This is a genomic window from Tessaracoccus sp. O5.2, assembly GCF_964266725.1.
GTDB classification, from domain to species: domain Bacteria; phylum Actinomycetota; class Actinomycetes; order Propionibacteriales; family Propionibacteriaceae; genus Arachnia; species Arachnia lapidicapta.
The window spans coordinates 1-57,671 of the sequence record NZ_CAXWGV010000054.1 but is presented as its reverse complement, the minus strand read 5'-3'; the positions used below and the strand labels follow the sequence as shown (position 1 = coordinate 57,671).

At 71.2% G+C, this 57,671-nt stretch carries 46 protein-coding genes and 4 tRNA genes (1 of these 50 running past the window's edge); 27 read left to right on the top strand and 23 right to left on the bottom strand.

All coding sequences use genetic code 11. The annotated features are described in order from the left end of the window. From ACFQPD_RS13520 to tig, 3 genes are all read right to left on the bottom strand, one after another. Positions 1-266, bottom strand: partial view of an ATP-dependent Clp protease proteolytic subunit gene (locus tag ACFQPD_RS13520; protein WP_228383430.1) — the 5' portion only. 376 nt of this gene lie to the left of the window's left edge; the window shows 266 of its 642 coding nt (coding positions 1-266); its start codon is at positions 264-266; its stop codon lies off the left edge, out of view. Next, complete coding sequence (locus tag ACFQPD_RS13515) at positions 266-862, bottom strand: ATP-dependent Clp protease proteolytic subunit (protein WP_068751127.1); 597 nt, start codon at positions 860-862, stop codon at positions 266-268. Before ACFQPD_RS13515 ends, ACFQPD_RS13520 begins: the two co-directional genes overlap by 1 nt. 158 nt (positions 863-1,020) lie before the next feature. Further along, a complete protein-coding gene (gene tig / locus ACFQPD_RS13510) occupies positions 1,021-2,415 on the bottom strand; it encodes a trigger factor (protein ID WP_385901291.1) in 1,395 nt (464 codons plus the stop codon). A gap of 130 nt (positions 2,416-2,545) precedes the next feature. Here tig and ACFQPD_RS13505 point away from each other — a divergent pair, with 130 nt between their 5' ends. The 6 genes from ACFQPD_RS13505 (at position 2,546) to ACFQPD_RS13480 (ending at position 5,569) form a co-directional block, all read left to right on the top strand. After that, a complete protein-coding gene (locus ACFQPD_RS13505; protein ID WP_385901360.1) occupies positions 2,546-3,424 on the top strand; it encodes a patatin family protein in 879 nt (292 codons plus the stop codon). A 162-nt stretch (positions 3,425-3,586) separates the two neighbouring features. After that, positions 3,587-3,781 (top strand): helix-turn-helix domain-containing protein, encoded by a 195-nt coding sequence (locus tag ACFQPD_RS13500; protein WP_068751015.1) that lies wholly within the window; start codon positions 3,587-3,589, stop codon positions 3,779-3,781. Beyond that, a complete protein-coding gene (locus tag ACFQPD_RS13495) occupies positions 3,778-4,923 on the top strand; it encodes a type II toxin-antitoxin system HipA family toxin (protein ID WP_385901289.1) in 1,146 nt (381 codons plus the stop codon). The genes ACFQPD_RS13500 and ACFQPD_RS13495 overlap by 4 nt, the downstream gene beginning before the upstream one ends. A 59-nt stretch (positions 4,924-4,982) precedes the next feature. Next, positions 4,983-5,053, top strand: a tRNA-Gly gene (locus ACFQPD_RS13490). A 56-nt stretch (positions 5,054-5,109) separates the two neighbouring features. After that, positions 5,110-5,185: transfer RNA gene (locus tag ACFQPD_RS13485), tRNA-Pro, on the top strand. Positions 5,186-5,218: 33 nt separating this feature from the next. Next, a complete protein-coding gene (locus tag ACFQPD_RS13480) occupies positions 5,219-5,569 on the top strand; it encodes an L-rhamnose mutarotase (protein ID WP_385901288.1) in 351 nt (116 codons plus the stop codon). Between the two features lie 3 nt (positions 5,570-5,572). Here the strand turns inward: ACFQPD_RS13480 and ACFQPD_RS13475 are convergent, their stop codons facing one another. Genes ACFQPD_RS13475 through ACFQPD_RS13460 form a run of 4 tightly spaced genes read right to left on the bottom strand, consistent with a single transcriptional unit; the run spans position 5,573 to position 10,926 of the window. Next, positions 5,573-6,865 (bottom strand): hypothetical protein, encoded by a 1,293-nt coding sequence (locus ACFQPD_RS13475; RefSeq protein WP_385901287.1) that lies wholly within the window; start codon positions 6,863-6,865, stop codon positions 5,573-5,575. After that, positions 6,865-9,384 (bottom strand): glycoside hydrolase family 65 protein, encoded by a 2,520-nt coding sequence (locus ACFQPD_RS13470; RefSeq protein WP_385901285.1) that lies wholly within the window; start codon positions 9,382-9,384, stop codon positions 6,865-6,867. The genes ACFQPD_RS13475 and ACFQPD_RS13470 overlap by 1 nt, the downstream gene beginning before the upstream one ends. Continuing rightward, on the bottom strand, positions 9,381-10,097 hold the full coding sequence (locus ACFQPD_RS13465; RefSeq protein ID WP_385901284.1) for an HAD family hydrolase: 717 nt from the start codon (positions 10,095-10,097) through the stop codon (positions 9,381-9,383). Before ACFQPD_RS13465 ends, ACFQPD_RS13470 begins: the two co-directional genes overlap by 4 nt. 10 nt (positions 10,098-10,107) lie before the next feature. Further along, positions 10,108-10,926 (bottom strand): Fpg/Nei family DNA glycosylase, encoded by an 819-nt coding sequence (locus ACFQPD_RS13460; RefSeq protein ID WP_385901282.1) that lies wholly within the window; start codon positions 10,924-10,926, stop codon positions 10,108-10,110. A gap of 33 nt (positions 10,927-10,959) precedes the next feature. Here ACFQPD_RS13460 and ACFQPD_RS13455 point away from each other — a divergent pair, with 33 nt between their 5' ends. Then, on the top strand, positions 10,960-11,106 hold the full coding sequence (locus ACFQPD_RS13455; RefSeq protein ID WP_385901280.1) for a hypothetical protein: 147 nt from the start codon (positions 10,960-10,962) through the stop codon (positions 11,104-11,106). Here the strand turns inward: ACFQPD_RS13455 and ACFQPD_RS13450 are convergent. Beyond that, positions 11,103-11,552 carry a ribose-5-phosphate isomerase gene (locus ACFQPD_RS13450; protein ID WP_385901279.1) on the bottom strand — a complete coding sequence of 150 codons (450 nt, stop codon included), beginning with the start codon at positions 11,550-11,552 and terminating at the stop codon, positions 11,103-11,105. The two genes, ACFQPD_RS13455 and ACFQPD_RS13450, sit on opposite strands and share 4 nt — an antisense overlap. Positions 11,553-11,560: 8 nt before the next feature. Continuing rightward, positions 11,561-13,663 carry an NAD-dependent DNA ligase LigA gene (gene ligA / locus ACFQPD_RS13445; protein ID WP_385901276.1) on the bottom strand — a complete coding sequence of 701 codons (2,103 nt, stop codon included), beginning with the start codon at positions 13,661-13,663 and terminating at the stop codon, positions 11,561-11,563. 152 nt (positions 13,664-13,815) lie between these two features. On the opposite strand from ligA, the gene pepN reads away from it, so the two are divergent. Continuing rightward, positions 13,816-16,401, top strand: a complete 2,586-nt coding sequence (gene pepN / locus ACFQPD_RS13440; RefSeq protein WP_385901275.1) for an aminopeptidase N — start codon at positions 13,816-13,818, stop codon at positions 16,399-16,401. A 7-nt stretch (positions 16,402-16,408) separates the two neighbouring features. Here pepN and ACFQPD_RS13435 read toward each other — a convergent pair whose 3' ends face one another. Further along, entirely contained in the window at positions 16,409-16,609 is a 201-nt protein-coding gene (locus tag ACFQPD_RS13435) for a hypothetical protein (protein WP_068750995.1), read from the bottom strand. Positions 16,610-16,704: 95 nt separating this feature from the next. On the opposite strand from ACFQPD_RS13435, the gene pyrR reads away from it, so the two are divergent. From pyrR to ACFQPD_RS13415, 4 genes are all read left to right on the top strand, one after another. Continuing rightward, positions 16,705-17,244 (top strand): bifunctional pyr operon transcriptional regulator/uracil phosphoribosyltransferase PyrR, encoded by a 540-nt coding sequence (gene pyrR / locus ACFQPD_RS13430; protein ID WP_068750993.1) that lies wholly within the window; start codon positions 16,705-16,707, stop codon positions 17,242-17,244. Continuing rightward, positions 17,241-18,173, top strand: coding sequence for an aspartate carbamoyltransferase catalytic subunit (locus ACFQPD_RS13425; RefSeq protein WP_385901273.1), 933 nt, complete (start codon positions 17,241-17,243; stop codon positions 18,171-18,173). The genes pyrR and ACFQPD_RS13425 overlap by 4 nt, the downstream gene beginning before the upstream one ends. After that, on the top strand, positions 18,170-19,438 hold the full coding sequence (locus ACFQPD_RS13420) for a dihydroorotase (RefSeq protein WP_385901271.1): 1,269 nt from the start codon (positions 18,170-18,172) through the stop codon (positions 19,436-19,438). The genes ACFQPD_RS13425 and ACFQPD_RS13420 overlap by 4 nt, the downstream gene beginning before the upstream one ends. A gap of 282 nt (positions 19,439-19,720) precedes the next feature. Beyond that, a complete protein-coding gene (locus tag ACFQPD_RS13415) occupies positions 19,721-20,839 on the top strand; it encodes a glycoside hydrolase family 32 protein (protein WP_385901269.1) in 1,119 nt (372 codons plus the stop codon). Positions 20,840-20,843: 4 nt separating this feature from the next. Here the strand turns inward: ACFQPD_RS13415 and ACFQPD_RS13410 are convergent, their stop codons facing one another. Next, positions 20,844-21,287 carry a VOC family protein gene (locus tag ACFQPD_RS13410; RefSeq protein WP_385901268.1) on the bottom strand — a complete coding sequence of 148 codons (444 nt, stop codon included), beginning with the start codon at positions 21,285-21,287 and terminating at the stop codon, positions 20,844-20,846. 92 nt (positions 21,288-21,379) lie between these two features. Here ACFQPD_RS13410 and gndA point away from each other — a divergent pair, with 92 nt between their 5' ends. The 4 genes from gndA (at position 21,380) to ACFQPD_RS13390 (ending at position 30,263) form a co-directional block, all read left to right on the top strand. Further along, positions 21,380-22,828, top strand: a complete 1,449-nt coding sequence (gene gndA, locus ACFQPD_RS13405) for an NADP-dependent phosphogluconate dehydrogenase (protein ID WP_385901266.1) — start codon at positions 21,380-21,382, stop codon at positions 22,826-22,828. Between the two features lie 936 nt (positions 22,829-23,764). Further along, positions 23,765-28,333 (top strand): ATP-dependent helicase, encoded by a 4,569-nt coding sequence (locus ACFQPD_RS13400; RefSeq protein ID WP_385901265.1) that lies wholly within the window; start codon positions 23,765-23,767, stop codon positions 28,331-28,333. Then, positions 28,326-29,165 (top strand): DNA-formamidopyrimidine glycosylase family protein, encoded by an 840-nt coding sequence (locus ACFQPD_RS13395; protein WP_385901263.1) that lies wholly within the window; start codon positions 28,326-28,328, stop codon positions 29,163-29,165. The genes ACFQPD_RS13400 and ACFQPD_RS13395 overlap by 8 nt, the downstream gene beginning before the upstream one ends. 78 nt (positions 29,166-29,243) lie before the next feature. Beyond that, positions 29,244-30,263 carry a LacI family DNA-binding transcriptional regulator gene (locus tag ACFQPD_RS13390; protein WP_385901262.1) on the top strand — a complete coding sequence of 340 codons (1,020 nt, stop codon included), beginning with the start codon at positions 29,244-29,246 and terminating at the stop codon, positions 30,261-30,263. A gap of 1 nt (position 30,264) precedes the next feature. Here ACFQPD_RS13390 and ACFQPD_RS13385 read toward each other — a convergent pair whose 3' ends face one another. Further along, positions 30,265-30,939 carry a DUF624 domain-containing protein gene (locus tag ACFQPD_RS13385; RefSeq protein WP_385901260.1) on the bottom strand — a complete coding sequence of 225 codons (675 nt, stop codon included), beginning with the start codon at positions 30,937-30,939 and terminating at the stop codon, positions 30,265-30,267. After that, positions 30,921-32,054: an arabinan endo-1,5-alpha-L-arabinosidase gene (locus tag ACFQPD_RS13380; protein ID WP_385901259.1), complete on the bottom strand. Its 1,134-nt coding sequence runs from the start codon at positions 32,052-32,054 to the stop codon at positions 30,921-30,923. The genes ACFQPD_RS13385 and ACFQPD_RS13380 overlap by 19 nt, the downstream gene beginning before the upstream one ends. Positions 32,055-32,273: 219 nt before the next feature. Here ACFQPD_RS13380 and ACFQPD_RS13375 point away from each other — a divergent pair, with 219 nt between their 5' ends. Next, entirely contained in the window at positions 32,274-33,272 is a 999-nt protein-coding gene (locus ACFQPD_RS13375; protein WP_385901257.1) for an IS5 family transposase, read from the top strand. Positions 33,273-33,420: 148 nt separating this feature from the next. Here ACFQPD_RS13375 and ACFQPD_RS13370 read toward each other — a convergent pair whose 3' ends face one another. After that, positions 33,421-34,434 carry a LacI family DNA-binding transcriptional regulator gene (locus ACFQPD_RS13370; protein WP_385901255.1) on the bottom strand — a complete coding sequence of 338 codons (1,014 nt, stop codon included), beginning with the start codon at positions 34,432-34,434 and terminating at the stop codon, positions 33,421-33,423. Positions 34,435-34,441: 7 nt separating this feature from the next. After that, positions 34,442-35,950, bottom strand: coding sequence for an L-arabinose isomerase (araA, locus tag ACFQPD_RS13365; protein ID WP_385901253.1), 1,509 nt, complete (start codon positions 35,948-35,950; stop codon positions 34,442-34,444). A 346-nt stretch (positions 35,951-36,296) separates the two neighbouring features. Between araA and ACFQPD_RS13360 the strand changes: the two genes are divergently transcribed. Further along, complete coding sequence (locus ACFQPD_RS13360) at positions 36,297-36,521, top strand: hypothetical protein (protein ID WP_385901252.1); 225 nt, start codon at positions 36,297-36,299, stop codon at positions 36,519-36,521. Between the two features lie 198 nt (positions 36,522-36,719). Beyond that, positions 36,720-38,159, top strand: a complete 1,440-nt coding sequence (locus ACFQPD_RS13355) for a DUF222 domain-containing protein (RefSeq protein ID WP_385901251.1) — start codon at positions 36,720-36,722, stop codon at positions 38,157-38,159. Positions 38,160-38,866: 707 nt separating this feature from the next. On the opposite strand, the gene ACFQPD_RS13350 is transcribed toward ACFQPD_RS13355, so the two are convergent. Together ACFQPD_RS13350 and ACFQPD_RS13345 are read right to left on the bottom strand one after the other, a co-directional pair. Next, positions 38,867-39,724 (bottom strand): acyl-CoA thioesterase, encoded by an 858-nt coding sequence (locus tag ACFQPD_RS13350; protein WP_385901250.1) that lies wholly within the window; start codon positions 39,722-39,724, stop codon positions 38,867-38,869. Continuing rightward, a complete protein-coding gene (locus ACFQPD_RS13345; protein WP_385901248.1) occupies positions 39,725-41,509 on the bottom strand; it encodes an AMP-dependent synthetase/ligase in 1,785 nt (594 codons plus the stop codon). It lies immediately after the preceding gene. Between the two features lie 172 nt (positions 41,510-41,681). Between ACFQPD_RS13345 and ACFQPD_RS13340 the strand changes: the two genes are divergently transcribed. The 5 genes from ACFQPD_RS13340 to ACFQPD_RS13320 all read left to right on the top strand — a co-directional run bounded on the left by ACFQPD_RS13340 (position 41,682) and on the right by ACFQPD_RS13320 (position 47,502). Next, positions 41,682-42,137 (top strand): MarR family winged helix-turn-helix transcriptional regulator, encoded by a 456-nt coding sequence (locus ACFQPD_RS13340; protein ID WP_068750949.1) that lies wholly within the window; start codon positions 41,682-41,684, stop codon positions 42,135-42,137. A 5-nt stretch (positions 42,138-42,142) separates the two neighbouring features. Then, positions 42,143-44,932, top strand: a complete 2,790-nt coding sequence (locus ACFQPD_RS13335) for an FAD-binding and (Fe-S)-binding domain-containing protein (protein WP_385901247.1) — start codon at positions 42,143-42,145, stop codon at positions 44,930-44,932. Positions 44,933-45,081: 149 nt separating this feature from the next. Further along, positions 45,082-45,933 (top strand): endonuclease domain-containing protein, encoded by an 852-nt coding sequence (locus ACFQPD_RS13330; RefSeq protein ID WP_385901246.1) that lies wholly within the window; start codon positions 45,082-45,084, stop codon positions 45,931-45,933. A gap of 170 nt (positions 45,934-46,103) precedes the next feature. Next, positions 46,104-46,598 (top strand): RNA polymerase sigma factor, encoded by a 495-nt coding sequence (locus ACFQPD_RS13325; RefSeq protein ID WP_385901245.1) that lies wholly within the window; start codon positions 46,104-46,106, stop codon positions 46,596-46,598. Then, positions 46,591-47,502: a hypothetical protein gene (locus ACFQPD_RS13320; protein ID WP_385901244.1), complete on the top strand. Its 912-nt coding sequence runs from the start codon at positions 46,591-46,593 to the stop codon at positions 47,500-47,502. Before ACFQPD_RS13325 ends, ACFQPD_RS13320 begins: the two co-directional genes overlap by 8 nt. 71 nt (positions 47,503-47,573) lie before the next feature. On the opposite strand, the gene ettA is transcribed toward ACFQPD_RS13320, so the two are convergent. From ettA to ACFQPD_RS13300, 4 genes are all read right to left on the bottom strand, one after another. Then, a complete protein-coding gene (gene ettA / locus ACFQPD_RS13315; protein ID WP_068750941.1) occupies positions 47,574-49,256 on the bottom strand; it encodes an energy-dependent translational throttle protein EttA in 1,683 nt (560 codons plus the stop codon). 78 nt (positions 49,257-49,334) lie between these two features. Further along, positions 49,335-50,927, bottom strand: coding sequence for a GTPase (locus ACFQPD_RS13310; protein WP_385901242.1), 1,593 nt, complete (start codon positions 50,925-50,927; stop codon positions 49,335-49,337). Between the two features lies 1 nt (position 50,928). Continuing rightward, entirely contained in the window at positions 50,929-52,656 is a 1,728-nt protein-coding gene (locus ACFQPD_RS13305; RefSeq protein ID WP_385901241.1) for an ABC transporter, read from the bottom strand. Continuing rightward, entirely contained in the window at positions 52,653-54,023 is a 1,371-nt protein-coding gene (locus ACFQPD_RS13300; protein WP_385901239.1) for a PrsW family intramembrane metalloprotease, read from the bottom strand. The genes ACFQPD_RS13305 and ACFQPD_RS13300 overlap by 4 nt, the downstream gene beginning before the upstream one ends. A gap of 60 nt (positions 54,024-54,083) precedes the next feature. On the opposite strand from ACFQPD_RS13300, the gene ACFQPD_RS13295 reads away from it, so the two are divergent. Beyond that, the gene (locus tag ACFQPD_RS13295; RefSeq protein WP_068750935.1) at positions 54,084-54,677 is read left to right on the top strand and encodes a 2'-5' RNA ligase family protein; all 594 of its coding nucleotides are present in this window, start codon (positions 54,084-54,086) and stop codon (positions 54,675-54,677) included. A 19-nt stretch (positions 54,678-54,696) separates the two neighbouring features. Here ACFQPD_RS13295 and ACFQPD_RS13290 read toward each other — a convergent pair. Continuing rightward, a tRNA-Arg gene (locus ACFQPD_RS13290) sits at positions 54,697-54,769 on the bottom strand. Between the two features lie 94 nt (positions 54,770-54,863). On the opposite strand from ACFQPD_RS13290, the gene orn reads away from it, so the two are divergent. Then, positions 54,864-55,490, top strand: coding sequence for an oligoribonuclease (gene orn, locus ACFQPD_RS13285; protein WP_385901238.1), 627 nt, complete (start codon positions 54,864-54,866; stop codon positions 55,488-55,490). Positions 55,491-55,550: 60 nt separating this feature from the next. Next, positions 55,551-55,626 (top strand) — tRNA-His (locus ACFQPD_RS13280). Here ACFQPD_RS13280 and ACFQPD_RS13275 read toward each other — a convergent pair. Continuing rightward, positions 55,619-57,298, bottom strand: coding sequence for a recombinase family protein (locus tag ACFQPD_RS13275; protein WP_385901236.1), 1,680 nt, complete (start codon positions 57,296-57,298; stop codon positions 55,619-55,621). The genes ACFQPD_RS13280 and ACFQPD_RS13275 overlap by 8 nt on opposite strands. Positions 57,299-57,671: the final 373 nt, after the last annotated feature.

The following is a 57,671-nucleotide window of genomic DNA, read 5'->3' as shown; positions in this document are numbered from 1 at the left end:
AGCGCCGTGAAGGAGCCACCGGGCGAGTTGATGTAGATCGAGATCTGCCGATCCGCGTCCATCGACTGCAGGCACAGCAGCTGGGCCATGACGGCGTTGGCCACGTCGTCGTTGATGGGGGTGCCGAGGAAGATGATGCGGTCCTCGAACAGCTTGGTGTAGGGGTCGACGCGCCGCACGCCGTAGCTGGTGCGCTCCTCCCACTGCGGGATGTAGTAGTTCATGTCCATTCCGGGCCGGGCGACGCCCTCGGGCAGGGTGCTCATCACTGGTTCGGGGCCTCCGTCTTGATCTGCGCGGCGCGCTCGAACACGTGATCGATGAACCCGTACTCGAGAGCCTGCTCCGCGGTGAACCACCGGTCACGGTCCGAGTCCGCCTCGATCTGGTCGATGGTTTGTCCGGTGTGCTTGGCGATGAGCTCGGCCATCGTCTTCTTGATGTGCAGGGACTGCTCGGCCTGGATGCGGATGTCGGAGGCCGTGCCGCCGAGGCCGCCGGACGGCTGGTGCATCATGATGCGGCTGTGCGGCAGCGCGAACCGCTTGCCGGGCGTGCCTGCGGACAGCAGGAACTGCCCCATCGACGCGGCCAGGCCCATCGCGACCGTGGCGACGTCGTTGCTGATCCACTGCATGGTGTCGAAGATCGCCATGCCGGAATCGACGGAGCCGCCCGGGGAGTTGATGTAGAGGAAGATGTCCTTGTGGGGGTCCTCCGCGTTCAGCAGCAGCATCTGCGCGCAGATCGCGTTGGCGTTCTCGTCGCGCACCTCCGACCCGAGGAAGATGATCCGGTTGGCCAGCAGGGACGCGTAGACGTTGTCGGTCAGGCCGAGGCCGGAGCCGCCGGGCCCCGCCATTCGGATGTCGTTCGAAGTGTTGTTCACCCCACTAACCTACCGGCAAACCGCCGCCACCCAAGCGGGTGGGGCGGTGTTCGCCGACGGCTGTCTCAACGACGAATCGCCGCCCGGTGATCCGGGCGGCGATTCGCGACGTCAGGGGCTACGAGGGACACTCAGGCGTCGGTCTCGTTCTCCTCGGCCTGCTCCTCCGCGGTGACCTCGTCGGCCGCCTCGATGGGGTCCACGGCCAGCGAGGTGTCGACGGCGTTGCCGTCGGCGTCGGTGACCTTGGCGTCGGCGCAGATGGCGGCCAGAGCCTTGCCGCGGCGGATCTCCTGCATCCACTCCGGCATGTGGTTGTGCTCCAACATGTGGTTGATCTCGTCCTGCGGGCTCGTGCGGTTCTGCTGAGCCTTGCGGAAGATCAGCTCGGTGAGCTCCTGCTGCGACACGTCGATGGAGTGCTCGTCGGCGTAGACGTCGAGGACGACCTGCGCCTTGAGCGCCTGCTCCGAGCGGGTGTCGATCGTGGCCCAGAACTCCTCCTCGGTCTCCGCCTCCTCGTCCTCGGCGTTGGCGAGGTAGTCGGCGACGGTGAGGCCGCCGGAGGCCAGCTGACGCTGCACCTCACCGCGACGCGCCTCGAGCTCGCGCGACAGCACCGACTCCGGAAGCGGGACCTCGACCTGCTCGATGACGGCCTCGAGAACCTTGTCGCGGGCGTCGGCGAGCTGGTCGGTCTTGACCTGCTGTTCGGCACCCTTGCGCAGGTCCTCCTTCATCTCCTCGACCGTGTCGAACTCGGAGATCAGCTGGGCGAACTCGTCATCGACCTCGGGGAGCTTCTGTTCCGAGACCTTCTGCACGGTCACGGTGATCTCGGCCTCCTGGCCGCGGAACTGGCCGCCCACCAGAGTCGAGGTGAAGGTGGCGGACTCGCCGGCCTTCAGGCCCGTGACGGCCTCGTCGAGGCCCTCGAGCATGTTCTGGTCCTGGCCCACCTTGTAGGTGATGCCATCGGCGGTCGCGTCGGGCAGCGTCTCGCCGTCCTGCTTGGCCTCGAGGTCGAGGGTCAGGACATCGCCCTCGGCCGCGGCCCGCTCGACCTCGGTGGTGGTGGCGAAGCGCTCGCGGAGCAGCTCGATTCGCTCCTCGACGAGAGCGTCGACGTCGCCCGCGTTGTCGACGGTGGCCGTGATGGCGGCGAAGTCGGGCAGGGTCACCTCGGGGCGGACGTCGACCTCGGCGGTGAACTCGACGAGTTCGTTGTCCTCAAGCTTCGTGACCTCGACCTCGGGCTGCGCCATCGGCACGATCTTGTGCTCGGTGACCGCCGCGTTGTAGGCGTTGGGCACGGCCTCGTTGATGGCCTCCTGCAGCACGACCCCGCGACCGAAGCGCTGGTCGATGACGGCGGCGGGCACCTTCCCCTTCCGGAATCCGGGGATGTTGACCGACTCGGCGATCTCCTTGTAGGCCTTGTCGAGGTACGGCTTGAGATCGGCGAAGGGGATCTCGACGGTGAGCTTCACCCGCGTCGGGTTGAGCTTCTCAGCGGTGCTGGGCACGAATGGACTCCTGAAGTTGGACATGAATCACCGGCGAGTCTATCGGTCATCGGGCGGGCGACCAATCGGCGGGCCCGACCCCTCCGCCGGCCTGCGCCACGGCCGTCCTAGAGTGGCCCGCGTGACCGAGATGACCAGCACCGTGACCGACACTGCGCTCATCTTCGAGGGCGGCGGCATGCGGGCCGCCTACTCCTCAGGCGTGCTGGCGGTCCTGCTCGAGGCGGGCATCCACTGCGACTGGGTCGGTGGCATCTCGGCGGGCTCGAGCTGCACGGTCAACTACGTGGCGCGGGACGCCGAGCGGGCGGAGCGGTCGTTCGTGGATTTCGCGGCGCACCCCGAGTTCGGCGACTGGCGGACGTGGCTCGCCGGCAAGGGCGTGTTCAACGCGGAGTGGATCTACGAGCAGACGTCGCTGCCTCACCAGGTGCTGCCGCTGGACTTCGACGCCTTCACCGGCAACCCGGCCCAGGTGCGCATCGGCGGCTTCCGGTGCAGCGACGGCGAGATGGTCTACTGGGGCCGCGACGACCTGGCGGACATGCAGGCGCTGATGAAGCGGGTGCGCGCGTCGTCGACGATGCCGCTGCTCATGCCGCTGACCACCATCGACGGCGTCGACTACTGCGACGGCGCCCTGGGTCCGACCGGCGGTTTCGCCCTTGACGCGGCGCGGGCCGATGGGTACGACCGCTTCATCGTGGTGATGACCCGGGAGCGCGGCTACCGCAAGCCGCCGGCCAGGTTCCCGGTGGCACACCGCGCCCTCTTCCGTCGCTACCCGGCGGTCGCCCGCGGCATCCTGCAGCGGCCCGCCAACTACAACCGGACCGTCGACGAGCTGCTCGAACTCGAGCGCGCGGGCCGCGCCTACCTCGTCTTCCCTGATCTCATGCCCATCCGCAACTCTGAGCGCCGGGTGCCGGTGCTGCGCTCGGTGTTCCAGGCCGGGCGCGCCCAGGCGGAGCGGGAGCTTCCCGCGATCCGGCGATTCGTCGGCCTCTGATTCGGCACGATCGCGCCGAACGCACACCCCCGCCCGGCTGTAGCCGCCCCACAAGGGCGATTCCGGCACGATCTCGCCGGAATAGCTGGACTTCATCGCCGGCGCATGCTCTACTGGATCCAACCGGCACGATCGCGCCGGAGGAGGGGGCAGTGACCATTGATGGATCTCGCCGCGGTCGTCACCGAGCGCCGGAGAACGCTCGGCCTCACCCAACTCGATGCAGCTGACATGGCAGGCGTCTCGGAGCGGTTCGTCCGCGATGTCGAGGCCGGCAAACGATCCGTCCGACTCGACAAGGCGGAAGCGCTCCTGGCGGCCCTGGGCCTGCGACTCACCGCAACCGTGCAGCGATGAGCGCGGACGTCTACAAGGCCGGGACCCTGGCGGGCCGACTCACCGCGGTCGGAGCGGACACAAGGTTCGAGTATCTGGCGGCTTATAGCGGCCCTCCAGTCGCACTCACCCTCCCACTGGGCACGGTGGTCGACCGCCCCGGCCGCACACTGCCGCCCTACTTCACCAACCTCCTCCCGGAGGGACGCCGTCTCTCGGCGCTGCTGCGTGCGGTCAAGACGTCAGCGGACGACGAGTTGAGCCTCCTGCTTGCCGTCGGCTCGGACACGGTGGGAGACGTTCAGGTGCTGCCGTCCGGGACGGCGCCGGTTCCGGCCGAGCCGGTCATCGCCCCGGGGGCGACGCTGGATTTCGCGGCGCTCCTCAGAACGCACGGAATCGATCGGGTGTCCATCCCGGGAGCCCAGGACAAGCTGTCCTCGGGGATGATCGCCCTTCCCGGCGCCGGTGTGGACGGGGCCCCGGCCTTCGTGAAGCTCACACCCCCCGACTATCCCTACGCCGTCGAGAACGAGGCGTACTTCCTCCGGCTCGCCCGCCGGCTGAGGCTGCCAGTGGCCGAGGCGCGCCTCGTCACCGATGCCCGAGGGCTCTCCGGACTCCTCGTGCGGCGCTTCGACCGGGTGCCGGAGAGGGTCGCCGTCGAAGATGCCTGCCAGGTGATGGGCCGCTATCCCGCCGACAAGTACCTGCTCAGCACGGAGGACGTCGCTCTCGCCCTGGCGGCGGTGTGCGCCGCCCCTCAGGCGGCGCTGCGCAGTGTGTACCTGCAGGTGGTCTTCTCATGGCTGATCGGCAACGGCGACCTGCACGCGAAGAACCTGGCCGTCCGCCAGGATCCCAGCGGCGAATGGCGCATCGCGCCCATCTACGATGTGCTCAGCACGCTCCCCTACGGGGATCACACCACGGCGCTGACCATCGGCGGCCGGAGCGACGGACTCATCCGCCGGCACCTTCTGGCGTTCGGCACAGACATCGGGCTGCCCCTCCCCGTGGCCGAACGGGCTCTGCAGATCGCACTCCGCGCCACTGAGGGGCTCGACGAGGACCTCGCCGGAGGCACGCTGCCCTTCGACGACATGGCCGTCCGCACGCTGCGGCGGCAGCTAGCCCGACGGCGGCGCGATGCCGGGACCTGAGGACGCCGTCGCGTGGATCGCGGCCCCTCGCCAGGGCTGATACACTCGTCGGCGGTTCTGCGGATGTAGCTCAATGGTAGAGCCCTAGTCTTCCAAACTAGCTACGCGGGTTCGATTCCCGTCATCCGCTCGAGGCGCCGGAGCCCTTGTCAGACGCATGTTCGGCAAGGGCTCCGGTCTCACTATCGGGGCGTAGCGTAGTGGCTAGCGCGCCTGCTTTGGGAGCAGGAGACCGCAGGTTCGAGTCCTGTCGCCCCGACCACGCACCGACGCGTCCAGACACGAAAGGCCCCCCATGTCCCAGCGCCGCCGCTACTGCTTCGAGCTCCAGGTCAAGCCGGACCGCATCGAGGAGTACAAGGAGCGCCACGCGGCCGTCTGGCCGGACATGCTCCGCGCGCTCAAGGCCTCCGGCTGGCACAACTACTCGCTGTTCATGCGCCCCGACGGCCTGCTCATCGGCTACGTCGAGTCCGACGACCTCGCCGCGGCCCAGGCGTCGATGGCGGCGACGGAGGTCAACGCGCGCTGGCAGGCCGAGATGGGCGAGTTCTTCGTCGACCTCGACGTCGCCCCCGACGAGGGCTTCGTGCTGCTGCAGGAAGTCTTCAACCTCGAGGACCAGCTCGCCGCGCTCGAGGACTGACCCTCAGATCGACAACCAGGCGACGTCGACCGGGTTCGGCGCCGCCGACAGCAGGCACAGGAGCCGGTTCTCGGCGGCCTGCGCATAGGCGGCCAGCCGGATGCCGCGCTCCGACTCCCCCAGCCCCGCCGCGTACAGCTTGGCGAGCGCCACGTCGCTGCCTCGCAGCGGCCGGTCGTCGGTGCTGATCCGCCCGAAGCCGATCGCCGTGAACGCCGAGCGGCCGACCTCGTCGAAGTCCCCGATGGGCCACCCGCCGCCCGCGACATCGACCGGCGTCAGGCCGTGCAGCGCGAGCAGGATGCCGTCGAGTTTCGTCGGACGCGCCAGGACCGCGGCCGCGGCGGCCGACGCCTCCCGCTCGACGGGCAGACCGAGCCGATGAGCCAGGATCGCGGTGGCTGCGGCCCACGCGGTGGGGCGGTCCTGGTAGTCGCCGATGACGCGGTCGACCGCGTCGAGCAGATCCTCCGACGTCCAGGAGTCGAGCATGTGCCGCACGGCGACGTAGGCCCAGACGTCGGTGTGGGGGCCACCGGCCATCAACTCGCCGCGGAGGACAGCCAGGTCACGGAACGCGCCGACCTCGACCTCGGTCCGGCCGCCGGGCCCCCACACCCCGACCCGCTCGAGCCCGGGCCTGGGCGTGACCATGAACTCCCCCTCCGCCTCGGCCAGGTCGGCGCCCTCCTCGACCGTGACAGTGCCGTCCGGGACGCTGAACTCGACGACGTCGCCCACCGGGACGTGCCGCATCCACGGCAGCCAGGTCTGCTCGACGGGCACCTCGAGTTCCTCGCCGGTCATGGCCTCGTACGTCCAGGCGGCCGACACCAGTTGTCGCGGGCGCAGCAGCGCGGGGTCCTCGAACAGGACGGCCTCGCCGAGGCCCTCGCCCGGGGCACACAGGCCGCGGCGCAGCGTCAGCATGCCCGGGCCGTCCGGCGCCGGCAGGACGATCTCGCCAGACGCGCCCGCCAGCCACGACACGGGCTCCCGTTGGCCCTCGACCCGCAGCACGGGCGCCGGCACCGCGACGATGTCCTCGGTCACCGACTCCAGCGACACCTCCAGGCGCACGCGCTGCCCGGAGCGCACCCGCACCCGGGCGACGACGCCGGCCTCGTGGTCGACGTCGACCCCCGCGAGGTCCTCGGCAGGCCGGGGGTGGCCCCAGCCCTCGCCGAACTCGACGGTGAGTCGGCGCAGGCGCCCCTCGCCCCACAGCTCGAAGCCCCGCGCCGTCGGGCGCGACTCGAACGTTTCCTGGACGGCCCCGGTGAGTTCGGTCACCATCAGAGCGGTCCTCCCAGCACTGTCGGGCCGTCCGGATCCTCGGCCTGCGCGCCGGGGACCACGGCCCGCACGATCGACCCGTCCTCCCGGTTGGCGCCCAGCACCGGGTGCCGGCCGTGCAACGAGGCGAGCCTGGGACCCTGGCCGTCCAGCGCGACCCGCAGGGGCGCACCGGGCTCCACCGTCAGGTCCTGGCCGCGCACGCTCACCGCCACGGGGCCGCCGTCTTCGATCTCGAAAGTGATGGCGGTGCGCTCCAGGTGGACCCTGACCCGGGAGCCGCGGATCTGCAGGGGGAACCGGAGGCTGTCCCACTGGTCCGGCAGCCGGGGATCGAACGTGATGCGCCCCCCGTGGTCGCGCAGGCCGCCGAACCCGTAGACCAGAGCCGTCCAGACGCCTCCCGTCGAGGCGATGTGCACACCGTCGCGCGCGTTTCCGTGCAGGTCGGCCAGGTCCACGAACAGGCCCGACAGGAAGTAGCGCATGGCCATGTCCTGGTAGCCCACCTCGGCGGCGACCACGGACTGCACCACGCCCGACAGGGTGGAGTCGCCCGTGGTGATCGGGTCGTAGTACTCGAAGTCGGCGCGCTTCTGCGCCGGGGTGAACTGGTCGCCCTGCAGGAAGAGCGCCAGCACGACGTCGGCCTGCTTGAGCACCTGGAAGCGGTAGATGACCAGCGGGTGGTAGTGGAGCAGCAGGGGCCGGTTCTCATCCGGGGTGTTCTCGAGGTCCCACAGCTCGGAGGCGAGGAACTGGGCGTCCTGCGGGTGGATGCCGAAGGTCTCGTCGAACAGGACGACCATCCCGTCGGCGCAGGCCTCCCACTCGTCGACCTCGGCCGGGTCGAGATTCAGCCGCGCGGCGAGCCTGCGGTAGACCTCCGCATCTGCCGTGGCCATCTCGCGCACCAGCGTCGCCGCGGCCCGCAGGTTGGCCCGGGCCATGACGTTGGTGAACATGTTGTTGTTGACGACGGTGGTGTACTCGTCGGGGCCGGTCACGCCGTGGATGTGGAACTGGTCCGTGCCGTCGGCGTCCTGCCGCCAGAACCCGAGGTCGGCCCACATGCGGGCGGTCTCGATCAGCACCTCGACGCCGTCGCGGTGCATGAACCCGGTGTCGCCCGTCAGGTCGCCGTACTTGGCGAAGGCGTAGGCCACGTCCGCGTCGATGTGGTACTGCGCGGTGCCGGCGGCGTAGTACGCCGAGGCCTCCTCACCGCTGATGGTCCGCCACGGGAACAGGGCGCCCCTCTGGGACAGCACGGCCGCCCGCTCCCGCGCCCGGGGCAGGAGGTTGACCCGGAACCGCAGGACGTTGCGCGCCACCCTCGGCGAGGTGTAGATGAGGAACGGCACCACGTAGATCTCGGTGTCCCAGAAGTACTGGCCCTCGTAGCCGGAGCCCGTCACGCCCTTGGCGGCGATTCCCAGTTGGTCGCTGCGGGCGGCGGCCTGCGCCAACTGGAACAGGCACCACCGGACCGCCTGCTGGACGGCGGGGTCGCCGTCGATGACGACGTCGGAGTCCCGCCAGAAGGCGTCCAGCCAGGCCTCCTGCTCGGCGTGGTAGTACTCGAATCCCTTGTCGCGGACGCGGTCCAGCGTCCGGCGGCACCGGTCGGACAGCTCCTCGGCGGGCACGCCGCGGGACGTGTGGATGGCCACCGCCTTGCGCACCGTGATGGGGACGCCCTCCGCCGCCTCGACGCGGAAGACGTACTTGCCGATGTCCTCCTGCGTGGACGACAGGATCTCGACGGGATTGTCGGTCTCGACGGCGTGGTCGGCTCCCACCGCCAGCGTCATGCCCGAGCGTGCGGTCTGGTAGGTCAGCACCATGCGGGGGTCGTGCTCCCAGTGCAGCTGGGGCAGCAGCACGCGGCCGTTGAACGTCGACGAGCGGCGCGGATCCCAGCCCTCTCCGGCCGCCGCCGGGCGCCGATAGTCGGTGTAGCCGTCCTGCCTGTTGACGATGAGGGAGTTGACCACGACGGGGGCCCCGCCGCCGGAGAGCACCGTCACCTCCAGCTCGTGGAGCACGACGTGGCGGTCGGTGAAGGAGACCATGCGCGAGGACCGGATCCGCACGCGCTTCCCGGCCGGCGTGCGCCACACCAGCGAGCGGGTGAGGCGGCCGCGGCGGAAGTCGACGGCGCGCTCGTAGGACTGTAGGTCGGCCACGGAGATCACGAAGGGTTCGTCGTCGACGTAGACCTTGAGCAGCGTGGTGTCGGGGACGTTGACGATCGTCTGTCCGGTCCGGGCGAAGCCGTAGGCCTCCTCGGCGTGCTTGATCGGCCACGTCTCGTGGAAGCCGTTGACGAAGGTGCCCGGCGAGTGGCTGGGCCGGCCCTCCTCCGTCGTGCCGCGGATCCCGATGTGGCCGTTCGCGACCGCGAAGAGGGTCTCGGTGAGGCCGTGGTCCTCGCCCGGCTCGGTCTCGACGAGCCGCCAGGTGTCGACCGGGAAGCGGTCCCGGTCCATGGGGTCGCCCGTGATGTCGCGGATCATCGCGCCGCCACCTCCGCCAGGTCGGACACGACGACGTGGGCGCCGGCGATGCGCAGCGCCTCGGCCCCCACGCCCCGGTCAACCCCGATCACCAGCCCGAAGCCCCCCGCCGCGCCCGCGGCGACGCCCGAGATGGCGTCCTCGACCACGACCGCCTTCGCCGGCGGCGCGCCCAGCAGCTGGGCGGCGCGGAGGAACGTGTCGGGGGCGGGCTTGCCGGCCAGCCCCTCGGCCTTCGCGAGCACCCCGTCGACGACGACGGGGAAGTGGCCGGCCAGCCCGGCGGCCTCGAGCACCGGCCGGGCGTTGCGCGAGGAGGACACGACGGCGAGCCGGTGGCCGTCGGCCGCCAGCTGCTCGACGAGCGCCACGGACCCCGCGTAGGGGGTCACCCCGTCGCGGGCGACGATGTGGGTGAAGGTGGCGTTCTTGCGGTTCCCGAGACCGCAGACCGTCTCGAGGCCCGGGTCGTCGTCGGGTGCGCCCTCCGGCAGGAGGATGCCGCGCGAGGCCAGGAAGTCGCGGACGCCGTCGTAGCGGGGCTTGCCGTCGACGTAGGCGAAGTAGTCCGCGTCGCCGTACGGCTCCTGCCCGGGCAGGCCCGCGAGGTAGCCGTTGAACATCTCGCTCCACGCCTTCATATGGACCTCGGCGGTCGGGGTGAGCACCCCGTCGAGATCGAACAGCACCGCGGTGTACGCGCCCCACTCCATGCGGACGAGCCTAGACCTGCGCGGCGGCCCGCGACCGGCGTTGGCACCGAGGACACCAGTAGAGGTTGCGTCCCTCGACCACGCGGGTCCGCACCGCGGCGCCGCACACCAGGCACGGCTGACCGGCCCGGCGGTAGACGTACACCTCGCCGCCGTGGCGGTCGACCCGCGCGTCGCGGCCCTGGGCCTCGGGGCCGTGCTCGACACGGACGGTGTCGATGCGGCCGTGCTCCACCGCGTACGCCATGAGGCCCACCAGGTCCGTCCAGATGAGGTCCCAGGTGCGCTGGTCGACACGGTTGCCGGGGACGTCGGGGTTGAGGCGGTGCCGGTACAGCACCTCCGCCCGGAAGATGTTGCCCACGCCCGCGGCCACCCGCTGGTCCATGAGGAGGGCCGCGAGCGACTTCGACGAGCGGCGCAGGCGGGCGTATCCCTTTGCGGGGTCGGCGTCCGGACGCAGCGGGTCGGGTCCGCTGGCCGCGACGACGGCGTCGCGCTCGTCGGGGGTGATGGTGCGGCACCACTGGGGACCGCGCAGGTCGGCGGCGGTCACCTCGTCATGGATCCGCAGCCGCACCTGGCCCCGGGGAGGGGCGAACGGCTCGAGGTGGAGCTCGCCGATGAGGCCGAGATGGATGTGCACGACGTCACCGGTGGCGAAGTCGACGAACAGGTGCTTGCCGACCGCCTCACCCCGTTCGAGCACGGCGCCGTCGAGTGGGGCGGCGTCGAAACGCCCCTGCGGGGACGTGACCGAGACCGGGCGACCGCCGAAGGTCCCCGTCAGGGCGTCGGCGAGGCGATGGATGACGTGACCCTCGGGCATCGCCCCAGACTAGCCCGGGGCTACCATACCCTCATGACTGAGGAGCATCCGCGGGAGTTCGGCCGCGACGGGGTGTCCGGCCTCGTGGACCGGGCGCGCGCCATCCGCGCCCGGCTGCTCCCCCGTCGCACCGCGCCGCGCGACGAGCGGCGCCCGCCCGCCGCGCCCTGGAGGACCTAGGCGTGCGCCTCGTACGCGGCGATCTGGTCGATGCGGCGCTGGTGCCGCTCGTCGCCGGAGAAGGGTGTCGTGAGGAACGTCTCGACGATGGCGTGGGCCTCGTCGAATGACTGCATCCGGCCGCCGAGGGCCACGATGTTGGCGTCGTTGTGCTGGCGGGCGAGCTCGGCCAACTCCGGCTTGCAGGCCAGGGCGGCGCGGACTCCCCGCACCTTGTTCGCCGCGATCTGCTCGCCGTTGCCGGAACCGCCCAGGACGATGCCGAGCGCCCCGGGTTCCCCGGCCACGGCCTCCGCGCAGGGGATGATCAGCGGCGGATAGTCATCGAGCGCCTCGTACGTGTGGGCGCCGTGGTCGACGACGTCGTAGCCGGCGGCGCGGAGGCGGTCGACGAGGTGGTTCTTCAGCTCGAAGGCCGCATGGTCGGTGGCAATGTGGACACGCATGGGGGCAACTATTCCACCCCGGCCGGCCCCCTGGCCAAGAGAGCCTCGAACCCGGACTCGTCGAGGATCCGCAGCCCCAGCTCCTCGGCCTTCGCCGCCTTCGAGCCGGCGTTCTCCCCCACGACGACGAAGTCGGTCTTCCGGCTGACCGACCCCGCGGCCTTGCCTCCGCGCGACAGGATGGCCTCCTTCGCCTTGTCGCGGCTGAAGCCCTGTAGCGAGCCGGTCACCACGACCGTGATCCCTTCCAGCGTTCGCGGGGCCGATTCGTCGACGTCGTCGGCCATCCGCACGCCCGCCGCTGCCCAGGCGTCGACGATGTCGCGGTGCCAGTCCACGTCGAACCAGGCCTGGATGGACTCGGCGATCACCTGGCCCACACCGTCGGCGGAGGCGAGGTCCTCGACGGAGGCGGCGCGGATGGCGTCGAGCGAACCGAACCGGGCCGCCAGCGAGCGCGCCGCCGTGGGTCCGACGTGCCGGATGGACAGCGCCACCAGCACGCGCCACAGCGGCTGCGTCCTCACGGAGGCGAGGTTGGCCAGCAGGTTCTCCCCCTGCCGCGACAGCACACGCCCGTCCCGGATGCCGGTGGCCGGCGGGTCGGCGAGTTCGGCGGGCTTCGCCTGGCGGGTGTAGAGCTCGGTGCGGAGCAGGTCGTCGGCGGTGAGGCCGAACAGCGCCCCCTCGTCGGTCAACAGCCCCCGTGACAACAGTTCGCCGGCACCCTCCCAGCCCAGCGCCTCGATGTCGAACGCCCCGCGTGACGCCAGCGCGAAGAGCCGCTCCCGCAGCTGGCTGGGGCAGGTCCGGGCGTTGGGGCAGCGGATGTCCTTGTCGCCCTCCTTCTCGGGCCGCAGTTCGGTCCCGCAGGACGGGCAGTGGGTGGGCATGACGAAGGCCCGCTCGGTGCCGTCGCGGAGCGCGACGACCGGCGCGACGATCTCGGGGATGACGTCGCCGGCCTTGCGCAGCACGACGGTGTCGCCGATGAGCACGCCCTTGCGCTTCACCTCGTAGGCGTTGTGCAGCGTGGCCATCTCGACGGTGGAGCCGCTGACGAACACCGGCTCCATCACGCCGTAGGGCGTGACGCGCCCGGTGCGGCCGACGTTGACGCGGATGTCGAGGAGCTTGGTGTTGACCTCTTCCGGCGGGTACTTGTACGCGATGGCCCAGCGCGGGGCCCGCGACGTGGCGCCGAGGCGCTCCTGCTCGTCCAGGTCGTCGACCTTGATGACGATGCCGTCGATCTCGTGGCTGAGGTCGTGGCGGTGGTCGCCGTGGTGGCGCACGAACGCGGTCACGTCGTCGGCGCCGGCCACGACGACGAACGTGTCGGGGACGGGCAGTCCCCACTCGCGCATGCGCGCGTAGGCCTCGCTCTGCGACCCGAACTCGACGCCCTCGACGGCGCCGACGCCGTGGACGAGCATGCGCAGCGGCCGGGCCGCGGTCACCTCGGGATTCTTCTGCCGCAGCGAGCCGGCGGCGGCGTTGCGGGGGTTGGCGAAGGGCGCCTTGCCCGCGGCGACCAGGGCGGCGTTGAGGTCCTCGAAGCCCGCGACGGGGAAGAACACCTCGCCGCGCACCTCCAGCACCGCCGGGGCCTCGCCGCGCAGCCGGTGCGGCACCCCCTGCAGCGTGAGGACGTTCGGGGTGATGTCCTCGCCGACGCGACCGTCGCCGCGGGTGGCGGCGACCGCGAGCCGCCCGTCGAGGTACAGCAGGTTGACCGCCAGGCCGTCAATCTTGAGCTCGCACAGGTAGCGCTCGGCCGGGGTCCTGGCGAGCCAGGCCGCGAGCTCGTCGTCGGAGAATACGTTGTCCAGGCTCATCATGCGCCGGCGGTGCTCGACGGGCCGGAAGTCGGTGACCCGCGCCGCCCCGACCCGCTGGGTCACGGAGTCGGGCGTCACGAGGGAGGGGTGCGCGGCCTCCAGCGCCTCGAGCTCGCGCATGGCCTCGTCGTACTCGGCGTCCGACAGCGTCGGCGCCGCGGCGCCGTAATAGGCCTCCTGCGCCTCGGCCAGGAGTTGATTGAGTTCGGTCCAGCGCCGCCTCAGCTCGGGCGAGGTCACCCCGGACTCGGCCTCGTCGTGCTCGCTCATGGCGCCCATCGTTCCACACGCCATCCGGCCCTGACACGGTCCAGGAGTCCGAAATCCCACGCGCGGGGGCCGGTACGCTCCAGAATGGGCCGCAGTGGCGCGCCGGTCCGCAGAGGGTACGGCGCCGAGACACCGACAGTAGGAGCAGCAGCATGGCTACGGCGAACATCACTCGCCTCGAGGCGGCGGACCGGTCCGCCGTCATCTCGACGGAGGCCTACCGGGTCACCGTCGACCTCCGGGGCCGCGAGGTCGCCGAGCCGGAGCGGCAGTTCCTGTCCACGACGGAACTCACGCTGACGGCGCACGGCGGCGACACGCACCTCGATCTCATCGCCGACGAGGTCCGCGAGGCCAGGCTCGACGGGGAGCCGTTCGACACGTCCGCGTTCGACGGCTACCGGCTGCCGCTGCCACACCTGGAGGAGGGCCCGCACGAGGTCACGGTGGTGGCCGTGTGCCGCTACTCGAACTCCGGCGAGGGCCTGCACCGTTTCGTGGATCCCGCCGATGCACGCGTGTACCTGTACACGCAGTTCGAGGCGGCCGACGCCCGGCGCATGTACGCCACCGCCGAGCAGCCGGACCAGAAGGCGACCTTCCAGCTGACGGTGCTCGCCCCGATCGACTGGCTGGTGTTCACCAACGCCCCGAGCGTGGCCCCCAGCGATCTGGGCGACGGCTTCGGCCGGTTCGAGCACGCCCCGACGCCGCGCATCTCCACCTACATCACGGCCCTCGTCGCGGGCGAGTTCCACGTCCGGCGGGCGGTGCTGGACTCCGCCGCGGGCGAGGTCCCGGCGTCGGTGGCCTGTCGCCAGTCGCTGGCCGAGTACCTGGACTTCGACCGCATTATCACCACCACGCAGCGCGGCTTCGAGGTGTTCGAGACCGCGTTCGGGGTCGCGTACCCCTTCGGCACGTACGACCAGATCTTCGTGCCCGAGTTCAACGCCGGGGCCATGGAGAACGCCGGCTGCGTGACGTTCCGCGACGAGTACCTCTTCCGCTCCCGCGTCACCAGCCGCGAGCTGGACGCCCGCGACAACACGATCCTCCACGAGCTGGCCCACATGTGGTTCGGCGACCTCGTGACCATGCGCTGGTGGGACGACCTGTGGCTCAACGAGTCGTTCGCCGAGTGGGCCTCCCACTACGCCAACGACGAGATCGCCCGCCGCTACGACACCGGGGCCAACCCGTGGGCGTCGTTCAGCAACGAGCGCAAGGCGTGGGCCTATCTGCAGGATCAGCTGTCGACCACGCATCCGATCGCGGCCGACATGAGCGACCTGGAGAAGGTCGAGCAGAACTTCGACGGCATCACCTACGCCAAGGGCGCCTCGGTGCTGAAGCTGCTCGTGTCGCTGGTCGGCGAGGTGTCGTTCCTTGCCGGCGTCACGGAGTACTTCCGGGCCCACGCGTACGGCAACACTCAGCTCAGCGATCTGCTGACCCAGCTGGAGGCTGCCTCGGGCCGCGACCTCAGCTGGTTCTCGGCGCAGTGGCTGGAGACGTCGGGGGTCAACACCCTCGCGGCGGACTTCGACGTCGACGACGAGGGCCGCTTCACGCGGTTCGCCGTCGTGCAGACGGCCCATCCGGACTACCCGACGCTGCGCACGCACCGGCTCGGCATCGGGCTCTACCACCTCGACGACGAGGGCCGCCTCGAGCGTCGCGAGTACGTCGAGGCGGACATCGACGGGGAGTCGACCGAGATCCCGGAGCTCGTCGGCGTGGCCCGCGGGGACGTCGTGCTCCTCAACGACGGCGATCTCACCTACGCCAAGGTGCGCCTCGACGAGGCGTCGGCCGCGGCCCTGGTGGAGCACATCGGCGGGCTCACGGATCCGCTGGCGCGCGCCGTCACGTTCGCGGCGTTCTGGGAGATGACCCGGGACGCGCAGTTCCGGCCGCAGGACTACGTGTCCCTCGCGCTGGCCGCGATCCCCAGCGAGCACGACATGGCGGCGGTCTCCACGCTGCTGAACCAGGCAGTCATGGCCTCGCTGGCCTTCACGGCCCCCGAGCTCCGCGGCGATGCCAACGTGACGCTCGTCACCGGGCTGGCGCGGCTCCTCAAGGCGTCCGAGGCCGGTTCCGACGCGCAGGTGCTCATCGCGAAGGCGCTCATCGCGTCGGTGCGCAGCGCCGAGGGGGTGGCGCTCCTCAAGGGTTGGCTCGTCGATGAGGAGGTGCCCGAGGGGCTCGCCATCGACACCGGGATGAGGTGGGCGATCACGTCGGCGCTGGCGAAGCTGGGCGCGATCGGCGAGGACGAGATCGCCGCGGAGCTCGAGCGGGATCGCACGTCCGCAGGCGCCGAACAGGCGGCCGGTGCTGCGGCGTCGCTGCCGGACGCGGAGACCAAGATGGCGGCGTGGGTGCGGGCGACCGACGACCCGTCGGTGCCGAACGAGACGCACCGCGCGATCTGCATGGGGTTCTGGCGCTACGGCCAGGACGAGGTGTTGGAGCCCTACCCGGCCGCGTACCTCGACCTGCTGGGCCGCATCTCGCGCCGGGAAGGGACCTGGGCGGACCGCGGCTATGCCGCGATCGGGACGGCGCTGCGCTGGCTGTTCCCCCAGCCGCTCGCCGACGACGCCCTCGTCGCGACCGTCGCGGCGTGGCTCGAGGACAACGACCCGAGCGAGCAGGTGCGCCGCACCGTCACCGAACGGCTGGACGAGGCGCGGCGCGCGCTGCGGGTGCAGGAGGTCAGCCGGCGCTGACCGGCGCTCAGGCCCGGTGCACCCGCTCGACGTCGGTGCCCCGGGCCTCGTCGCGCTGGCGGCGTGCCAGCTTCGGGCCGAACGCCAGCAGCGCGATGACCGCGCCCAGCGCCAGCGGGCCCACGATGGTCAGCATGACGAGCGTCAGGTCCGACACGGGCTCCGGCTGGGGCCAGCCGGGCAGGACCTCGAGAGGGAGCAGATTCATGCGGGCAAGCGTAACCGACGCCGGCGCCGTAGGGCAGACGTCCCGCGGCCAATCCGGCTCGGTGCGGTAGATTGCCTCCGACCATGGGAGGTGCGATGGAACAGGCCCCACGGACGGTGCTCACCGCCGACGAGATGGCGTGGACGTTGACCCGGATGACCCACGAGATCCTCGAGCGGAACCAGGGTTCGGAGGGGGTGGTGCTCCTTGGCATCCTCACCCGCGGTGCCCCGCTCGCTGACCGGATCGCGCGGATCGCGGCCGAGCAGGGGCACGAGCTGGCCGTCGGACGGCTGGACATCACGATGTACCGCGACGATCTGCGCGCCAACCCCACCCGCCCCGTCGGCCGCACGGTGCTCCCCCGCTCGATCGACGACGCCGTCGTCGTGCTGGTCGACGACGTCCTCTACTCGGGCCGCACGGTGCAGGCCGCGCTGCACGCGCTGGCCGACCTGGGTCGGCCGCGCGCCATCCAGCTCGCCGCCCTGATCGACCGCGGGCTGCGGGAACTGCCCATCCAGGCGGACGTCGTCGGCAGGCAGCTGCCGACGGCCCGCGACGAGCGCGTCCGCGTCGCGGTACGCGAGACCGACGGCGAGGACCTCGTCACGATCGAACGGACCGGCCGGTGAAGCACCTCCTCAGCATCGCTGATCTCAGCGTCGATGAGATCCGCTCCATCCTGGACCTGGCCGAGGAGATGCACGACGTGCAATCGCGGCCGGTGAAGAAGCTGCCCGCCCTGCGCGGCCGCACGGTCGTCAACCTGTTCTTCGAGGACTCGACGCGGACGCGGTCGTCGTTCGAGCTGGCCGCGAAGTGGCTCTCGGCGGACGCCATCAACGTGTCGGCCAAGGGGTCGTCGGTGTCGAAGGGCGAGTCGATGCGCGACACGCTCCTGACGCTGGACGCCATGGGGGTCGACGCGATCATCATGCGCCACGCGGGGTCCGGCGCGGTGCGGCAGGCCGCCGGCTGGGTGCGGGCGTCGATGGTCAACGCGGGCGACGGCATGCACGAGCACCCCACGCAGGCGCTGCTGGACGCCCACGCCATCCGGCGGCACCTCGCCCGCCGCGACCTGGGCGACATCTCCGGCAAGCGCGTCGCGATCACCGGCGACCTGCTGCACTCCCGAGTGGTGCGCAGCAACGTGCTGCTGATGGCCAAGCTCGGCGCCTCCGTCGTGCTCGTGGCGCCGCCGACGCTCCTGCCGCCCGGGGTCGAGACGTGGGGCGTCGACGTCACGCACGACTTCGATTCGGTGCTGGCGGAGGTGGACGTCGCGATGATGCTGCGCGTGCAGCGCGAGCGCATGCAAGGCGGGTTCTTCCCGTCCGAGCGCGAGTACATCGACGGCTACGGGCTCACCCCGCGGCGCCTGGCGCTGCTCAAGGACGGCGCGTGCATCGCGCACCCCGGCCCCATGAACCGGGGACTGGAGATCTCGTCGGCCGCCGCCGACGCCGCCCGCTCGATCATCCTCGACCAGGTCTCGTCCGGTGTCGCGGTGCGGATGAGCGTGCTCTACCACCTGCTCGCCGGAGAGGACCAGTCATGACGGCCTACGTACTCAGCGGGGTGTCCCTGCCCGACGGTGCCACCACGGACCTGCACGTGGCCGACGGTCACCTCGTCGACGAGGCGCCCTCGGGCGCCGAGCGCGTCGACTGCTCCGGGCTCCTGGCGCTGCCCGGGCTCGTCGACGTCCACACCCACCTGAGGGAGCCTGGCCGCGAGGACGCCGAGACCGTCGCCAGCGGCGCGCGGGCCGCAGCCCGCGGCGGGTTCACGGCCGTCCTGGCGATGGCCAACACGCAGCCGGTCACCGACACCGCGGAGAAGGCCGAGCACATCCATGACCTCGGCCTCGCGGCCGGGGTCGTCGACGTGCAGGTCATCGGCGCCATCACCAAGGGGCTGCGCGGCGAGGAGCTGGCCGAGCTCGGCCTCATGCACCGCTCCCGCGCCGGCGTCACGATGTTCTCCGACGACGGCATGTGCGTGCAGGACGCGTCGCTGATGCGCAAGGCGCTCGAGTGGGTGCGGCCGTTCGACGGCGTCATCGCCCAGCACTCGCAGGAGGCCACGCTCGCCGGCCCCGGCGCGTGCTGCCACGAAGGCGAACTGTCCGGCCGGCTCGGGCTGGGCGGCTGGCCGCCGGTCGCGGAGTCGGTGATCATCGCCCGCGACGTCATGCTCGCCGAGGCGACGGGGTCGCGGCTGCACGTGTGTCACATCACAACCGCGGAGGGCGTCGAGGTGGTGCGCTGGGCCAAGGCACGCGGCATCAACGTGACGGCCGAGGTCACGCCACATCACCTGCTGCTCGGCACCGAGGAGCTCGTCGACTACGACACTGTCTACAAGGTCAACCCGCCCCTGCGGACCTCGGAGCACATCGAGGCGCTGCGGGCGGCACTGGCCGACGGCACCATCGACGCCGTCGCCACGGACCACGCCCCGCACGCCCCGCAGGACAAGGACCACGCCTTCGTCGACGCCCGCCCCGGCATGCTGGGTCTTGAGCAGGCGCTGTCGGTGGTCATCGAGACCATGGTCAAGCCCGGCCGGCTGGACTGGGCGGGTGTTGCGGACCGGATGAGCCATGCGCCCGCGCGGATCGCGCGGCTCGGTGGTCAGGGCCGGCCGCTCGCCGTCGGTGAGCCAGCGAACCTCGTGCTGGTGGACCCCGAGCGGATGGGCACAGTGGACCGCGACGCGTCGGCGTCGCTCAGCCGCAACAACCCCTACCACGGCCGGCTCCTGCCGGACCCGGTGGTGGCGACGTACCTGCGCGGCCGGGAGACCTACCGCCAGGCGTAGGAGTCCCGGCGGTAGGACGGGGTCAGCCGGCGCAGTGCACCGACATGAGGATGGTCTTGGGCGTCATCTTGGCGCCGGGGTGCGCCGCGCGGCCGTTCTGGATGGCCTCGTCGAAGCGGGGCTTGAGCCTGCTTCGAGGGTCAACGCTCGAATCAGGCGAATATCGACAGATTCGGTCGTCGAGCCATGGATCAGGCTCATCCAGGCCTCGCGAGCGGGCGGAGCCGGGCGGATGAAGCCGCCACCCCGGCGGGAGCGCCCGGGCGGCTCTAGTCTCACTCCATGAGGCTGCACTATCGGTCCCCGCGCGGATGGCTCAACGACCCCCACGGCGTCATCCACCGCGCGGACGGCTACCACGTGTTCCACCAGCATGCGCCCGAGACCCTCAACTGGGGCCTCGGCATCGAGTGGGGACACGCCATCGGCGACGACCTGTTCAGCCTGCGCTACGCGGGCCCCGCGATCCAGCCCGGCGACGGCGACGACGGCATCTGGACCGGCTGCATCGTCGAGGACGACCTAGGCCCGCTGGCGTACTACACCTCCGCGCGACAGCCCGTCCTCGGGCTCGCCTCGGTCCGCACCGCGCGTCCCCGCGACACCACCCTGACGTCTTGGGACAAGGGCGACGTCGTCGTCACCGCGCCCGCCGGGCTGGGCATCAGGGACTTCCGCGACCCCTTCGTGCTCCGCGACGGCGACGTGTGGCGCATGATGGTCGGCTCCGACTCCGCGTCCGGGCACGCCATGATGCACGGCTTCGTCTCCCCCGATGGCGAGAGCTGGGCCTACGAGGGCGTCGCGCTCAGCCGGCACCGCGACGAGACCGACGGCGTGTGGATGGGCGCGCTGTGGGAGTGCCCGCAGGTCATCGAGGTGGACGGTTCCTGGGTGATGCTCACCTCGGTGTGGGAGGCCGGCAGGCTGCACTACGCGGGCTACGCCGTCGGCGAGTTCGCTGGCGGCCGGTTCACCCCCCGCGCCTGGGGCCGCCTCACCTACGGCACCTACTACGCCCCCACCGTCTTCCGCGACGCCGCGGGCCGGCCCTGCATGATGGCCTGGCTGCGCGAGGTGCGCGGGGAGGACTGGACAGGCTGCCTGTCGCTGCCCTACGTGCTGCGGGTCGACGGCGACCGCCTCCTCGCCGAGCCGCACCCGGACCTCGACGCGCACGCCGCGCCGGGCACGGCCGAGCGCTACACCTGGCTGCCCGAGGGGTTGCTCGAGCTGACCGACACCGCGACGCTTGAGCTCGACGGCGACGTCCTCCGCCTGGTCACGCCGTCGCTGACGGCGGAGCTGCCCCACGACGGAGGCCCCGTGGAGGTCGTCCTCGACGACGAGGTGGTCGAGGTGCGCGGAGGCCGCGGCCTCCTCGGTGGGCCGGCCCGCTGACGGCCTACTCCACGTGGCCGGCCGCGAGCAGGCGCCGGATGTCGATGCGGTGCATCGACAACAGCTCTGCCGCCACGTGACCGCCCCAGACGGGGTGTGACAGCAGGCTCGGCAGCTCCGCCGGGACGATCTGCCAGGAGACGCCGAACTCATCGCGCAGCCACCCGCAGGCCTGCTGCTCCCCCGCCTCGCCGATCAGCGCGTCGGTGAAGGTGTCGATCTGTTCCTGGGTGTCACAGGGCACCTGGAACGAGATGGCCTCGCTGGGCGCGACCCGCGCGCCGTTCATGGCCGTGAAGTGGCACCCCAGGACCGTGAACTCGACGGCGAGGACGTTGCCGTCGGGGCCACGATGCACCGTCGGGGTGGGGCCGCCGAAGATCTCGGTGTAGCGGTCCGCGGCCCGCTCGGCCTCAGTGGCGAACCAGAGCGTCGTCGTGAGGTGCATGGCGGGTCCAATCACTGGGATGGCCGGGGCCTCCAATTCTGCCCGATAGGCTCGGGCGGTACGAGAGTCGCGGAAGAAGGGACGAGACGGATATGTCTGAGGCGCAGCTGGCCAACGTCGGCGTGATCGGGATGGCGGTGATGGGCTCCAACCTGGCCCGCAACCTCGCCCGCAACGGGCACCGGGTCGCGGTCTACAACCGGACCACCGCCAAGACGGACGCCGTGATCGCCGAGCACGGCCACGAGGGCGACTTCCGTCCCGCCGCGGAGCTGGCCGACTTCGTCGCCTCGCTCGAGCGCCCCCGCCGCATCATCATCATGGTCAAGGCGGGCGCCGGCACCGACGCCACCATCGACTCGCTCCTCCCCCTCCTCGACGAGGGCGACATCGTCGTCGACGGCGGCAACGCGTTCTTCGGAGACACCAGGCGTCGCGAGGAGAAGCTCCGCGGACTCGGGTTCCACTTCGTCGGCGCCGGCATCTCCGGCGGTGAGGTCGGGGCGCTTGAGGGGCCGTCGATCATGCCCGGCGGGTCGGCCGAGTCCTACGAGGCCCTCGGACCCATCCTGGAGTCGATCTCGGCCAAGGTCGACGGCGAGCCGTGCTGCACCTACATCGGCACCGACGGCGCAGGCCACTTCGTCAAGATGGTCCACAACGGCATCGAGTACGCCGACATGCAGTTCATCGGCGAGGCCTACGAACTGCTCAAGGCCCTCGGCCTCAGCCACGAGGAGATGGCCGACACCTTCGCCACCTGGAACGAGGGCGACCTCGACTCCTACCTCATCGAGATCACCTCCGAGGTGCTGCGCAAGGCCGACCCGGCCACGGGCGGCCCGCTCGTGGAGGTCATCGTCGACGCCGCCGGCATGAAGGGCACCGGCACGTGGACGGTCCAGTCGGCGCTCGAGCTCGGCACCCCGGTCAACACGATCGCGGAGTCGGTGTTCGCGCGCGCGATCTCGTCGTCGCCGGAGCTGCGGCGCGCGGCGCAGGCCGCGTTGCACGGCCCCGCCGGGACCATCGGCGTCGAGGACCGGGCACGGTTCATCGACCAGATCCGGCAGGCGCTGTGGGCGAGCAAGGTCGTCGCGTACGCCCAGGGTCTCGACGAGATCCGCATGGCGGCTGACGAGTACGGCTGGGACATCAACGTGGGCGAGGTGGCCAAGATCTGGCGCGGCGGCTGCATCATCCGCGCCAAGCTGCTGGAGCGCATCCGCTCGGAGTACGCGGCGGGCCAGCTCACCACGCTGCTCGAGGCGCCGTCGGTGGCGGCGGGGCTGGCCGACGCACAGGACGCGTGGCGCACCGTCGTGGCGGAGGCGGTGCGCGGCGGCGTGCCGGTGCCGGGCTTCTCGGCCGCGCTGGCGCACTACGACCAGGCCCGCGCCCCGCGCCTGAACGCCGCCCTGACGCAGGGGCTGCGCGACTACTTCGGCGCCCACACCTACCGGCGCGTCGACCGCGAGGGGACGTTCCACGTCAACTGGTCCACCGACGGCGCCGAGGTGGAGGCCACCGACAGTCACTGAGCCACGTCGAGTGTGAGTCTCGTGGTGGTACGCACCCGCGAGACTCACACTGGGACGGCGAAACGGGCGGTGTTGTCAGGAGCGGAAGAAGTGTCGTCCCTACAGCGCGAACTGCTTGTCCGATGACGGCCGACGTCGGAGGGTGGCCCCATGCGCCCCCGGCAGGAACTCCCCGACTCCTTAATCGCTCTCGCCGCCCGTCAGGCCGGCGTCCTGTCCGCCGCGCAGCTCACAGCAGCAGGCGTCAGCCCTGACGTTCGGCGACGATTCCGGCAGGGCTGGATCACCATCGCCCCCAAGCTCTATCTGCTGGAAGGAACAACGTTCGAAGCTGCCCTGTGGGTGGGGGTGCTGCGCGGCGGAAGCTCGGCTGCGATCAGCGGCGCCGCGGCCTGCTACCTGCACGGCTTCCTCCGAGACGCTCCAGGGAGGGTGACGGTCTGGACGCCCCAACAGCGGAGCCCCCTGGACGTGGCGTCTATCCAGGTGCGCTTCCGGCGGGGCGATCGACGCGGACGCGGGGCACCAAGCCGGACCTCTCCCGAGGTGGCCTTGTGCGACCTCGCGGACGAGAGCGACGAAACCACAACGGTATCGGCCGTGGCATCGGCACTGGCGAACCGCCGCACTACCCCGTCACGGCTACTTGAGGCGCTGAGGATCAAGGGGCCTACGCGCCACTCGAGCACCCTCAGTCGTCTTGTCAGCCATGCCAACAGCGGCATCGAGAGCGCACTTGAGTGGCGGTTCCACACCAGGGTTCTGGGGCCCCACCGGCTTCCCGTGCCTCGCCGTCAGGAATGGACACACTCAGGCAGAGTCGACGGCGTCACGCTGCCGCGCCTGCCCCACCGATTCTCCAGTGTGACTTTCGTGGGTGACTACACCCAAGAAACCCTCACCGGGCCGTCGGGGGGCAGTGGCACACTGGCCCACATGACCGACGCGCTCGACGCCTTCTCCGCGCCCACGCGCGAGTGGTTCCGTGGCGTGTTCGCTGCCCCGACGGCGGTGCAGGTCGAGGCCTGGACGGCCATCGCCCGCGGCGATCACGCCCTCGTCGTCGCCCCGACCGGATCGGGCAAGACGCTCGCCGCGTTCCTGTGGGCCCTGGACCGCCTGGCGGCGCGCCCCCGGACGGCCGGCACCACCGTCGTGTACGTGTCGCCGCTCAAGGCGCTCGGGGTCGACGTCGAGCGCAACCTCCGCGCCCCCCTCACCGGGATGCGCGTGACGGCCGAGCGGCTGGGCCTGCCGCCGGCCGACGTGACGGTCGGCGTCCGCAGCGGGGACACGACGTCGCGGGAACGGGCGGCGCTGCTGCGCCGGCCCCCCGACATCCTCATCACCACGCCCGAATCGCTCTACCTCATGCTCACGAGCTCGGCCCGCAGCACCCTGACCGGCGTCGAGACGGTCATCGTCGACGAGATCCACGCGGTGGCCGGCACCAAGCGCGGCAGCCACCTGGCCCTCAGCCTCGAGCGGCTCGACGCGCTCGTCGGCCACGACGTGCAACGCGTCGCGTTGTCGGCGACGGTCCGGCCGATCGAGCGGGTCGCCCAGTTCCTGGGGGGAGACCGCACGGTCAGCGTCGTCGCCCCGCCGACGGCGAAGGAGTGGGACGTGCACGTCCGGCTGCCCGTGGCCGACATCACGGACCCGGGCCCTGCCCCCGGTGCGGACACCCCCGTCGACCCGCTGCTCGCGGGCCCGGGCACCGACACGCTGGGCGTGGACGCCCCGTCGGGCTCGTCGCTGTGGCCGCACATCGAGCAGGAGGTCTACGACGCCGTCATCGGCGGCCGGTCGACGCTGGTGTTCACAAATTCACGCCGGGTCGCGGAGCGGCTCACCGCCCGTCTCAACGAGATCTGGGCGGCCCGCCACGCGCCGGACACGCTCCCGGCGGCGCCGGACCGGCCGCCCGCCCAGATGATGGCCGCCTCCGACGTGTCGCGGGGCGCCCCCGCCGTGATCGCCCGCGCGCACCACGGGTCGGTGAGCAAGGAGGCGCGCGCCGAGATCGAGGCCGCGCTCAAGTCCGGCGAGCTCCGCTGCGTCGTCGCGACCAGTTCGCTCGAGCTCGGCATCGACATGGGCGCCGTGGACCGCGTCATCCAGGTGGGGGCCCCGCCGACGGTCGCCGGGGCACTGCAGCGGATCGGCCGGGCCGGCCACGTCGTGGGCGCCGTCAGCGTCGGGGACGTGTACCCGCTGCACCGCGGCGACCTGGCTCCCGCGGTCGTCGCCACCGAACAGATGCTCGCCGGCCGCATCGAGGAGCTGCGGATCCCGCGCCATCCACTCGACGTGTTGGCCCAGCAGACCGTCGCGGCCGCCGCGGCGGCGGGAGAGACCGGCCTCGACGTCGACGCCTGGTACGCCACCGTCACCCGCTCCCAGTCCTACGCCGGCTTGGACCGCGCGCTGCTGGACTCCGTCGTCGAACTCCTGACCGGCGCGTACCCGTCGGCGGACTTCGGGGAGCTGCGGGCCCGCCTGGTCCTGGGCGACGACGGGCGGCTCCATCCCCGGCCCGGCGCGCTGCGCCTCGCCGCGACGTCGGGCGGCACCATCCCGGACCGGGGCATGTTCGGCGTCTTCCTCGCCGGGGACGAGCAGGGGGCCCGGCGGGTGGGCGAGCTCGACGAGGAGATGGTCTACGAGTCGCGCGTCGGCGACGTGTTCACCCTCGGCGCCTCGGCCTGGCAGATCCAGGAGATCACCCGCGACCAGGTCCGCGTGACGCCCGCCCCCGGGCGCACCGGACGGCTGCCGTTCTGGCGCGGCGACGACGAGGGCCGCCCCGCCGAGCTCGGCCGCGACATCGGGAGGTTCCTCAAGGAGGCCGCCCGCGACCCCCGCCGCCTGGACGCCGGGCATGTGGACACCAACACCGCCGCCAACCTCGCCACCTACCTGGCCGAGCAGCGGGCCGCCACCGGGGCGCTGCCCGACGACTCGACGGTCGTGATCGAGCGGTTCCGCGACGAGCTGGGCGACTGGCGGGTCGTCGTGCACTCGCCGCTGGGCCGGCGCCTGCTCGGGGCCTGGTCACTGGTGATGGCCGAGGCGTTGTCGCGGGTGGCCGGCGTCGACGTCCAGCCGGTGGCCTCCGACGACGGCATCGTCCTGCGTCTCCCGGACTGCGAGGCCGCGGACCGGCTCCCCGAGCTGCTGCTGGCCGATCCCGACGAGGTCGTCGCCATCGTCACCGAGCAGGTCGGGGGCACCGCGCTGTTCGCCGGCCGGTTCCGGGAGTGTGCCGCCCGCGCCCTCCTCCTGCCCCGCCGGACCCCAGGGCGCCGCGCGCCGCTGTGGCAGCAGCGGCAGCGGGCCGCGCAATTGCTCGAGGTGGCCCGGCACCACCCCCGCTTCCCCATCATCATCGAGACGGTCCGCGAGGTGACCCAGGACGTCTACGACCTGCCGGGCCTCGTGGAGCTGATGCGCGGGCTGCGCTCCGGCGGGGTGCGGCTGGTCGAGGTCAGGACCGAGCAGCCCAGCCCGTTCGCCGCGACGATCCTGTTCCGCTACACCGGGGCGTTCCTGTACGACGGCGACACCCCGCTGGCCGAGCGCCGCGCCGCGATGCTGTCGATGGACCCCGAGTTGCTGGCCGCCGCCCTCGGCACGCTCGACCTCCGGGAACTGCTCGACCCGGACGTCGTGGCCCAGGTGGTCGCGGAGCTGCAGCACACGGCGCCCGAGCGGCGCGCCGCCACTGCCGACGACCTCGCCGAGCTCCCGCGCCTGCTGGGCCCGATCCCGCTCACCGACCTCCCGGACCGCGTGACCCTCGCGGACGTCGACGCGGCCATCGCCGCAGTGGCGGGGCGGGTCGCGGTGGTGCGGGTGGCCGGCGAGCCGCACCTGGTCGCCGCCGCCGACCTCGGGCTCCTGCGCGACGCCCTCGGCGTCCCCGTCCCCGCCGGCCACACGGCGCCGGCCACGACGGAGGGCCGGGACCCGCTGACGCAGCTCGTCGCCCGCTACGCGCGCACCCACGGCCCGTTCACCGCCGCCGAGGTCGCGGCCGCGTTCGGCCTCGGCGTGGCGACGGTCTCCCTCATCCTCGACCGGGAGATCGCCGGCCGGCGGCTGACCTCCGGCCGGTTCACCCCGGGCGCCACGGAGACCGAGGTCGTCGACCCCGAGGTGCTGCGCCGGCTGCGGACCCGAAGCCTCGCCGCCGCCCGCCGTGAGCTGCAGCCCGTGTCGCAGAGCGCCTACGCGCGCTTCCTCGCGGCCAGTCACCAGCTCGACGACCGGCCCTCCTCCACGCCCGACGAGGTGCTCCTGACCCTCCAACGCCTTGCCGGGGCGGTGCTGCCGGCCAGCGCCTGGGAGACGCACGTGCTCCCCGCACGCCTAGCGGGCTACTCCCCCGCCCACCTCGACGCGCTCCTCGCGGAGTCGGAGGTCGTGATCCGCGTGCGGGGGTCCGCCGGCGCCAACGATCCGCTGATCGCCCTCGTCCCCGCCGGGGACCTGGACCTGCTCGGCCCGGCCGAGGGCGCCCCGTCGGAGGAGTCCGTGGCCGTGGCCCGGGCCCTGGCCGACCGCGACGGCACGTTCGCGGCCCTCCACGCGGCCCTGGGCGGGACGACCGCTGAGGTCACGGAGGCGTTGTGGCGCGCCGCGGAGGAGGGTGCCATCGCGCCGGCGTCGATGGCGGCGGTGCGTGCCCGCATCGGCGGCAGCGCCCGCGGCGCCCACCGCGCCCCGCGGCCGGCCCCGCGCCGGCGCGCCCGCCTGCCGCGTCCGTCCCGCTCGCTGTTGATGGCGGGGGGCGCCCTCACCCCGCCGTCGGCAGCGGGGCGTTGGTACCGCGTCCGCGACCCGGAGCTGCCGCCGGCGGAGGCGGCGATCGCGACCGCCTCCGCATGGCTGGAGCGCCAGGGCGTCGTCACCCGCGGCGGCGTGACCGCCGACGGGACCCCCGGCGGATTCGCGGCCGCCTACCGCCTCCTCTCGGAGCTGGAACTGGCCGGGAACGTCCTGCGCGGCTACGTCGTGGAGGGGCTGGGCGGCGCCCAGTTCACCACACGGGAGGTGCTCGAACTCGTCCGCGGCTTCGCGGACTCGCCCGACCGGGCGGCGTGGCCCTCTGGGACCGAGCATCCGGCCGCGATCGTGCTGGCCGCGCTGGACCCCGCCAATCCGTACGGCAGTGTGCTGCCCTGGCCGGAGCACCCGAGCGCCCGCCCCGCCCGGGCCGCGGGCGCCCTCGTGGTGCTGGCCGACGGGCTCTGCCTGGCCCATCTCACCCGCGGCGGCCGGGTGCTCACCCTCTTCGCCGACGACGACACGCGCGCCGACCGGGCCACCCTCGTCACCCGCGCCTTGCTCGCCGCCATCGCCGAGGGACGCATGGAGCGGCTGCGCATCGAGGAGATCGACGGCGACCGCGCCGGCGCCTCCGGGCTGGAGGCCGTGATGCGGGCGGCCGGCGCGCGCCTCTCGCCCAAGGGGCTGACGCTGGAGGCCGGCCGTGCCTGAGGGCGACTCGGTCCTGCGCCTCTCCGACCGCCTGCAGCCGCTGGTCGGCCGCACGATCGAGCGCACCGACTTCCGGGTCCCTCAGCTGGCCACCGCCACCCTCAACGGCACGACGGTGCGGCGCGTCTGGCCGCACGGCAAGCATCTCTTCTGGCTGTGCGACGAGACGATCCTCCACACGCATCTGCGGATGGACGGCACCTGGCGCATCCATCCCGCGGGAACCCGCTGGTCCCTGCCCGCCCACACCGCGCGCGTGGTCATCCGGGTGAGCGGCGGCGTCGAGCTCGTCGGCCACGACCTCGGGCTCATCGAGCTCTGGCCCGCCGCGGAGTACGCGTCCCGCACCGCGCACCTGGGCCCCGACCCCCTGGCCGACGACTGGTCGACGGCCGGCCCGTGGTCCCCAACCGGCCGCCACGAGGCCGTGCGCCGGCTGGCCGAGGCCGCCGCGGCCGGACGGAGCCTCGGCGAGGCGCTCCTCGACCAGCGGATCGTCGCCGGCATCGGCAACGAGTACCGGGCCGAGCTGTGCTTCCTTCTCGGCACCCATCCCGCGACCCGCGCGGACGCCCTCAACGCCGAGGCTGTCGTCGACCTCGTGGGCCGAGTCATGCGCGGCAACCTGACCAGCCCGGTGCGCACGTTCACCGGCGACCACAGGCCGGGGCACACCAGCTTCGTGTTCGGGCGCAAGGGGCGGCCCTGCCGCCGGTGCGGCACCGCGATCCGCGGCGGGACGCTGGGCGGGGCGGACACCGTCGCGGATCCGCGCGCGGGCCAGGAGCGCGTCATCTGGTGGTGCCCCGCGTGCCAGCCGCTGCCCGGCTGACGCGGCCCTCCGCTGCGCCCCCGACCGCGATGTGACAAGATCATCTCTGCACGATCATCGTTTACCAGGAGGTGGGCCGTGGCCGCCACGATGCGCGACGTCGCACTCCTCGCCGGTGTCTCGGCCAAGACCGTCTCCAACGTCGTCAACGCCCACCCGCACGTCAGCGAAAGCACCCGCAAGAAGGTTTTGCAGGCCATCGAGAAGCTCGACTACGAGCTCAACGTCACCGCCCGCAACCTGCGCAAGGGGCGCACCGGCCTCATCGGCCTGGCGCTGCCCGAGCTGAAGCTGCCCTACTTCGCGGAACTCGCGGACTCGGTCATCGTCGAGGCGGAGAAGGTGGGCCTGCGCGTGCTCATCGAACAGACCAACGCGGACCGCGACCGCGAGATCGACGTCCTGCACGGCCAGCGCCGCTTCATGACCGATGGGCTGATCTTCTCGCCGCTGGCGCTGGGGATGGACGACATCCACCTGTTCAAGGTGGACTTCCCGCTGGTCCTGCTCGGCGAGCGCGTCTTCGGCTCCACCAACGACCACATCACCATGAGCAACGTGGAGGCGGCCAAGGCCGCGACGCTCCAGCTCATCGAGTCGGGCCGCCGCCGGATCGCGGTCGTGGGCGCCCACCCCGGGGAGGTCGTCGGCTCGGCGGCGCTGCGCGAGCAGGGCTACCGCACGGCCCTCACCGAGGCCGGGATCCCCGTCGACGAGAACCTGGTCCGCACGACCGTCCTGTGGCACCGCAGCACCGGGGCGGAGGCCACGGACGAGCTCATCGACTCCGGGGAGCCGTTCGACGCCGTCTTCGCCCTCAACGACGCGCTCGCGATGGGTGTCCTGCACAGCCTTCACGCGCACCGGATCGAGGTTCCCGGCGACGTCGCGGTGATCGGCTTCGACAACATCGAGGACGCCGCCTACACGCGCCCCACCCTCAGCACCGTGTCCCCGGGGCGCGAGGAGATCGCGCGGCGCGCGATCGAGTTGCTGGAGATGCGGATCGGGGAGGCCAACGCCGCACCCGAGCACCGCCGCCCCATCCAGCGGGTCTACGCCGACTTCGAGGTAGTGCTGCGCGAGTCGACGGGCTGAGTCAGCCCTCGGACCCGACGACGCGGGCCGACTCCAGGCCCCGCCGGGTCAGCCACCCGGTCACCCAGGCGAACGCGCCGGGGCCGAAGAGCAGCCCGACCGGCGGGACGGCCACCGCGACCACGAGCAGGGCTGCCACCGTCACCACCCACGCGGCGGAGGTGCCGGGCGACAGCGCCGGCATGGCCAGCGCCAGCCGCCAGAGGGACGAGGCCGGGGCGCCGCTGAGCGCGGGCCGCTCGAGGAGGGCCATCAGGTACCCCGTGGCCAGCACCAGCCACGCGGCCAGGAGGAGCGTCAGGCCGAGCACGACGGGCATCCAGGGCTCGCCGCCCCGCGACAGCACCCAGATGTTGACGGCCATGATCAGCAGCGCCACGGTGGCAGGCCACCCGACGGCGTTGGCCCGCCACAGGTGGCGCCGCCAGCTGCGGAAGAAGTCGGTCACCGGGGCCGCGCTGGCCTCGGGGGTGCCGAGCCGGGAGAGCACCGCGCCCGCGGCCACTCCGGCCGGCAGCCAGCCGAGGATCACGCCGCCAGCCAGCACACCCACTGCCCAGCACAGCGTGATCTCCACCGGCTGCGTGAGCCGGGTCAACCAGCGCATGGCGACGTGTGACCAGCCGCCGTCGTCGGATCCGGCGCGACGCGGCCGCCTCAGGCCCTGATCCCCCACACCACCACGCTCCGCTCGTCGATGCCGGCGAACGCGACACCGTCGGATTCGACGAACAGCACGGCGTCGAGGTCGCTTCCGTCGACGGTGACCCTACCGCGCCCGTGCAGCGCCAGGGCGTCGAGCTGACCGGCCGCCAGCGTCTGCCGGCTCGGGCGTCGGATGAGATCGGGACCCGGTTCGAGCCGGTAGACCAGCCAGTCGCCGGCCAGATCCGGCGTGTCCCCGATGGCGGGACCGGCATACGGCAGCGGGCTGGCCAGCGGCCATCCCGTCTGGGTCCACAGCAGCCGCCGGAGGTGGGCGGTGTGCCGGGTCGGCTCGGCGCCGTCGCGGACGTGGTGGACCAGGAAGCGCCCGGAGTCGGTGACGAGGTGCGAGCTGTGCCCCGGTGCCTGCCAGAGCCGGCCGTCGGGGGCCTCGTAGCCGGCCACGATCATCAGGCCGTTCTCGGTGGGCGGCTCACGGTCGTCCACGAGCGGGCGACCCGCGTGGTCGACGTAGGGGCCGGCGACGGCGCCCGCGCGGGCCACCCGGACGCTGTAGGTGTCGAACAGCGAGTCGAAGGAGCAGAACAGGGCGTAGGTGGCCGAGTCCGCGTCCCACAGGGCGTGGCCGCCCTCGACGGCGCCGTGGATCGAGGCCGCCCGGCGGACGACCGGCGTCCCGAGGTCGCCCGCCTGGGCCGGCAGACCGTCGGGGCGCAGCGGAAGGATCCGCAGGCCGCCGAAGAACGACCCGTACAGCAGCCAGTCGGCGCCCTCGGCGTCGACGACCACCGCCGCGTCAATGGCGTTGACGACGTCCCGCTCGTGCTGCGTCCGGACGACCACGGCCCGGTGCTCCCACGGCCCCGCGGCTGAGGGCGCCGTGGCAAAGGAGATGGCGGACGTCCGAGAGCCGAAGGAGCTCGCCGAGTAGTACATGCGGTACTCGTCGCCGCGCCGGACGACCTCGGGGGCCCAGATGCCCGCGGCGCCGCTCCAGTCGGCGGCCTCGCTGGGCACGCCCGTGAAGGCGTGCCCGAGCCAGGTCCACTCCACGAGGTCGCGTGACTGACGGATCTGCACGCCCACGCCTGGGGCGCCCGCGACGGCCGTGTCGGTGGAGAACACCAGCCACCGCCCCTCGCTACGTCGACGACGGTGGGGTGAGCTGCGCGTCTACGACGACGTGCTCACCGACGCGCAGGTGGCCGAGCTGGCCGCGGACTGAGAGCTGGCCGCCGGCTAGGGAAGCACTGATCAATGGGCGAGTCCGGGTATCGCCGGTTGGCGGCCCGAGTGCCGTGTTTTGACGTCTGATTGCGGCTTTGGCTAGGTAGAATGCTGGTTGTGACTGAATCGCAGCCGAGCCTGTCCGAGGTCGAGTACGCCCAGCGCCGCCGGGTCCCGAAGCGAGAGGAGTTCCTGAACCGGATGGACGCGGTGGTCCCGTGGGCGGACTGGGTCAAGCTGATCGAGCCGCACTACTACAACAAGACCCGTGGACGGCGGCCGGTGCCGTTGGAGACGATGCTGCGGATGTACCTGCTGCAGGTGTGGTTCCACCTGTCCGACGAAGGCGTGGAAGACCAGATCAACGACTCGTATGCGATGCGCCAGTTCATGCGTTTGGACTTCGGCACCCAGCACGTTCCCGACGCCACGACCTTGCTGCACTTTCGGCACCTGCTGGAGAAGCACAAGCTGGGCGAGGCGATGTTCGCCTCGCTGAACGCCAGGCTGGAAGCCGACGGTCTGGTCATGCGGGGCGGCAGCATCGTGGACGCCACGATCATCGCCGCCCCGTCCTCGACGAAGAACGCCACCGGCACCCGGGATCCCGAGATGCGTCAGACGAGGAAGGGCAACCAGTGGTACTTCGGGATGAAGGCCCACGCGGGGGTCGATGCCGGGACGGGTCTGGTCCACTCGGTGAGCGTCACCGCGGCGAGCGTGCATGATCTGGACCAGATCACTCACCTTGTTCGGCCCGATGACCAGGTCGTCTACGCCGACGCTGGCTACCAGGGCGTCGCGAAACGCCCCGAGATTGTCGGCGACGACCACCTGTCACACGTCGAGTGGCGGATCGCTGCCCGCAAGGGCGTGTTGAAGGCGATGCACCCTCACGAGCAGCTACTGGAGTCCAGGAAGGCTTCCGTGCGGGCGAAAGTCGAGCACGTCTTCTTGATCGTGAAGCGCGACTTCGGGTTCACCAAGACCCGCTACCGCGGCCTGGCGAAGAACCTCCACCACCTCCAGGTCGCGATGGCCTCAGCGAACCTGCTGATGACGGCACGAGCCACCGTGATCCAGACCCGCCTCAACAACGCCATCCTGGCTGGGTAGTCCGGGCGGTAGCCTGCCCAAAAAACCGCCGGAAGGCCCCGAAACGGGGCCGGCAAGGCCGAAACGGACAGCCCAGGCTACCCTCCAGCACCCTTCCGACCGTCACAACCCCACCCGAACCGAGGTAGCGCCGATGATCAGCGCTTCCCTAGGAGCTGGCGCGGACGACGAGCCGGGGTGGGAGGTGCTTCCGCCCCGACTCGTCGCCGTGGATGGCCGCGACCAGGACGTCCACGCACGTGCCGCCCAGCTCCGTGAACGGCTGCGCCACCGTCGTCAGCGGAGGGGTGAAGTAGCCCGACCCGAGGGAGTCGTCATAGCCGACCACCCGGATGCGCGCGGGGACGTCGACACCGGCGTCGCGCAGTCCGGACAACAGGCCGAGGGCGGTGGCGTCGTTGCCGCAGAAGACGGCATCGGGCAGGTCGCCGTCGCCGAGGAGCACCTGGGCGGCGGCGTACCCGGATTCGGCCGACCAGTCCCCCACCCTGACGGCCGGGACGGGGAGGTCGGCGGCGCCGAGCGCCTCGCGCCAGCCCACCATGCGCTCGCGCGCGTCGAACCAGTCTAGTGGGCCGGAGATGTGCTCGATCCGGCGGCACCCCCGTGCGATGAGGTGCTCGGTGGCCAGCCGCCCCCCGAGACGCTGGTCCACCGAGACGACGCGGTAGCCCTCGCCCGGCGCCATGTCGGCGACCATGACGGTCGGGATGCCGGTGGAGTGCTCGCGGGCCAGGCGCGCCATGGCCTCGTGGGGTGCCACCACGGCGATCCCCTCGACGCCACGGTCCCGGAAGCCGCGGAACACGGCGGCGACCTCGTCGTCGGACGGGTTCTCCAGGGCCGCCACGAGTGTGGCGTAGCCGGCGCGCCGCGCCGCGACCTCGATGCCGGCCACCGTGTTGGACGGGCCGACGTAGCCGGCGCCGGTCCAGACGACGCCGAGGAGCGCCGTCTGCTGCGTGATGAGCGCGCGGGCCGCGAGGTTGCGGCTGTAGCCAAGGTCGCGCATCGCGGCCTCCACCCGCTCCCGCGTCGCGGGGCGCACCTGCTCCGGGCTGTTGAGGACCCGCGACACCGTCTGGTGGGACACTCCCGCCAGACGGGCCACCGCCATCATCCCCGGGGGCCGGCCGGTCGACCGGCCCCGCGGGGATGTCATGTCAGGCTCAGACGCCCTGGACGAGGCGATGGTAGGCCTGCTCGAGACGGCGCTCCTGCGCGAAGCCGCGCGTCGTGGTGTGCTCGTCGATGACCGCCAGCTCCATGCCGGCGATCTCGGCGAAGTCCTCCCACATCTCGCGGGTGGTGGCGGTCGACATCGCGGTGTGGTGCGCGGCGCCGGAGATCAGCCAGCACTCGGCCGAGGTCGCGAAGTCGGGAGCCGGCTCCCAGACGGCGCGGGCGACGGGCAGGTTCGGCAGCGGGGCGTCGGGCTCCACGTTGGTCACCACGTTCATGGTGAGGCGGAAGCGCTCGCGCATGTCCGCCATGGCGACGACGAGCGCCGGGCCCGGGTCCGCGTCGAAGACGAGGCGCACCGGGTCCTCGCGGTCCCCGATGCCGAGCGGGTGGATCTCCAGCCTCGGCTTGGCGGTCGTCAGCGAGGGGCACACCTCGAGCATGTGGGCGCCGAGGATCTTCTCCTTACCCGGGGTCATCTCGTAGCAGTAGTCCTCCATCAGGGACGCGCCGCCGGGCAGGCCGTAGCCCATCACCTTGGCGAGACGCACCAGGATGGCCGTCTTCCAGTCGCCCTCGGCGCCGAAGCCGTAGCCGGCGTCCATCAGACGCTGCACGGCCAGGCCCGGGAGCTGCTTGAGGCCGCCCAGGTCCTCGAAGTTGGTGGTGAAGGCGCCGAACTTGCCGGCCTCGAGGAAGCTGCGCAGGCCCAGCTCCTGCCGCGCGCCGTAGCGCAGGGCCTCGTGCCGGTCGCCGCCCTTGCGCAGCTCGGGCACGACGTCGTACAACTCCTCGTACTCGGCGACCAGCGCGTCGATGGCGGCGTCATCGACGGCGTCCACCGCGGCGACGAGGTCGTTGACGCCCCACGTGTTGACCGACACACCCAGCCGCAGCTCGGCCTCCGTCTTGTCACCCTCGGTGACGGCGACGTTGCGCATGTTGTCGCCGAAACGGGCGAGCTTCGTGTGGTGCAGCGCGTCCCAGCCGGCGGCCGCGCGGGCCCAGGTGCCGATCTTCTCCTGCACGACGGCGGTCGACGCGTGGCCGACGACGGTGCGGCGGGCCTTGCCCAGCCGCGAGGCGATGTAGGCGAACTCGCGGTCGCCGTGGGCGGACTGGTTGAGGTTCATGTAGTCCATGTCGATGGTGTCCCACGGCAGGCCCATCGAGGCCTGCGTGTGCAGGTGCAGCATCGGCTTGTCGAGGGCCGCCAGGCCGAGGATCCACATCTTGGCGGGCGAGAAGGTGTGCATCCAGGTGATGACACCGATGCAGGCGGGCTCAGCGTTGGCGGCGAGCATCTCCGTGCGGATGGCGTCGCGGTCCTTGAGCGTGGGGCGGTGCACGATCTTGACGGGGATGGCGTCGGCGCCGTCGAGGAGGGCGGCGACCTCGGCGGACTGCTGGGCGACCTGCTCCAGGGTCTCGGGGCCGTAGAGGTCCTGGGATCCGGTGAGGAACCAGATCTCCTTGCCGTCGAAGGGATTCTGCATGGGGTTCTCCTGAGGGATTGGGATCGTCGGCCCTTGTCATCCTCGGTGGCGACACGGCTTGATGTGAACGTTCACATCCTACGGCCAGACTGTGTGCGTGTCCATCCCACGACCCGTCCGCTGAGGTCGCGTGCCCGTTCGCTGAGGTCGCGCCCGACGGCGAAGCCGTCCGGGCGAGTCTTGAAGCCGACGCCACCCCGCTCGCTGAGGTCGCGCCCGACGGCAAAGCCGTCCGGGCGAGTCTCGAAGCCGACGCCACCCCGCTCGCTGAGGTCGCGCCCGACGGCAAAGCCGTCCGGGCGAGTCTCGAAACCGACGCCACCCCGCTCGCTGAGGTCGCGCCCCGGTGCGCAGCACCCGGGCGAGTCTCGAAGCCGACGCCACCCCGCTCGCTGAGGTCGCGCCCGACGGCAAAGCCGTCCGGGCGAGTCTCGAAGCCGACGCCACCCCGCTCGCTGAGGTCGCGCCCGACGGCAAAGCCGTCCGGGCGAGCCTCGAAGCCGACGCCGCAGGCGTCGATCCCCCGAGCGCAGCACGGATGGCAGCCTTGCTCGGGCTTCGGGGCGGTTGAGGGCGTTGATGGCGGAGTTCGACGGCGTGTCGTGCCGGTGGGGGTGCGGCGGTTCGTTGGCTGAGGTCGCGCCCACCCGTTCGCTGAGGTCGCGCCCGGTGCGGAGCACCCGGGCGAGTCTCGAAGCCGACGCCGCAGGCGTCGATCCCCCTCGCCAGGGCTCAGAAATTGTCAGTGGCCCCCGCAATAATAGGTCACATGAGCGACTTACGGGATCTCGGGCAGCGATACTTCGCCGCGATCTGGGACGCCGTCGGCACGCTCGACCGGGACGCGGCCAGGACTGTCGACCGGCTGGGCGGGCTGGTCGCCGCGGTCACCGAGGCCGAGGCGCAGCTCGCCGGTCTACGCCTCCATCTCCTGCATGAGGCGAAGTTGGTCGCGGCGGAGGCCGTGATCGACGGGGTGCGGCAGTCGGTGCGCACCACCCCCGCCCAGGCCACCGCATCGTTGCGGCTCGCGCAGGACCTGTGTGACCGCTTCCCGCTGATCGGAGCCGCGCTCAACGACGGCTCGATCTCGCTGCCCCAGGCCGACGCCATCGTCACAGGTCTGCGGAAACTGCCCGCCCGGCTGACCCGGGCGGAACTGACGCGCTGCGAGGAGGAGATCCTCGCCCACGTCGACACCCTCGGCCCGTCCGAGTTGCGGGTGTTGGCATCTCGTCTGGTGGAGATCATCGATCCGGATCAGGCCGATGTGGATGACGCGAAGCGTCTCGCCCGGGAGGAAACGGCGGCGCATCGGGGGCGGTTCCTGCGACTCGCGCCGGACTATCACGGATCGATGCGCATCACCGGACAGTTGCCCGTCTCCCACGCGGCCCTCCTCACCGCGCAACTGGATGCGTTGCTGCCCGACGCCTCCACCTACCTCGCCGCCGGTGAGACCCCGTCACGCGACGCCAGGCGCGCCGACGCGCTGGTCCTGCTGACCCAGAAGGCCGCCACCAGCGGAACGCTGCCTGCGCATGGTGGGGACAGGCCGCAGGTACACGTCACCCTCGACCTCGACACCCTCAAGCAGGGCCTCGGGAAGGCCTGCCTGATCGGTGCCGACGACGTCGACGGCCTGTCCGCCGGCGAGGTCCGACGCCTGGCGTGCGACGCCGGCATCATCCCCGTCGTCCTAGGCGGACCATCCCGACTGCTGGACGTGGGCCGCACCTACCGCACCTTCACACCCGGCCTGCGGGCCGCGATGATGCAGCGCGACGGTGGCTGCGCATTCCCCGGCTGCACCGCCACCCCGGCCTGCTGCGAAGCACACCACATCATCCCCTGGTGGCAGGGCGGCGACACCCGGCTCGGAAACGGGGTACTCCTCTGCCCGCACCATCACCGCCTGGTGGAGCCCGATCCTCTGCAGTCGGAGCAGTCGCAGTGGCGGGTGGATCTGGATCCGGTGACCGGGCTGCCGTGGTTCACCCCACCGCGACACATCGATCCCGCCAGACGCCCGCGGCAACACCGCCGCTTCCGACTCCAACAGATCCGCGCCGGGACACCACCCTGCCCAGACGACGACCCGCCCAACACGGACCCGCCTGACTCTCCCGACACCGCTCCGGCAGACCACCGGCCGGACCTGGACGACCTCATCCGCCGCTCCGCCGCCAACTGGGGCGACGGCACCTGACGACCCTTGGGGATCGACGCCTACGGCGTCGGCTTCGAGACTCGCCCGGGTGCTCCGCACCGGGCGCGACCTCAGCGTACGGGGAAGGCGTCGGCTTCGAGACTCGCCCGGGTGCTGCGCCGTCGGGCGCGACCTCAGCGAACGAGGTCGGCACGACCTCAGCGGACGGGTGGCGCGACCTCAACGTCGGTGGGGATTCCCGCGAGGGGGTGGGACGGTGGGGCGGCTGCGCGCAGTGATGCCCAACCCGACGATCACCCAACTGGCGTCCCGCCTAGACCAACCCGACCCAGGGCCGCCCCACCGGCACGCACCCGAACCCGCCCACGCCACCGTCGGAACCAGTGTGGGGAGACGGGAGCCGACGCTCGGGCGGCCTCGACTACTCAACCCCAGCCAGTCGGTCAGCCGAAGAGAACACCCGACCACCACGGCCGCCCGAGCGACGGGTCACGGCTCCCCGCACCTTCAGAGGATGGGGTCAAGGGATCGACGCCTACGGCGTCGGCTTCGAGACTCGCCCGGACGGCTCCGCCGTCGGGCGCGACCTCAGCGAACGGGAAGGCGTCGGCTTCGAGACTCGCCCGGGTGCTCCGCACCAGGCGCGACCTCAGCCAACGAGACTGGCGCGACCTCAGCGAACGGGGCGCCGCGACCTCAGCGAACGGGGCGCCGCGACCTCAGCGAACCGCTTCTGCCCGGCAGGCTCACGGAACCGGCGGGACGAGGTGGTCCTCGAGTCGGGTTCGCGTGACGTCGTCGAGCGGCGTCTTCCTGCCGTCGAGATCGGCACACACCAACACCGTGCGCCCGCGCACGGCCACGGCGCCACTGACCGGGTCGATGATCTCCGTCGCCAGGGTGATCGACGACGACCCGATCGCCACCGGCGCGACCAGCACCTCGTAGGGGTCCATGCGGTGGTCCATCTGAGCCAGGTAGTCGACGTCCTGCCGCGCAACGAGCCACAGGTGGCGACTCTCCCGCGACCCCGCCCGCGCCATCGTCGGATCCCACCTCGTGGTGGCCGTGATGCGGGCCTGCTGCACGTAGTCGAACACCTTGGCGTTGTTCACGTGCCCGTAGGCGTCGAGGTCAGTCCACCGCACGGGCAGCGGGACCCTGGTCCCCCGCCCGTCGAGGGCCGGCACCGCGACCTCCCGCAGCGGCTCGGCCGTCATGCGGTGACCGGCCAGGAACTCCCGATAGGCCGGGAGCAGCCGGGTCGGCGACTGCGCGTCGAAGTCGAACGGGCACAACAGGGTGCGGGCCCGTACCGCCGGCTCCCCCGCCTGCCGGATCTCGTAGGCGAGCACGATCCGGGCCGCGCCCAGCTCCGCGACTCCGAGCGTGACGTGGACGCCGTCATCGGAGTAGTCGATCGCGCGCCGGTACTCCACCTGGTGCGACACGACGACCACCCCGCTGTCCAGCAGGTCCGACGCCGGCCCGCTGCGCAGGAACGCGACGCGGGCCTCCTGCAGGTAGTCGACGATGACGGCGTTGTTGACGTGCCCCTGTGCGTCGAGGTCCGACCAGCGCAGGGGGCAGACGACGTCGAACACTCAGTCTCCCTGCGGGTACAGTGAGTTCACCAGATCCGCGTACTTCTCGGTGACGATCGAGCGCCGGATCTTCATGTTGGGCGTGACGCCGGAGTTGTCGACGGTGAGTTCGTGATCGAGGATCGCGAACTGCTTGACGGTCTCCCAGCGCTCGAGCTTGCCGTTGACGCGCTGCATCCAGCGCTCGATCGACGCCCGGATCTCGGGGCGCTGCGACAGTTCGGCGTAGCTGAGGTTCCCGAGATCGTGTTTGTCGGCCCACTTCTGCAGGAGGACCGGGTCGAGGACCACCAGCGCGGAGACGTACTTGCGGCCCTCGCCGATCGCGATCGACTGTGCCACGTACGGAATATTGGCCTGGATGGCGCTCTCGACCTTCTGCGGGGCGACGAACTTTCCGCCGGAGGTCTTGAACAGGTCCTTCTTCCGGTCGGTGATGCGCAGGTGCCCCGACGGGAGGATCTCGGCGATGTCGCCCGTGTGGTACCAGCCGTCGGAGTCGATGGCCTCGGCCGTCTCGTCTGGCAGGTTGTGGTAGCCGGGGGTGATGATCGGGCCGCGCAGGAGCAGTTCGCCGTCGTCGGCCAGCTTCGTCTCGATGCCGGGGAGGATGGGGCCGATGGTGCCGAAGTGGGGGTCGCGCGGGAGGTCGACGGCCGCGATGGCGCTCGTCTCGGTGGCGCCGTAGCCTTCGACGATGAGGATCCCGGCCCCGTAGAACCACTGCTGGACCTGCGGCGAGAGCTTCGCCGCCCCCGAGATCATGAACTTGATGTTGCCGCCCAGCTTCCCCTTGAGCTTGGAGAAGACCAGCTTGTCGGCGATCTTGTACTGCACCGCGAGCGCGCCGCTCAGCGGGCGACCGGCGAGGCGGTCGTCGATCGACTTGTAGCCCACCGAGAACGCCCAGCGGGCGATCTTGCCCTTGAGGCCGGTGGAGCCCGTCATGACGGCGGCGCGCACCTTCTCGAAGATCCGCGGCGCCCCGCACATGAACGACGGCTTCACCACGCCGAGGTTCTCGACGATCTTGTCGATGCGCCCGTCGACGGCGGAGGCGAAGCCGTAGTCGAGCTGGGCCGCGATGAGCGCCTTGCCGAATACATGGCTGAGGGGCAGCCAGAGGTACTGCAGCTCGTCGGGACCGATGATGTCGAGGTACTTGGTGGCCGCGCCCTCGTACACCCAGGAGATGTGGTTGAGCCGAACACCCTTGGGGCGCCCCGTCGTGCCCGAGGTGTAGATCAGCGTCGACAGGGAGTCCCGCGACGTCCTCGCGATCGCCTTGTCCACGGCGTCGGGATGCTCTTCGAGGTAGCGTTCGCCGGCCTCCTTGAGGTGCTGGAACGAGATGATCCGGTCGTCGAGGGTGAGGCCCGTGGTGTCGAACACGACGATGGTGTGGATCTGGTCGTCGAATTCGGGAGTGTCGGTGATCTTCGCCACCTGCTGCGCGTCCTCGGCGACGAAAATCACAGAGCCGGAGTCCTTGACGATGAAGTGCAGGTCACCGGCCTGCGTGTTGGGGTAGACGGTCGTCGTCGCGCCGGCAGCCAGCGCGATGGCGAGGTCGGTGAGGATCCACTCGACGCGGGTGTTGGAGCAGATCGCCACGCGCTGCTCGTCGGTCAGGCCGCGCGCCAGCAGCCCGGCCGCCAGCCGGTCGACGACGTCGCCCGTCTCGCGCCAGGTCATCTTCGCCCAGGCGGTGGGGCCGTCGGCGGACGCCTCCGGGTACATGAAGGCCAGCTTGTCCGGCGTCGCCTCGACGCGCCGCCTGAACATGTGACCGACGTTGTCAGCCGCCTTTTCCAGGATCTCTTCCCTAATGCCCACAGTGCGGGTCCCTTCTCGACGTTTGGCCCAGCCTATCCGCGTCCACGCCTCCGAGGGTAGGGATCGCACGCGGACACCCACCGAAATACTTGAATGGTAAACAATCTGCTAGACTGGCGCCATGTCCGAACCAGTGCACGGCTGGCTCACCGAGAGCCAACAGCGCGTCTGGCGCAGCTACCTGCTGGCCAAGACGCATATCGACGAGTACCTCGACGAGGCGCTCAACCAGTTCGGCCTGAGCCTGGCGGAGTACGAGCTACTCGTGCGGCTCTCCGAGTCGCCCGACCACACCATCCGCATGGGCGAGTTGGCGGCCTCCGTCGGCCACTCCCGCTCCCGCCTGACGCACACTATCAAGCGCATGGAGCAGGCGGGCTACGTGACCCGTGTGTCGTGCGCGTCCGATGGTCGCGGCGTCCAGGCGGTGATGACGGAGTCGGGATACGAACTGCTGAAGCGGGCCGCTCCCGCCCACGTGGACTCGGTGCGCCGCGTCTTCGTCGACGCCATCGCGCCCGAGGACTACGCGGCGCTTGGGCGGGCGATGGCGGCGGTGCTGGCGGTGGCAGACTAGGGCGGGTGACGACCACCACCGCGCCCCACGCACAGCTGCTCGCCCGACTCGGGGACCTCGCGGAGATCGTCGACACCTCAACACTCACCCGCGCCCTGTATTCGAGCGATGCCTCGCTCTACCGCGTCGAGCCGCAGGCCGTGGCCTACCCGCGGACCACCGACGAGCTCGTCTCCCTGGTGCGCGCCGCCCTCGAGACCGGCACCCCCATCACCGCACGCGGCGCCGGCACGTCCTGCGCCGGCAACGCCGTCGGCCCCGGGCTGGTCATCGACGTCGCCCGGCACCTCCACCACATCCACTCGATCGACCCGGAAACCCGCACCGCCGTGATCGACCCCGGGGTGGTGCAGGAGCAGCTACAGGCGGCGGCCCGCCCCCATGGGCTGCGGCTCGGGCCGGACCCGTCGACGTCGAACCGCTGCACCGTCGGCGGCATGATCGGCAACAACGCCTGCGGCCCCCGCGCCCTGGGCTATGGCCGCATGGCCGACAACGTCGTGTCGCTCGACGTCATCACCGGCACCGGCGAGCTCATGACGCTCGGCGTCGACGACCATCCAGAGCTGCGTTCCCTGGTCGCGGCCAACCTCGGCGTCATCCGCACGGAGTTCGGCCGCTTCACTCGACAGGTGTCCGGTTACTCGCTGGAGCACCTGCTGCCCGAACAGCGTTTCGACCTGCCGAAGTTCTTCGCCGGCACCGAGGGGACGCTCGGCGTCATCCTACGGGCCACGGTCCGGCTGGTGGCTGACGCCCCCCAGCGCACGATGGTCGCGCTCGGCTACCCGACGATGGCCGACGCCGGTGACGACATCGCCAACCTGCTGCGGTTCCGGCCTACCGCCTGCGAGGGGCTCGACCGACGCATCGTCGACGTCGTGACGGAGAAGTTCGGCGCCGCGTCCGTGCCCACCCTCCCCGCGGGCGACGGCTGGATGTTCCTCGAGGTCGTGGGCGACGACGCCGCCGAGGTCCGCGGCCGGGCGGACGCGCTGGTCGCGGCGGCACGCGCCACCGAGGGCTGGGTCGTCGACGACACCGCGCGCGCGGCCCAGCTGTGGAAGATCCGCGCCGACGGCGCCGGCCTGGCGGGCGTCAGCCTCGACAAGCCCGCGTACGGCGGCTGGGAGGACGCGGCGGTGCCGCCCGAGCACCTCGGCTCCTACCTGCGCGCCTTCGACGACCTGCTGGAGCGCTACGGGCTGCACGGCCTGCCCTACGGACACTTCGGCGACGGCTGCGTCCACTGCCGCATCGACTTCCCCCTCGACCAGCCCGACGGCGCGGCGCGCTACAAGGCGTTCGTCGAAGACGCGGCCCGGCTCGTCGCCGGCTTCGGGGGGTCCATGTCCGGCGAGCACGGCGACGGCCGGGCGCGCTCCGCGCTGCTCCCCCACATGTACTCTCAGGCCGCGCTGGACCTCTTCGCCAGCGTCAAGCACCTCTTCGACCCGCGCAACCTCCTCAACCCCGGCGTGCTCGTCGACCCGGCCCCGGTCGAGCAGGACCTCAGGATGATCGCGGCGAGCCGCTCCCCGCTGAACCTCACCGATCCCGAGTTCGTGGAGGCCGTCCACCAGTGCAGTGGCGTGGGCAAGTGCCTCGCGAACACCACGTCCGCCGGCGGCGTGATGTGCCCGAGCTTCCAGGCCACCCGCGAGGAGAAGGACTCGACGCGCGGCCGGGCCCGCGCACTGCAGGAGATGGTCAACGGCTCCCTGATCTCGGAAGGCTGGCGCTCCCCGGAGGTGCACGCGGCGCTCGACCTGTGCCTGTCGTGCAAGGGCTGCGCCCGCGACTGCCCCACCGGCATCGACATGGCCGCCTACAAGGCACGCGTCACGCACGAGCGCTACAAGGGCCGCCTCCGGCCCCGCAACCACTACGCCCTGGGATGGCTGCCGCGCTGGGGCCGGCTCATCACCGCGGTCCCCGGACTCGGATCGCTCATCAACGTCGTCGGCTCCGCGCCGGTCCTGGGCCGGCTGCTGCGGTGGGGCGCTGGCGTAGACGCCCGGCGGCAGATCCCGCGCTTCGCGAACCGCAGCGCCCGAGCCCGCTTCCGTGCGGCAGACCTCCCCGGCTCCGGGGCGAAGGGCCGCGTGCTGATCTGGGTCGACTCGTTCTCCGACTGCTTCGAGTCCACCTCCTTCGCCGCCATGGTCCAGGTGCTCGTCCGGCTGGGCTACGACCCGGAGGTGCTGAGCGACGACGCCTGCTGCGGCCTCACCTGGATCTCGACGGGGCAGCTCGACGGCGCCCGCCGCCAGCTGACCGGGGCGGCGGCCGTGCTGGCGCCCTACGTGCGCGACGGGATCCCGATCGTCGGGGTGGAGCCCTCCTGCACCGCGGTGTGGCGCAGCGACGCTCCCGAGCTCCTGCCCGACGACGCCAATGTGCGCGCCCTCGACGGCGCCGTCCTCACCCTGGCCGAGTTCCTGTCCAAGGACCCAGACTTCGTGGCGCCGGACCTCACCGGCCACACGATCGTGGCTCAGCCGCACTGCCACCATGCGTCCGTGATCGGCTGGGCGAAGGACCGGGCGATCCTGGAGTCGACCGGCGCGACGCTCGTCGCCGTCGGCGGCTGCTGCGGGCTGGCCGGCAACTTCGGGGTCGAACGCGGGCATCACGACGTGAGCGTGGCGGTGTTCGAGCACGACCTGGGGCCCGCCGTCGCGGCGCATCCCGACGCCATCGTGCTGGCCGACGGCTTCAGCTGCCAGACTCAGCTGACGTCGCTGGCGGGTCGCGCCTCGATGTCGCTGGCGGAGTTGCTCGCCACCCACTGACCGCCGGCGTGACGTATCTCACACCAGTCGCGTCACGAGCCCCGAAATGGGGGGCGTTCGACCGGCTGCTGTGAGTTGTGTCACGGGGGTTATCCACAACTGCTCGGTAGCCCTCGTCCGCGACCCGCTGTCGAGCGTGCAATGTCCCCATGGACGAGCGTCTCAGTCACCTCCTCGCCACGGCGGGGGCCATCCATGCCGGCACTCACCGCGAGCTCCGAGAGCGCATTCGCCGGGCCGTCGCGCGTGGAGAGCTGATGCGCCTGCTCCCCGGCGTCTACGGGGCGGATGACTCGTTCCTGTCGCGGGTCGCCGCGCTGCGGCTCTGGGACCCCGACGCGGTCCTCACCGGCGCCACGGCCGCCCAGGTGACGTGGTGGCCGGAGTTCCGCGATGATTCCGTCAGCGCTTCCACCCGCCGCCAGATGGCGACATATCCGGGCTATGACGTGCACAGGTGGGAGATCCCGGCCGATCTCATCCTCGAGGTGGAGGGGCACCGGGTGGTGTACCCGTCCTTGAGCGTTCTCCAGCTCATCCCCCGGCTTGGGCCTACGTGCATCGACGAGGCGCTGCGCCGGCGCGCCACGTCGATCGCGGCGCTCCACGACGCGCTGCGATCGACGCCAGGCCGACCCGGCAACCCGGAGTGCCTGCGGCACCTGCGAATCTCACGGGACGAGCCGTGGTCGCACCTGGAGCGCCAGGCTCACCAGATCCTCCGCCGCGCCGGGTTCACCGGGTGGCGCGCCAACCACCGCCTGACGCTGCCGTCGGGAGTCGTCTACCTGGACATCGCCTTCCTGCGGTGGCGGGTCGCCGTCGAGGTGGACGGCTTCAGCTACCACTCCGACCCCGCCACCTTCCACTCCGACCGGCGGCGGGACGTCGAACTGCAGTTGGCGGGCTGGCGGGTGTTGCGCTTCACGGCCGAGACGCTGCCGGGCATGCCCGAGGCGCTGCGCCGCATCCTGCGCGAGGCCGAGCGGCGCGGGGCGTGACGAACCTCACAGCAGTCGCGTCTCTTGGCCCCGAATCGGGGCGATTCGTCCGGCTGCTGTGAGTTGTGTCACGCCACCGGAAAACGCGTGTGGCGCGCATGCAACCGCACGGCGCCATGCGGGCGTATGAAGGGTGTCAGAACACCACCCGAGCAGCAAAGGACACCGCAGTGGACGAGGCACAGTTCGACCGGTTCTACGCGACCTCGTTCACCCGACTCGTCGGCCAGGTCTACGCGATGTGCGGCAACCTCACCGAGGCGCAGGACTGCGTCCAGGAGGCGTTCATCCGGGCCTGGGACCGCCGGAAGAAACTCGACATCACCCAGAGCCCGGAGGCGTGGGTCCGCACGACGGCCTACCGGCTCGCGGTGAGCCGCTGGCGTCGGGCCACGCGGGCGCTGCGCCCGCCCGATCGCGCGCTCCAACCGATGCCGACCCCCGAGGAACCCGGTATCGAGCGCGTCGCGCTCGCCCGGGCCCTCGCCCAACTCCCCGAACCACAACGGCGGGCCATCGTGCTCTACCACCTGTGCGACCTGTCCGTCGGCGAGATCGCCGACGAGGTCGGCTCCCCCGCCGGAACCGTCAAGGCTCGCCTCGCCCGAGGCCGCCACGCCCTCGCCCGTCTCCTCTCCACCGATATGGAGGCCCGTCATGCCTGAGCCGATCCGCCCCCTCGATGATCTGGCCGCCGAAGCCAAGGAGGTCCCCATGCTCCCCGCCCACGAGATCCGTCGCCGCGGCGATCGCCGCCGCACCGTCCGCCGGGTCGCCACCGGCTTTGCCGCCGCGGCGATCGCCGCCGGCGTCGGCACGGGCGTGTGGGCCGTCGCGCCCTACATGGACGGGCTCCGCGGTCCTCAATGGGCCAACACCGCGGTCCCCTCCCCGGCGCCGACCACCGAGACCGACAGCCCTTCCCCCGAGCCGAGCGTGGAGCCCACGCCCACCGCCGCACCCCAGCCGACGGTGGCCCCCGTGGACCCGCCGACCTGGGCCAATGTGCCGACCGTCGAGCAGATGTACCCGTACGGCTCCTCCCCCCTGCTGGGGGTGCTGTCCGAGAGCGACGCGATGGGCGAGTCCGCCAAGGGCCTCTGCGACCGCGGCGAATGGGGCAGCCCAACCACCACCCTGGTCCGCTCGTTCGGGATCGAAGGAGAGCTGCCCACCTACGCGATCGTGCTGGGCTACGCCGACGAGGCCGCCGCCTCCGACGGCTTCGACCAGATCCACACCTCCGCCGTCGAGTGCGAAGCCACCATGACGGCGGCCGGGTGGGACCGGGTGAGCATCGCGGAGGACACCCGGCTGCCGTTCGACGCCTCGACCGTCGACGCCTCCCCCGCCCGCGCGTCCTACTTCTTCGGGATGGCCGTCAAGGAGGGCGAGGACATCGGGGTCTTCAACGACACACTGGTGATGCAGGCCGGTGAGCGGGTCGTGTGGCTCGTCAGCACCTTCGAGGGCATGGACAACAACTGCTCAGTGCTGCCCAACGACGACGCGGGCCAGTGCTCCTTCGCCAAGTCGATGCCGGAGATCCTGGAGCTGCTCGTCAAGTAGTGCCGGAACGCGCCGAGGGCCGCTCTCCCCAGATGGGAGGGCGGCCCTCGGCGTTGCTGTCGGCGGGTGCGTCAGCGGGTCAGGCGGCGGTGCTTCGACCGGTGCGGCCTGGCCGCCTCCGGGCCGAGGCGCTCCACCTTGTTGACCTCGTAGTCCGCGTAGTTGCCCTCGAACCAGAACCACTGCGGAACCCCGTCCTCATCCTCGCCCTCCCAGGCGAGCATGTGGGTGGCGACACGGTCCAGGAACCACCGGTCATGGGAGATCACGACGGCGCAGCCGGGGAAGTCGAGCAGCGCGTCCTCGAGGCTCGAGAGGGTCTCGACGTCGAGGTCGTTGGTGGGCTCGTCGAGTAGCAGGACGTTGCCGCCCTGCTTGAGCGTGAGCGCCAGGTTCAGGCGGTTGCGCTCGCCGCCCGACAGGACGCCGGCCTTCTTCTGCTGATCCGGACCCTTGAACCCGAACGACGCGACGTAGGCGCGCGAGGGCATCTCGAAGCTGCCGACCTTGATGTAGTCGAGGCCGTCGGAGACGACCTGCCACACGTTGGCCTCCGGATCGATCCCGGAGCGGTTCTGGTCGACGTAGCTGAAGGAGACGGTGTCGCCGATCCGCACGGAGCCGGAGTCGGGCTCCTCCTGGCCGGTGATGGTCTTGAACAGCGTCGTCTTGCCGACGCCGTTGGGGCCGATGATGCCGACGATGCCCGCCCGGGGCAGCGTGAACGACAGCTCCTTGATGAGCACGCGGTCCCCGAAGCCCTTGGTGAGCTTGTTGACCTCGAGCACCACGCTGCCGAGGCGCGGCCCGGCCGGGATGTTGATCTCGGCGGTGTCGATCTTGCGGTTGCGCTCGGCCTCGGCCGCAAGCTCTTCGTAGCGCTGGAGACGTGCCTTGTTCTTCGCCTGGCGTGCCTTGGGCGACGAGCGCACCCACTCGAGTTCCTTCTCGAGGATCTTGGCGCGCTTGGCGTCCTTCTTGCCCTCGATCTGGAGGCGGGCACGCTTGGTCTCGAGGTAGGTCGAGTAGTTGCCCTCGTAGGGGTGCAGCTTGCCGCGGTCGACCTCGCAGATCCACTGGGCGACGTTGTCGAGGAAGTACCGGTCGTGCGTGACGGCGAGCACGGCGCCGGGGTAGCTCTTGAGGTGGCCCTCGAGCCAGTTGACGCTCTCCGCGTCGAGGTGGTTGGTGGGCTCGTCGAGCAGCAGCAGGTCGGGCTGCTGGAGCAGCAGCTTCGTCAGCGCCACACGGCGCCGCTCGCCGCCGGACAGCACGTCCACCACCGCGTCGGCCGGCGGGCACTGGAGGGCGTCCATGGCCTGCTCGAGGCGCGCGTCGATGTCCCACGCCTCGTGGGCGTCGAGGAAGGTCTGCAGGTCCCCCATCTCGGCCATCAGCGCGTCGAAGTCGGCGTCCGGCTCGGCCATCTCCATGCCGATGGCCTCGAAACGGGCCATCTTCGCCTTGATCTCGGCGACGGCCTCCTCGACGTTCTCCTGCACCGTCTTGCCCTCGGTCAGCGGCGGCTCCTGCAACAGGATCCCGACGCTGGCGCCCTTCGCGAGCGCGGCGTCGCCGTTGTTGGGGCGATCGAGCCCGGCCATGAGCTTGAGCAGGGTGGACTTACCCGCGCCGTTGGGCCCGACGACGCCGATCTTGGCGCCCGGGTAGAACGAGAGGGTGACGTTGTCGAGAATGACCTTGTCTCCCACCGCCTTACGCACGTTGTGCATGGTGTAGATGAACTCAGCCAAGGTGAGGCTCCCTTTCAGCGTGGACCGCGTGCCAGTATGCCAGCTATCCCGCGTGGGCCCCGAGTCGTGGGCCGGCGGTCAGCGCAGGCGGTCGAGCGCGGCGCGCGCCGCGTCGTGCCGGGCGACCTCCGCGCGGGCCGGGGCGAGCACGCGTTCCTCCGCCACCTCGGCGACTGCTGACTCCAGCCGCTTACGCGCCCGCCGGGCGGCGGCGCCGGCCGCGGCAGAGATCACCAGCCGCGACAGACCCGACACGAGCAGCCCCGCCACCACGCCGCCCGCCACGAGGAGGGTCGGCACCGGGACCCGCAGCCCGTCCTCCGGGCCGAGCGGGAACATCGGGAGCACGCCCAGGCCGAAGTAGCCGAGGACGGCGTTGAGAGTGAGCCAGCCCAGGCCGACCACGACGACGGCGATGAGCAGCCACTGGATCACCCGCACCAGCGTCCACCAGGCCGGCGATCGGTCCGCGGGGAGTTCCGTCTCGACGATGGCGCGGTCCAGGCGGTCGCCGAGCGTCGGCTCGGCCTCGCGCACCCCGGCCGCGACGGCGTCGCGCCAGGGTCCGGGGAGGTCGTCGCCGAGTTCGGCGGTCACGGCCCGCAGGGCGCTCGACAGCTGCGAGTGCGCCGCGGCCGAGCGGGCCGGGAGCGAGCTGTGTCTGAGGCCCGGGGCCTCGAGTTCGGGTCGGCGGCCCAGCCCGAGGCGCTGCAGGGGGTCCGGGCGCAGCTTCGCCAGCCAGGACACCACCGGCCATCCGGTGGCGAGCGTGCCGCGGTGACGCACGGAGTCGCGGACGGCGTCGACGACCACGGGGACCCCGGCGGCGCCGGCGAGCCTGCGCGTGAGGTCGTCGACGACCCGACGGTCGGCGCCCGATCCGCGGGCGGGGCCGACGTGCCGGTCCAGTTCGGCCGCGAGGACCGTGACGTCGGCCGCCAGCCGGGTGGAGGCGGCGCGCTTCCCGGCGGCGAGCCGGCTGAGGTGCCGGCGCAGCTCGGCGACCCCCTCCCCCGTCACGGCGCTGGTCGCCAGCAGCGGCACGCCCGTGAGCCCGTCGTCGTCGAGGAGGCGCCGGATGTGCGCGAGGCACTGGGACAGTTCCGCGGCGGTGAGCCGGTCGGCCTGGTTGAGCACGACGGTGATCACCTCGCGATGCTCGGCGAGGGGCCGCAGGTAGCGCTGGTGGAGGGCGGCGTCGGCGTACTTCTGCGGGTCGAGCACCCACACGAACTGGTCGACGACCCGCACCAGACGGTCCACCTCCTCGCGGTGCGCTGTCGCGGTGGAGTCGTGGTCGGGCAGGTCGAGCAGGACGAGGTCGGTCATGTCCGGTTCGGGCGGGGCGACCTCGTGGCGCCGCGGGACCCCGAGGAAGTCGAGCAGGTCGGCGTTGGTGGCAGTGAAACTGGCGGCCAGCGTCGTCGCGGTCGTCGGCCGTCGCGGCCCCTGCTCGGCGAGGCGGGTGCCGGTGAGGGCGTTGAACAGCGACGACTTGCCCGATCCGGTCGCACCGGCGAGCGCCACCACGGTCTGCGGACCGACCGCCAGGCGCCGGTTCGACCTGGCCAGGACATCGTCGACCTTCCCGGCCAGCGCGTCGGGAATGCGCCCGTCGACGAGGTCGGCGGCGGCGCGCAGGCGTTCGAGGCGTTCCAGGACACCCACCATGTCAGTCCATCCCCACGGGCTTGGTCAGGTCGTCGAAGGCGTCGCGCGCGGCGGAGCGAAGGGCCACCCGGGAGGCCTCGATCCGGGCCGGGGCCTCGTCGTCGACGGCGAGGGCGCCGAGCACGTCGGTGAACCGCGACAGCTCAGCGGCCAGTACGCCGTCGACGCGGGCGGACAGTTCTGCGCGCGCCTGCTGCGCGAGCCTCCGGACCGCGTCCTCGCCGAAGACGGCCTCGAGCAGGCGCTGGGCCAGCACCGAGGCGCCGGCCGCGATCCCCACCTCCGCGCCGATGAGCCCGCCCGTGAGCGAGAACGCGTAGATCATCAGCGCGGCGCCCACGGCGTTGGTGCCGAGCGCGAGGAACCGGGCGCGCATGCGCTTGCCCCGGCCCTGCTCCTCGACCAGGCGCAGGACGTCGCTCTGCCACGCGCGGATGGCGTCCTCCGCGGCCTGCTCGAAGCCCGGCGACGGGACGGCCAGGCCGGGTTCGGCGGCGAGGATGTCGCGCCCCCACCGCGTGTGCGACCACGCGGCGGCCGTTCCCTCGGCCGCCCGCTCGCCCGCGTCCCGCAGCACGGCCGCGAGCCCGTCGGAGATCGCGACCTCCACGGCCTCGATGCGCTGGTCGCCGGTGAACCACCCCGAGATGCGGTCGCGGAGCGCGCTGATCCGCTGCTCCACCGAGCGCATGAACTCACCGGTGCCGACGAGGTCCTGCCACCGGGCGAGGATCTCGCCGCGCAGCAGGGTGCCGTCGCCCGTGGCGCGGTCCACCGCGTCGGCGGCCTCGCGGTGGGCGCGCGCGGCGTCGTCGTGGAGTTCGGACAGGGCCTCTTGCTGCCGCCGCATGCCGTCGGCCAGCTCCTGGAGTTCCCCGTCGAGGCTGCGGACGGTGCCGGCGAGAGTCTGTACCGCGACCTGCGAGCGTGCCTCGGTCTGCGACGCCAACGCGACCAGCCACTGGCGGATCCCGGCGACGTCCCCCAGGGGAAGCAGCCCGTCGTCGGGCAGGGCCCGCTCCACGATGGCGAACAGCTTGGCGGCCGCGAGGCCCCGCTCGGCCAGCATCTGCGCGAGATGACCGGCCACCTCGTCGACGGCGCCGGGCGGGCAGCGGTTGATGACGACGCTGACGACGGTGTTGCGCTCCGCGGCGGTGGCCAGGTAGTCCCACGGCACGGCGTCGGCGTAGCGGGCGGCGGACGTCACGAACAGCCACAGGTCGGCGGCGAGGAGCAGCTGCCGGGCGAGCGTCCGGTTGGCGTCGTCGACGGAGTCGATGTCGGGCGCGTCGAGGACGGCGAGGCCAGGTGGCAGGTCGGGGAAGGTGACGATGTGCAGGGCGCGGGAGTCGTGCAGTTGCGTGTCGGTCCGCACCAGCCCGGGCAGGACGTTGTCGCTGCGGAACCACTCCTCGTCGTCGGGGTGGCAGACGAGGACCGGCGACTTCGTCGTAGGTCGCAGCACCCCGGGCCTGGTGACCTGGGCGCGCAGCAGCGAGTTGACCAGCGTGGACTTTCCGGCGCCGGTCGAGCCGCCGACGACGGCGAGCAGCGGCGCGTCCAGCCGCTCGGCGCGGGGCATCAGATGGTCGCGCAGCTGCTGACCGAGCGTGACGGTGAGGGTCCGGAGGCGGTCCGCGCCGTAGAGCGGCAGTGGGAACTGGGCGGTGGTCAGCGCACCGTCGAGCTGCCGGAACGCGGCGGCGAGGTTCTGGGCTCCGCTCATCTCGGCCAGTTCCCTCCGACGCCGGCCGGGCCGGGCGTTTGTGGCGGTGGGTAGTCGGACGTCAGTGGGCCGGGGGTCGCGCCGCCGGGCAGCGGCCGTCGGCGCAGCGGCCAACGCTCGATGAGCCGTAGGCCCTCGGTGTCGGTGAGGGCACGGCCGCGCAGCCCGTCGATGTCGTGGATGAGTTCGCGGGCGCGCTCGTCGCCGGTCTGGTCGACGGTGCCGCGCGTCATGGCGTCGCGCAGGTACGCCAGCTCCGTCACGCGGCGCAGGAGTGTCGCGGTGCGCCACCACACGCGGGGGCCGCGGAACAGTGCGAACCACAGCAGCTTCACCCGGCGCAGCGGGCCGCCGAACACGACGACGTCGCGCTCGCTGAGCCACCCGGCGCGCTGGTAGTCGGTCAGGCGGGCCCGGATGAGCTGCCCGTTGCCGACGACGCTGACGATCAGGGAGATGACGATGACCCCGACCAGGCCCAGGGCGAGGTACCAGGCCCGCTGCAGCTGGTCCATCGGGTTGGTCGACGCCAGGCCGTTGAAGAGCATGTGGCCCGCGCCGGCCAGCAGGAATCCGGCCAGCGGCGCCAGCACCCGCACCAGTCGGCTGCGCGCCCCGAGCCCGATCACCAGCCCGGAGGCCGTCATGAGCGTGAAGAGCGGATGCCCGAAGGAGGTGTAGACGCCGCGCAGCAGCACCAGCTCCATCATGGTGGCGTCCGGGTCGGCGATCGAGATGTCATGCGTGGCCTGCATCCAGACGCGGGCGTAGTAGATGATGTTCTCGACGAAGGCGAAGCCGACGGCCGACAGTCCCGCCAACGCCACCATGGACAGCCGCGACACGATCCGGCCCCGCATGAGGATCACCAGCAGGACGAGGATCGTCGCCTTCGCCAGCTCCTCGATGAACGGTGCGGAGAAGACAGCCGCGCGCGACCCCGTGTCCGAGTTCGCCTCCGTGGTGGCCATCATCTCGGCCGCCCACGAGTTCACGTGCAGCGACACCCAGGTGCTGACCGCGGCGCCCCACAGGAAGGTCAGCACCCACACGACGGGCTGCTGCGCCCGGAAGCGGTCCAGCCAGATGAACAGCGCCGAGTACGCCAGCGCGGTCCACATCGCCCAGAACGCGGCCCGGCGGAACGCCTCGTCGGTGATGCCCAGCGTCTCGGTCCCGTCGGGGAACGTCTGCGGCGGGTGCAGGATCCAGTACTGAGCGATGAGGAAGTACACGGAGGCCGGAACGATGACCAGCGCGAGCCAGAACACGGGGCTGGCCACCATGCGCCGGTACCAGGGCCCGGTGCGGGCCACGGGCAGGGCGTTGAGCCGTCGTCGCCGCGTGGCCATCTCCGCTGTCGTCATGATGGCGCCCAGCGTACCGTCAGGCCGTCGCGGCGAGGCGGTCTCGCCTAGGGTGTGCGCATGGAGAGCTTCTTCGACGCCACGACCACCTGGGACCGGCTCGACGGGTCGCTGCACGTCTACGTCGTCCCCGACGAGGACGTCACGGACCGCCTGGCGGACCTCCAGTCGCGGCTCGACGGCGTGCCGGATCTCCCCGTCATGCCGCGGGCATGGCTGCACTTCACCGTCAACCGCCTCGCGCAGTACGACGAGATCGGCAACCGCGAGATCACCCGCCTCGCCGACGCGCTGACCGTCGAGCTCGCCGGGGTGCCGGCCTTCGACCTCAGGGTCGGGCCCCCGCAGGTGCACGAGCGCGCGGTCGAATGCGTCGGCGAGTCGACGCCGGGGTGGGAGGCGCTCGTCGACGGGGTGCGGCGCGCCGCGCTCGGCACCTTCGGCGGCACCATGCCCGACCGGCCGTACGCCCCGCACGTGACCCTCGCCTACGCCACCGGCGACGTGCCGGACCGGGAGATCCGAGCCCGGCTGGAGGGCTCCCCCGAGGTGGGGACGATGCGGGTGGAGACAGCACACCTCATGTCGGTGACGATGCGCCCGGAGCTGGGGTGGTTCGATTTCGTCGAGCTGGCGAACTGGTCCCTCGCCTGAGAAGGAGATCCGTCCGCGGCGCCCCAGGCAGGACTCGAACCTGCGACCGGCTGATTAGAAGTCAGATGCTCTATCCGCTGAGCTACAGGGGCCGACGATCGCCCAGTGTACCGACGTCGACCGCGGGGTCGCGAGCCGCCGGCGGCGGTTGGGCGGCGCCGCAGTCTCACCCCTAGATTGGGCACCATGAGTGAGAACCTGGTGTGGGTGGACTGCGAGATGACCGGCCTGAATCTGGCGGTCGATGCGCTGATCGAGGTGGCCGTCCTCGTCACCGACGGTGACCTCAACGTCCTCGGCGAGGGCGTCGACCTGCTCATCCGCCCCACCGAGGAGCAGCTCGCGCAGATGGACGACTTCGTCCGCGACATGCACACCCGGTCCGGCCTGCTCGACGTCCTGCATGAGGGGATGACCATGGCGGAGGCGACGGACCAGGTGATGGAGTACGTCCGGAGCCTCGTCCCGGTCGCGCGGAAGGCCCCGCTCGCGGGCAACACGATCGGGACCGACCGGGCCTTCCTGGCCCGCGACATGCCGGAGTTCGAGAGCTGGGTGCACTACCGCAACGTCGACGTGTCGTCGGTCAAGGAGCTGGCCCGGCGCTGGTACCCCAAGGCCCTCTATCAGGCCCCCACCAAGTCCGGCACGCACCGCGCGCTGTCCGACATCCAGGAGTCTATCGAGGAGCTGCGCTACTACCGCGAGGCCGTCTTCCTCCCCCCGCCGGGACTCACCACCGCCCAGCTGCGCGAGATCGCCGCGCGTCACCGCGGCACCGTCACGGGGAACGGCGACGCCACCGCCCGGTGAATTTCCCTCACCATCGGCGCGTACGCTATTGTTTCCCAGTCGCTTGAGGGCGACGTCATGGTGGGTATAGCTCAGCTGGTAGAGCACCTGGTTGTGGTCCAGGAAGTCGCGGGTTCAAGTCCCGTTACTCACCCCACCGCGGCCAGGTTGGAACTTTCGACCAAGGGTCCACCCTTGGAGGAAGTTCCAACCTGGCCGGCCCTTCGTGCCGTGGCAGCCCACGTCAACGCATCAGCCTGTAGTACGGCGTCACCGACCGCCGTGTAGGGCTTCTGGTAGGCCACGCGGATGTCGTTGTCCTCATCGACGTAGATCGCCTGGAACAGCGCCTGGTTGCACAGTCTCCGGTTCGCGTTGTCGGCATTGGCGTAAATGTCGGAGGCGTTGGACAGTAACTCCAGTGAGTCATCAAGGTTCGCCCGCGCTTCCGCGTACTGGCCGTGGTGCGCCGCGATGCGGTGCGCGATGGTCTCCAGCGAGCTGGTGATGCGGTCTTGCTCCCTCTTGAGGAGATCGAGCGGAATCGCTCCCGCATAGTGGGCTTGGAGCAGCTTCTCTTGTTCGCCCTCCAGTTGCGTCCGGCGGGACGCGAGGTCTGCCAGCTCGACGGCACCCTCGGACATCATCTGGTCGAACTTGGTGTGCAGCATCGAGGACAAGGCTTGTCGGGTCTCACTGTCAATCTGTACGTGGTCGTAGAGACGTTCGACGAGGTGCTCGATGTGTTCGATCATCATCGCTTGCCGTGTGCAGTCGCCCCGGCCGCCGTGACGGCTGGCGCACACGAAATATGGGTAGATGACACCCTGGCCGTTCTTGGCCTTCGACACGAGCAACCGTGAACCGCACTGCCCGCAGAACAGAGTCCCTTTCAGGTAATGGTCATGGATCTGAGTCGCATCTGCCGCTGTCCGATGGGTACCGAGCACTGTCTGCACCTGGTACCAGACTTCCTTGGGCACGATCGCCTCATGGAGCCCCGGATAGGAGACGCCCTGGTACCGGACGCTGCCCTTGTAGTAAGGGTTGGTCAGCATCCGATGTACCGATGACTTTGCGATGGGCCGGCACGGACGCCGTGGCGTTGCCGGCGCGGTCAAGCCGCGGGCGACCAGTTCCTGGTGGAGCTGGCTCGTCGTCCAGTCTCCGGTGGCGAACACCTGGAACGCCCACCGCACCAGGGCAGCGCGCTCCTCGTCGATCTCGACAGTGCGTATCTCTCGCCCGTAGTCGTCGCGGACACCGACGTTGCGGTACCCGATGGGCGCCTTCGTCACCGTGCCTCCCTGCGCTGCCTTCTGTGACAGCCCCTTGATGACCTCGGTGGCGAGGTTGCGGGAGTAGAACTCGGCGATCGACGACATGATGCCATGCAGCAACATGCCCGAGGGGGTCTCGTCGATGTTCTCGGTGGCTGACACGAGCGTGACGCCCGCGTCTTTGAGGGCCAGGTGGATCGTCACGTCGTCGGCGCGGTTGCGAGCGAGCCGATCGACCTTGTGGACGATGCAGTAGTTCGTCTTGTGCCTGGTGACGTACTGGATCATCCGCATCAACTCGGGACGATCGGCCTTCCGTGCGGACTCACCAGCATCTACGAACTCCTCGACGATCATCGCGCCGAGCTGGTCGGCCTTGCGCTGGTTGGCCTCGCGTTGAGCTGGGATGGAGAAGCCTTCGGCGTTGCCGCCCCTCTCCGCCTGCTCCTTGGTGGATACCCGCAAGTAGGAAACGGCGATACCGCGGGCCAGCGGTACCGGAGCTACCAGGCTGTCTATCGCGGTTCGGTCCGCGTCGATGATCGTCATGGCTCTTCTCCACAGTCATTGGTCCTGTCTCCGGCCGCGGACTGAAATGCCGGTGGGTGCTGATCGTGAGAAGAGCCCGAAGGCTGTAGGACTAGGCCGAGTCGGCCACGTTCGCGTTGCCACGTCTCAAGGACGAAGCGCTAGGACCACTGTCGGCGGACACGGAAAAATGCCCAGTGACGGTCATGTAGTTGCCCGCTGGCGGTCATGAAATCTGCCCGGTGGTGGCCATGGGATCTGCCCGACACGACATCCGTTGCCTGGCCGCGTCCGCGGTCGGCGTCCCTTCCTCGAGTGCGATGAGTGGTGCTGAAGCACTGTTCGTCACCCGGGGAAGGGACATCTTGAAGTCTGCCGAGGAAATCATGGAAAT

Coding starts and splice junctions, on each gene's coding strand:
- ACFQPD_RS13470 (WP_385901285.1), bottom strand. CDS start 9,384: ATGATCCGCGACATCACGGGCGACCCCATGGACCGGGACCGCTTCCCG.
- ACFQPD_RS13330 (WP_385901246.1), top strand. CDS start 45,082: ATGGACGAGCGTCTCAGTCACCTCCTCGCCACGGCGGGGGCCATCCAT.
- ACFQPD_RS13310 (WP_385901242.1), bottom strand. CDS start 50,927: ATGGTGGGTGTCCTGGAACGCCTCGAACGCCTGCGCGCCGCCGCCGAC.
- ACFQPD_RS13460 (WP_385901282.1), bottom strand. CDS start 10,926: ATGCCCGAGGGTCACGTCATCCATCGCCTCGCCGACGCCCTGACGGGG.
- ACFQPD_RS13465 (WP_385901284.1), bottom strand. CDS start 10,097: ATGGAGTGGGGCGCGTACACCGCGGTGCTGTTCGATCTCGACGGGGTG.
- orn (WP_385901238.1), top strand. CDS start 54,864: ATGAGTGAGAACCTGGTGTGGGTGGACTGCGAGATGACCGGCCTGAAT.
- ACFQPD_RS13480 (WP_385901288.1), top strand. CDS start 5,219: ATGTCCCAGCGCCGCCGCTACTGCTTCGAGCTCCAGGTCAAGCCGGAC.
- ACFQPD_RS13455 (WP_385901280.1), top strand. CDS start 10,960: ATGACTGAGGAGCATCCGCGGGAGTTCGGCCGCGACGGGGTGTCCGGC.
- ACFQPD_RS13300 (WP_385901239.1), bottom strand. CDS start 54,023: ATGACGACAGCGGAGATGGCCACGCGGCGACGACGGCTCAACGCCCTG.
- ACFQPD_RS13370 (WP_385901255.1), bottom strand. CDS start 34,434: ATGACATCCCCGCGGGGCCGGTCGACCGGCCGGCCCCCGGGGATGATG.
- ligA (WP_385901276.1), bottom strand. CDS start 13,663: ATGAGCGAGCACGACGAGGCCGAGTCCGGGGTGACCTCGCCCGAGCTG.
- ACFQPD_RS13400 (WP_385901265.1), top strand. CDS start 23,765: ATGACCGACGCGCTCGACGCCTTCTCCGCGCCCACGCGCGAGTGGTTC.
- ACFQPD_RS13345 (WP_385901248.1), bottom strand. CDS start 41,509: ATGTTCAGGCGGCGCGTCGAGGCGACGCCGGACAAGCTGGCCTTCATG.
- ACFQPD_RS13415 (WP_385901269.1), top strand. CDS start 19,721: ATGAGGCTGCACTATCGGTCCCCGCGCGGATGGCTCAACGACCCCCAC.
- ACFQPD_RS13435 (WP_068750995.1), bottom strand. CDS start 16,609: ATGAATCTGCTCCCTCTCGAGGTCCTGCCCGGCTGGCCCCAGCCGGAG.
- ACFQPD_RS13355 (WP_385901251.1), top strand. CDS start 36,720: ATGAGCGACTTACGGGATCTCGGGCAGCGATACTTCGCCGCGATCTGG.
- ACFQPD_RS13505 (WP_385901360.1), top strand. CDS start 2,546: ATGACCAGCACCGTGACCGACACTGCGCTCATCTTCGAGGGCGGCGGC.
- ACFQPD_RS13295 (WP_068750935.1), top strand. CDS start 54,084: ATGGAGAGCTTCTTCGACGCCACGACCACCTGGGACCGGCTCGACGGG.
- ACFQPD_RS13515 (WP_068751127.1), bottom strand. CDS start 862: ATGGCGGGGCCCGGCGGCTCCGGCCTCGGCCTGACCGACAACGTCTAC.
- ACFQPD_RS13305 (WP_385901241.1), bottom strand. CDS start 52,656: ATGAGCGGAGCCCAGAACCTCGCCGCCGCGTTCCGGCAGCTCGACGGT.
- gndA (WP_385901266.1), top strand. CDS start 21,380: ATGTCTGAGGCGCAGCTGGCCAACGTCGGCGTGATCGGGATGGCGGTG.
- ACFQPD_RS13495 (WP_385901289.1), top strand. CDS start 3,778: ATGAGCGCGGACGTCTACAAGGCCGGGACCCTGGCGGGCCGACTCACC.
- ACFQPD_RS13320 (WP_385901244.1), top strand. CDS start 46,591: ATGCCTGAGCCGATCCGCCCCCTCGATGATCTGGCCGCCGAAGCCAAG.
- ACFQPD_RS13410 (WP_385901268.1), bottom strand. CDS start 21,287: ATGCACCTCACGACGACGCTCTGGTTCGCCACTGAGGCCGAGCGGGCC.
- pyrR (WP_068750993.1), top strand. CDS start 16,705: ATGGAACAGGCCCCACGGACGGTGCTCACCGCCGACGAGATGGCGTGG.
- pepN (WP_385901275.1), top strand. CDS start 13,816: ATGGCTACGGCGAACATCACTCGCCTCGAGGCGGCGGACCGGTCCGCC.
- ACFQPD_RS13420 (WP_385901271.1), top strand. CDS start 18,170: ATGACGGCCTACGTACTCAGCGGGGTGTCCCTGCCCGACGGTGCCACC.
- ACFQPD_RS13475 (WP_385901287.1), bottom strand. CDS start 6,865: ATGGTGACCGAACTCACCGGGGCCGTCCAGGAAACGTTCGAGTCGCGC.
- araA (WP_385901253.1), bottom strand. CDS start 35,950: ATGCAGAATCCCTTCGACGGCAAGGAGATCTGGTTCCTCACCGGATCC.
- ACFQPD_RS13500 (WP_068751015.1), top strand. CDS start 3,587: ATGGATCTCGCCGCGGTCGTCACCGAGCGCCGGAGAACGCTCGGCCTC.
- ACFQPD_RS13340 (WP_068750949.1), top strand. CDS start 41,682: ATGTCCGAACCAGTGCACGGCTGGCTCACCGAGAGCCAACAGCGCGTC.
- ACFQPD_RS13275 (WP_385901236.1), bottom strand. CDS start 57,298: ATGACGATCATCGACGCGGACCGAACCGCGATAGACAGCCTGGTAGCT.
- ACFQPD_RS13450 (WP_385901279.1), bottom strand. CDS start 11,552: ATGCGTGTCCACATTGCCACCGACCATGCGGCCTTCGAGCTGAAGAAC.